The organism is Tomitella cavernea (assembly GCF_016599145.1).
Lineage (GTDB): Bacteria > Actinomycetota > Actinomycetes > Mycobacteriales > Mycobacteriaceae > Tomitella > Tomitella cavernae.
In genome coordinates, this window is record NZ_JAENKO010000017.1 from 1 (window position 1) to 50722 (window position 50722).

Below are 50722 nucleotides of genomic sequence, written 5' to 3' on the forward strand. Positions count from 1 at the left end.
TGTGCCGGGCGGCGGCCGTGCGGGCGGCGTTCCCGGTGGCTCCGCGGCGCACGGCGGGCCCGTGGGCGGTGGACAAGTGGCAGGAAGGGGCGTGGGGCCGTCCCCGGCCGCCGGCGCATCCGCGGCGCAGGATGCCCCGGGGGGTGCCGGCCGCAGGACGATGGGCCCGGCGATGCTGGGCGGTGGGGGCCGCGGACGCGGGGGCGACGAGGGACATGATGCGGCCGGATTCCTCACCACCGTCGGTCATGGTGACCAGCTGATCGGCGATCTGGGCACGGTGGTGCACCCGGTGCTGGGCTCGGCGGACGGCGCGTGAAGCGCACACTCACCGGCGAGCAGTTCCGGTACCTGTGGCGGGAGGCCGGCGGCGACGTGGTCAAGCGGCCGCTGCAGGTATCAGGCGCGGCGCGCACGCGCAGTGAGTCCGCAGCCCGGGCAGCGGAACTCGCCGCCTGGTGGCGGTTCCGGCCGGATCCTGCACTGCTCTCCGCCGTGCGCACCCTCCGGAGACCGGAGCTGTGGCTTGAGGCGACGGCCGTGGACGCGCGCGGACGGCCGCTGCGCGGGCTCGTCGGCGTCGGCGCGGCGTGCTCGACGCTCGTGCTGCAGGATCCGGTGCAGGAGCCTTCCGGTACGGCCGCGGAGCGGAGCCCGCGCGGCGCGGGGCCGACCTGGTCCCTGGCGCGGGGAGGCGACTGCCACGTCGAGAGCGGCCGTACCGAGCTGCTCGTCGCACGGCTGTGCGCCGGGTTGCCGCGCTATCCGGCCGGCGGAGGAACCGTACTGTCGGCCGCGCTGGCCGCCGTCGCCCCCGTTCCGACAGGCCGCGGTGCCCGCGAGCCCTTGTCCGTGCGTGCGACCAGATCCGACGCCGAGCAGATCCGTGCGCTCGGGGAGCGGCCCCGGAGGTGCGAGGCATACTTCCAGGTCACCACGCCGGCGGGGGTCGCGGGTGAAGCAGTGCGGGCGGGACTGGCCTGGCTGGTCGGCGACGACGGCGGCCACCTTCTCGACGGGGACGGGATCGGACCCGTCGAGGGCCCCGCGGTGGTCGGCACGCCTGACAGGAACGTGCGGGCCCGGCCGTGCGGTACCGCCGCGGTCGAGGCCGCGGTGCGTGCGCTCCTCGCGCGGGCGCAGGAGCATCCGCGGGTGTAGCCGCGCTGCGCAACCCGGCGTCAGGGGTCGCCGAGTCCGGCCGCCGCGCGCGCGTCGTCGACGAGGTGTGCGGTGGCCAGCGCGTCGTCGAGCGACCAGCCGAACGGCATCGGCGCACCGTCGCGGACCCGCGCCGCGAACCGCGCCAGCTGGCCGGTGTAGGTCGAGGGGCCGGCGAACAATCCGATCCCGCCGCCGGTATCCGCCGGTGCCCCGTTCCTGTGGACGACCAGGGCGCCGCCGAGGTGCGGAAGCAGGATGCCGTCAGCCTCGAGCGTGCCGTCGCGGCCGTCGACGCGGAGCCGGTGCCGCGTCGACGCTGCCGCGATGCACGCGTGCACCTGCGCGTGCGCGCCGCCGGGGTAGCGCAGAGCCACGGTGACGGACTCGTCGACCGGGGCGCGGTGTCCGACGGCGGAGCGCCCCACTCCGGCGTGCCGGGCAGACGCCGATTCCACCGTCGGCGCACCGCCGCCCGCCGCGCCCAGCAGGTGCGCGATCTGCAGTCCGTAGCAGCCGAGGTCAAGCAGCGCGCCGCCGCCGAGCCGCCGGGACCAGCGCGGATCGTCCGGGCCGGGCGGCGGCATCGTCAGTTCCACCCGCACCGCGTCGAGATCCCCGAGCGCGAGTGCGCCGCCGGCGAGCGGTGCGGTGAGCTCCCCGATGCGCTCCCACAGCGGGTGGCACAGGTGGTGATACGCCTCGTGCATCACGAGGCCGGCGCGGTGTGCGGCGGACCGGATGCGGGCCGCCTGCTCGGCCGTGGCCGCCAGTGGCTTCTCACACAGCACGTGTTTCCCGGCGGCGAGCGCGGCGAGGGCCCAGTGCACGTGCAGTGCCGGTGGAAGTGGGAGGTAGACGACGTCGACGTCGGGGTCCGCGAGAACGTCCTCATACGAGTCGTGTACGCGCTCGACCCTGCACAGCTCGGCGAAGAACTCCGCGCGCGCCCGGTCGCGTGATGCGACGGCCACCAGGCGATGCCCGAGTACCCGGGCCGGTAGCACCACGGCCTCGCCGGTGATCCGGGCGACCCCCAGGATCCCGATGCGCAGCGGCGGCGCGCCATGGTCGGCGGGCGCCGGCGTCACGCGGCGGGGTCGGGTTCTTCGGGGATGATGTACGGGCGTTCCGGTTGCGGCGGGACGATCCGCCCCAGGATGAGTGTGCGGAACAGGTGCACGCACATGCTGAGGAACACTGCCGTCCACGCGGCGAGCGCCACCCAGGCCTCGACCTCCGCGATCGTCTGCACCAGCGGCAGGTCGTCGACGGGCTCCGAGCCGAGGAAGTAACTGGCAACCGAGTACATCCCGAGCGGGAAGATGATGCTCCACAGTGTGGCGTCGTACCGCAGCGGCAGCCGGTGCACCACGTGCCGCCAGTATCCGGCCGCGAGCAGTACGGGGATCAACCAGGTGCCGAAGACCCAGAAGATCACCGACGTCCCGGCCGCCAGCTCCCGGGCGGCCCGCACCATGGGCGCGGCGTGGTCGCCGATGAGCACCACCTTGGACCCGGCCAGCACCGTGATGGCGGTGGCGCCCATCGAGATCCAGTACGCGGGCACGGCGTCCTCGGGGCCCAACGGGTAGAGCATGAGCCGCGCCGCCACCAGCAGGGCGACCCCCGCGTAGAGCACGCACCCGACAGCCCACGAGAACACGGCGAGGATGCCGAGCTCGTCCCGGAAGGCTGTGACGGTGGGCTCGAGCGTGGCCGCGAGCACCGCGAGGGATTGGCCGCCGACCACCCAGATGAACCACGTCCCGTTGGCGCCGGGCAGCGTGGGCCGGTGCGACGGGTGCAGCACTGCGGTCCACGGCACGATGTACCCCAGCAGGAACCAGCTGACGGCGGTGATCACGAGCATCGCGATCCCGAGCGCGCGTTGGTCCTCGACCAGCAGCACGGTTCCCAGCACGCCGGACGCGGCGGTGAAGGTGAAGTAGCCGAAGCCGCGGCGCGGATCCTGGAAGTCGTTGCGGATCGCGCGGCGGTGCCGGGCGATCCGGATCACGGTGAGGGCCGTGAGCAGCGCCCAGGAGACACCGCAGATCACGGCCATCGTCTGCGCCAGCAGGTCCAGCCCGTGGATGCGGATGGCCACCGACACGATGCCTGTCGCCATGGTCAGCGCGAAGTAGCCCGGATTCAGCGTGGACACCGCGGAGTCGACTCGCCGGAGGAACGTGCGCGGCGACAGATGATCAGGGTGGGTGTCGGTCACGGCGCCGGCTCCCGGGCCGTCAACTCTTCGCGACAGTCAACAGGAAGGAGGAGTCCTCCACCGCCGTCACACTGTGGCGCGCCGGCGGAATCACCAGCAGGTCTCCTGTGCGGCCCTCCCATGAGTTCTCGGACGTGTCGAGCGTGATCCGCCCGGAGAGCACCTGCACCGTCGCCTCGCCCGGACTTTCGTGCTCGGCGAGCTCGCCGCCGGCCGCGACGACCACGAGGGTCTGCCGCAGCGTCTTCTCGTGCCCGCCGAAGACGGTGGAGGACGCGACCTTCCGCTCGCTCCCCGCCGCCCTTGCCCGCAGCTCACGTGTGAGCGCCACCAGCGACATCTTGTTCATGGGCTCATTGTGTCACCCGGCGCCGCGGGAAGGGGGTGTTGCGGTGTGATTCCCCGGAACGACGGCCGTCGAACTCCGCTGCGCCGCTCAGGCGCCCAGCAGTTGCCGCAGCACGTACTGGAGGATGCCGCCGTGGCGGTAGTATGCCGCCTCCGCGGGCGTGTCGATGCGCACCTTCGCGGTGAACTCCGTGTCGCCCGCCCGGACGGTGACGGTGCGCGGAAACTCGCCGGAATCGGCCCCCGCGATGCCGCTGATCGCGAACTCCTCCTCGCCGGTGAGTCCGAGGCTCTCGATCGACTCGGCCTCCGGGAACTCCAAGGGCAGCACGCCCATGCCGATGAGGTTCGAGCGGTGGATGCGCTCGAACGACTGCGCGATCACCGCCCGCACCCCCAGCAGGAGCGTTCCCTTGGCCGCCCAGTCGCGCGAGGATCCGGAGCCGTACTCGGCGCCCGCGAGCACCACCAGAGGTGTGCCGTCGGCCTCGTACTTCTCCGCCGCGTCGAAGATGCTCATCTGCTCGCCCGTGGGCAGGTAGCGGGTGACGCCGCCCTCCACCCCCGGCACAAGCTCGTTGCGCAGGCGGATGTTCGCGAAGGTGCCGCGGATCATCACCTCATGGTTGCCGCGCCGGGATCCGTACGAGTTGAACGACCGCGGCTCCACGCCGTGCCCCTGCAGGTACGCGCCGGCAGGGCCGTCGCGTCGGATCGCCCCGGCGGGCGAGATGTGGTCGGTGGTGACCGAGTCGCCCAGCTTCGCGAGGACCCGGGCGCCGGTGATGTCGCGGACGGGCTCGGCCTCCCGGGCCATCCCGTCGAAGTACGGAGGCCTGCGCACGTAGGTCGAGTCGTCCTTCCACTCGAACACCTCGCTCGTCGCCTCAGGCAGGCTCTTCCAGTTGTCGTCGCCGGCGTAGACGTCCGAATAGCCCTCGGTGAACATCCCGGCCTCGATGGACTCGGAGATCACCTTGTCCACCTCCGCCTCGTCCGGCCAGATGTCCCCGAGGTACACGGGCTCGCCGTCGCTGCCGATACCGAGCGGATCGCTGGTCAGGTCGACGAGCATGCTCCCCGCGAGCGCGTACGCCACGACGAGCGGAGGGGAGGCGAGGAAGTTCATTCGCGACTGCGGGTGGATCCGGCCCTCGAAGTTGCGGTTGCCGGAGAGCACCGCCGCCACGTTGAGGTCGGCCTGGTCGATGGCGTCGGCGATGGGGCCCAGTAGCGGGCCCGAGTTGCCGATGCAGGTGGTGCAGCCGTAGCCGACCAGGTTGAACCCCAGTTTGTCGAGATACGGGGTGAGGCCGGAGCGTTCGAGGTAGTCGGTGACCACGCGCGATCCCGGCGCCAGCGTGGTCTTCACCCACGGCTTGCTGGACAACCCCCGTTCCACGGCCTTCTTCGCCAGCAGGGCGGCGCCGATCATCACCGACGGGTTGGACGTGTTGGTGCACGAGGTGATCGCGGCGATGATCACGTGCCCGTTGTCGATGGTGAACTCGTCGCCGCCCGGCATCGTCACCGGCGTCGGATTGGACGGGTAGTCCGGGGCCGGCCCGTCGATGTCGACCTCGACGGGGGGCGCCACGTTGTGGTCTTCGACGATGGCGACCGGGTCGGAGGCGGGGAAGGACTCGAACGAGGCCTCGTCGAGGCCCACCTCTTGCACTTCGTCGATGACCTTCGACGTCTCCTCGCCGTGCAGCAGCTGCTTGACGGCGCGCTTGGAGTGGGTCAGCGGGATGCGGTCCTGAGGACGCTTGGGCCCGGCGATCGACGGGCGGATGGTGGACAGGTCCAGCTCGACCTTCTGGCTGAACTGCGGTTCGTGGTCGGGGTCGTGCCACATGCCCTGCATCCTGGCGTAGGCCTCGACGAGCTTGATCCGCCACTCGGGCCGGCCGGTGAGGCGCATGTAGTCCAGGGTGACCTGGTCGATGGGGAAGATCGAGACGGTCGAGCCGTACTCGGGGCTCATGTTGCCGAGGGTGGCGCGGTTGGCCAGGGGCACGTTGGCGACGCCGGGGCCGTAGAACTCGACGAACTTGCCCACCACCCCGGTCTTGCGCAGCAGCTCGGCGACGGTCAGGACGACGTCGGTGGCGGTGGTGCCCGGCTGCGGCTCGCCGGTGAGCTTGAGACCCACGACCTGCGGGATGAGCATCGACATGGGCTGGCCCAGCATGGCCGCCTCGGCCTCGATGCCGCCGACGCCCCAGCCGACGACGCCGAGACCGTTGATCATCGGGGTGTGCGAGTCGGTGCCGACGAGGCTGTCGGGGTAGGCGATGGTGGTGCCGTCGGCGTTCTCCCGGGTGAACACCCCGCGGCCCAGGTACTCCAAGTTGACCTGGTGGCAGATGCCGGTGTCCGGGGGGACCACGAGGAAGTCGTCGAACGCGCCCTGACCCCAGCGCAGCAACTGGTAGCGCTCCTTGTTGCGCTCGAACTCCAGGTCCGAGTTGATCCGCGCCGCGTCGACGCTGGCGAACTCGTCGGCGATCACGGAGTGGTCGATGACGAGTTCGGTGGGGATGAGCGGGTTGATCTTCTTCGGATCACCGCCGAGGGCCGTCATAGCGTCGCGCATCGCCACCAGGTCGACCACGCACGGGACGCCCGTGAAGTCCTGCATGAGTACGCGGGCGGGGAAGAACTGGATCTCCGGGTTGGCGGCGGAGGCGGGGTCCCACTGCGCGAGCGCGTCGATCTGTGCCCGGGTGACCAGGTGGCCGTCCTCGTTGCGCAGCAGGTTCTCCAGCAGAACCTTGAGGCTGTAGGGCAGGCGCTCCGAGCCCGGCACCCTGTCCACCCGGAAGACCTCGTACCGCGCCCCGTCGACTTCCAGCTCGTCACGCGCCCCGAAGCTGTTCTCGCTCATGGCAATCCACCTCTCCAGACGTACTCGTGCGCGGCCGCACATGCCGGGAGGCACCGGTGCGCCGCCTCTGGCCTCACATTAGCCATTCGACCACGGAACGGGAAGGCGGCCGCACAGTGCGGCGTGGAAAACACCGGGGCCCCCGCACCGGGGACGGTGCGGGGGCCTGCGGAGAGTGTGGCCGGCGGCGCGGCCCGTCGTCAGCGTGCGAACAGCAGCGCGCGCTTGACCTCGGCGATCGCCTTCGTGACCTCGATGCCGCGCGGGCATGCTTCGGTGCAGTTGAAGGTGGTGCGGCAACGCCACACCCCGTCGACGTCGTTGAGGATGTCGAGCCGCTCGGCGGCGCCTTCGTCGCGGCTGTCGAAGATGAACCGGTGCGCGTTGACGATGGCGGCGGGCCCGAAGTAGCTGCCCTCGTTCCAGTACACCGGGCACGAGCTGGTGCAGCACGCGCACAGGATGCACTTGGTGGTGTCGTCGAAGCGCGCGCGGTCGGCCTGCGACTGGACGCGTTCGAGGGTGGGCTCGTTACCGGTGGTGATCAGGTACGGCTTGACCGCGCGGTAGGCGTCGAAGAACGGCTCCATGTCCACGATCAGGTCCTTGAGGCACGGCAGCCCCTTGAGCGGCTCGATCGTGATCGTCACCGGCTTGCCGTCCTTGGGCAGCATGTCCTTCATCAGCAGCTTGCAGGCGAGCCTGTTGACGCCGTTGACGCGCATGGCGTCCGAGCCGCACACGCCGTGTGCACACGAGCGGCGGAACGTCAGCGACCCGTCGAGGTAGCCCTTCACGTAGAGCAGGAGGTTGAGCAGCCGGTCGGAGGGCAGCGCGGGCACCTGGAAGCTGTCCCAGTGTGCGCCCTTGCCATCCTCGGGGTTGAAGCGCGCGATCTTGAGGGTGACCATCACCGAACCCTCGGCGGGTTTCGGCAGCTCCGGGTCGCCCTGCGGCGGCGCGGTGATTACAGCGGTGTCGGCCATCAGTACTTACGCTCCATCGGCTCGTAGCGGGTCTGGACAACCGGCTTGTGGCCGAGCCGGATCCCGGAGAGCAGACCCTCGCCCTCCTTGTAGGCCATGGTGTGCCACATGTAGTTGGCGTCGTCGCGCTTGGGGTAGTCTTCGCGGGCGTGGCCGCCGCGGGTCTCCTTGCGGTTGAGCGCGCCCACCACGGTGACCTCCGCCAGCTCGAGCAGGAAGCCCAGCTCGATGGCCTCGAGGAGGTCGCTGTTGAACCGCCGGCCCTTGTCGTGCACCACGATGTGGTTGTACCGCTCCTTGAGCGCGCGCACGTCCTTGAGGGCCTGCTCGAGGGTCTCCTCGGTGCGGAACACCTGCGCGTTGGCGTCCATCGTCGCCTGCAGTTCCTTGCGGATGTCCGCGACGCGCTCGTTGCCGTGGTCGGACAGGATCTGCGCGAGCCAGGCGGTGACCATCCCGGCCGGGTCCTCCGGCAGGTCGACGAAGTCGTGCGACTGCGCGTACTCGGAGGCGGCGATGCCCGCGCGGCGCCCGAACACGTTGATGTCGAGCAGCGAGTTGGTGCCCAGGCGGTTGGCGCCGTGCACCGAGACGCACGCGCACTCGCCCGCCGCGTACAGACCCGGGACGATGTCCTCCTGGTCGTTGCGCAGCACGTTGCCGGTGATGGTGGTGGGGATGCCGCCCATCACGTAGTGGCACGTGGGGTAGACGGGCACCGGGTCGGTGACCGGGTCCACGCCCAGGTAGGTGCGCGAGAACTCTGTGATGTCCGGCAGTTTCTCGTTGAGCACGTCCGCGCCGAGGTGCGTCACGTCGAGGAAGACGTAGTCCTTGTGCGGCCCGGCGCCGCGGCCCTCCATCACCTCGAGGACCATCGAGCGGGCGACGATGTCACGCGGGGCGAGGTCCTTGATGGTGGGGGCGTAGCGCTCCATGAAGCGCTCGCCGTCGACGTTGCGGAGGATGCCGCCCTCGCCGCGCACGGCCTCGGAGATGAGGATGCCCAGCCCGGCCAGACCCGTCGGGTGGAACTGGTGGAACTCCATGTCCTCCAGCGGCAGGCCCTTGCGGAAGATGATCCCCATGCCGTCGCCGGTCAGGGTGTGCGCGTTGGACGTGGTCTTGTACATGCGGCCCGACCCGCCGGTGGCGAATACGATGGACTTGGCCTGGAACACGTGCAGCTCGCCGGTCGCCAGCTCGTAGGCGACGACGCCGGTGGCGACGGGGCCCTCGGCGGTGTCTGTGAGGCACACGTCGAGCGCGTAGAACTCGTTGAAGAACTCGACGTCGTGCTTGACGCAGTTCTGGTAGAGCGTCTGCAGGATCATGTGGCCGGTGCGGTCCGCGGCGTAGCAGGCACGGCGCACGGGCGCCTTGCCGTGGTCACGGGTGTGCCCGCCGAAGCGTCGCTGGTCGATCCGCCCCTCCGGGGTGCGGTTGAACGGCAGGCCCATCTTCTCCAGGTCCATCACCGCGTCGATGGCCTCCTTGGCCATGATCTCCGCGGCGTCCTGGTCGACGAGGTAGTCGCCGCCCTTGACCGTGTCGAAGGTGTGCCACTCCCAGTTGTCCTCCTCGACGTTGGACAGTGCGGCGCACATACCGCCCTGCGCAGCGCCGGTGTGGGAGCGGGTGGGGTACAGCTTGGTCAGCACCGCGGTGCGTGCCCGCGGTCCGGCCTCGATGGCCGCGCGCATGCCGGCGCCGCCTGCGCCGACGATGACCACGTCGTAACGGTGTTGGTGCAGCTCTTGCGATTCTGGCATGAAGTTTCTGCTCCCCGGAGGTCAGCTGATCTTGATGTTGGGGTCGAACGAGAAGATGACGTAGGTGCCGATCGCCATGATCAGGACCATCGCGACGACGAGGACCGTCGTCAACCAGAACCGCGTCGAGTCCTTGCGCGAGTAGTCCGCGATCACGGTGCGCAGGCCGTTGCCGCCGTGCAGCATGGCGAGCCAGAGCATGATCAAGTCCCAGATCTGCCAGAACGGATTGGTCCAGCGGTCCGCGACGAAAGCGAAGTTGATGCGGTGCACGCCGTCGTCGATCATGAGCATGATCGACAGGTGCGTGAGGACCAGGATCAGCAGCGCGATGCCGGAGACGCGCATGAACACCCACGCGGCCATCTCGAAGCCGCCGCGGCGGGGCCGGCGGGGCGAACGTGGGTTGTCGAGGCTGGCGGGACGGTCGTAGGAACGACCCATGATCGGGGCTTCGGCGGTCATTATGAGATCCCCTTCATGATCTGCTGGATGATGCGGAAGGTGGCCGGGATCATCACGACCAGCCAGACGACTCCGACTCCCCAGAGCAGCTGGCGCTGGTAGCGGCAGCCCTTGGCCCAGAAGTCGACGAGGATGATGCGGACGCCGTTGAGCCCGTGGTACAGGACCACCGCGACAAGCGTGAGCTCCATCAGGGCGACGATCGGGTTCTGGTAGGTGCCGATCACCTCGTTGTATGCGTCCTGGCTGACGCGCACGAGAGCGGTGTCCAGCACGTGGACGAACAAGAAGAAGAAGGTGGCGACGCCGGTGATCCGGTGCAGGGCCCAGGACCACATTCCGGGATCGCCCCGGTAGAGGGTTCGTGTGCGCTCTCTGGTGAGGGCGACTTCTTGCGTGCTGGTCATCGAGTGCTCTGCCTCCAACGTCTGTGGTGATTCGGCGGCCGCGAGACGTAGCAGATGCCGTGGGGACGCGGAAGTCCTACCGGCGGGGCCTCGGGGCTCGACGAGAACCTGAACCGACAGATGAACTGTAGACCCAGCGTAGTGAGGCAACTAATCCGATATACCGGCACTGCGGAGATTCGGCCATTGTCTTAGCCCAGGCTAAGCAAACTTCACACGAGTGTCCGACGGTCCCGTGCTGTGCTCCGGTGCGGCGGTGGCACCATGGGTGACGTGGCCGATACGGACTGGAATGACCTGCGCACGCGCGCTTTCGAGGTGATGCGGAACGCCTACGCGCCGTACTCCGGGTTCGCGGTGGGTGCGGCGGGGCTGATGGAGGACGGCCGGGTGGTTGTCGGCTGCAATGTGGAGAATGTCTCACTGGGGCTCACTGTGTGCGCCGAAAACATACTGGTCGGTAACTTGTTCGCCTCCGGTGGTGGCCGTCTGCGCGCGGTGTCGTGCGTGGGCCCCGAGGGTGCCGCCGTCATGCCGTGCGGGCGATGCCGGCAGGTGCTGTTGGAGCACGGCGGTGCGGAGCTCGCGGTCGACGCCGGCGCTGGGCCGCCGGTCACGCTCGGCGAGCTGCTCCCGCGTGCGTTCGGGCCGGGCGAGTCGGAATCGGGGGCGGTGCGGCGATGGACCCGGTAGGGGTCATCGCGCGCAAGCGCGACGGCCACGAGCTCACCGACGCGGAGATCCGCTGGGCGGTGGGGGCGTACACGGCGGGCGCCTTCGCCGACGTCCAGATGGCGGCGTTGCTGATGGCCATCGTGCTGCGGGGGATGACCGCCCGTGAAACCGCGTCGCTCGAGTCGGCGATGCGGGCGAGCGGATCCACCGCAGATCTCACCGGGCTGCGGCGCGCCGGCGCGCGCCTCCCCACGGTGGACAAGCACTCCACCGGCGGGGTGGGCGACAAGATCACGCTGGCGTTGGCGCCTCTCGTAGCGGCCTGCGGCGCGGCGGTGCCCCAGCTCTCCGGGCGCGCGCTGGGGCACACCGGCGGGACCCTCGACAAGCTCGAGGCCATTCCGGGGTGGCGGGCCGAGGTGCCGATGCCGGCGATGCGCCGACAGCTCGAGGACGTCGGGGCGGTGGTGTGCGCCGCCGGCGCCGAGCTGGTTCCCGCGGACCGCGCGATGTACGCGCTGCGGGACATCACCGGCACCGTCGAATCGATCCCGCTCATCGCGGCGTCGATCATGAGCAAGAAGCTGGCGGAGGGCGCGGACGCGCTGGTGCTCGACGTCAAGGTGGGCTCCGGCGCTTTCCTCGCCGACGCCGCATCGGCCCGGGAGCTGGCGGAGACGATGGTCCACCTGGGCGCCGATGCGGGCGTGCGCACCACGGCGCTGCTCACCGCGATGGACGCCCCGCTGGGCAGGGCCGTCGGCAACGCGCTCGAGGTGGCCGAGGCGGTGGAGGTGCTCGCAGGCGGGGGCCCGCCGGACGTCGTGGAGCTGACCACTGCCCTGGCGCGGGAGATGCTCGCCGCCGCGGGCCTGGACGCGGTGGACCCGGCGGTGCGGCTGGTGGACGGTAGCGCGATGGACCGGTGGCGGCGGATGATCGCCGCGCAGGGCGGCGACCCGGACGCGCCGTTGCCCGTCGCGCGGCACGTCGACACCGTGTGCGCGGAGCCCGGCGTCGCGGGGGTTGTGACCGGACTGGACGCGCGGGCTGTGGGGGATGCGGCCCGCATCCTCGGTGCCGGCAGGCTTGCCCCGGGCGACGCGGTGACGGCCGGGGCCGGGATCGAGATCCATGCACGCCCGGGCGAACCGGTGGCGGCGGGCGGGCGCCTGCTGTCGCTGCACACCGATGCCCCGGAGCGGATCGCCGCGGCCCGCGAGGCGCTCGCCGGGGCGGTCGGCATCCGGCCCGGGGCATCGGCCGGCGCCGGCGGCCGGGATGAACTCGGCAGTGGCGGGCCGCTGGTGCGGGGTCGGGTGAGTTGACCGGAACGCGACCGTTCGGGTGTCCGATTCCGACGCCGGATAGGTGTGAATGCGGGTATCGTCGACTGTGACCGGGATCTCACGCGCTCCGGACGTACGGGCGATCCGTGGATCCGCAACGGAGCCGCTTGCCGGGAGGTACATCCATGACGACGCAAATGACTTCGCAATCGACGGCCACGCAAGCCGCCCCGCCGGCGGGCGCGGACGGCGTTCCGGACCTGCGCGCGGACTTCGCCACGCTCCGCGCCGGCGGGCTCAATTGGCAGTCGATGCCGCTGCGCCTGTTCACCAAGGGCAACGCGCACTTCTGGGACCCGCGGGCCATCGACTTCTCCCAGGACCGCGCGGACTGGGAGGCGATGACCGACGAGCAGCGCCGCAGTGCCACCTACCTGTGCTCGCAGTTCATCGCCGGCGAGGAGGCGGTGACACAGGATCTGCAGCCGTTCATGCGCGCCATGGCCGCGGAGGGGCGCTTCGGCGACGAGATGTACTTGACCCAGTTCTGCTTCGAGGAGGCCAAGCACGCGCAGGTGTTCCGCCTGTGGATGGACGCGGTGGGGCTCGACGGCGACCTGCAGCCGTTCGTCAGGGACAACCCCGGCTACCGGCGGCTGTTCTACTACGAACTGCCGAAGTCGCTGCGGGCGTTGGAGCAGGACCCGAGCCCGGCCAACCAGATCACAGCCAGCGTCACCTACAACCACGTGGTGGAGGGCAGTCTGGCGCTCACCGGCTATTACGCCTGGCAGAAGGTGTGCAAGGAGAACGGGATCCTGCCGGGGATGCGCGAGCTCATCAGCCGCATCAGCCTGGACGAGCGCCGGCACATGGCCTGGGGCACGTTCACCTGTCGGCGGCACGTGGCCGCGGACGACAGCCTGTGGGAGCTCGTCCAGCAGCGCATGGCCGAGCTCATGCCGCACGCGATCACCATGATCAACTGGGTCAACGAGCAGTTCGACGAGCAGCCCTTCGGGCTCGACCCGGACGAGTTCGTCACTTACGCCGCCGACCGCGCGCAGCGCCGGCTCACCGCAATCGAATCCGCCCGCGGGCGCCGCGTCGAGGAGATCGACCTGGACCACGCCCCCGAGGCGCTCGAGGACCGCTTCGCGGAGGAGGACGCGGCGGTGCTGGGATAGCCGGGTGCGTCAGGTCGGCGGCGCGCCGCAGTACGGTCGGGGGGTGGACACCGCAGTGAACGGCCCGGCCGCGGACCTCGACCCGTCGTGCAGTGCACCGTCGGACAGTGGTCCGGCACGCGCCGCCGCCTTCCGCGCGGCGCCCAAGGTGCTTCTGCACGACCACCTCGACGGCGGACTGCGCCCGCAGACGGTGCTCGAACTGGCGGACGCGCACGGCTACCGCGGGCTGCCGGCCGCGGACGGTCCGGGGCTGGCCCGGTGGTTCCGCTCCGCCGCGGACAGTGGCTCGCTCGAGCGGTACCTGGAGACGTTCGCGCACACTGTGGGGGTCATGCAGCACCGTGCCGCGCTGGTGCGTGTCGCCCGCGAGTGCGCGGTGGACCTGGCGGGCGACGGCGTGGTCTACGCGGAGATCCGCTTCGCGCCGGAGCAGCACCTCGAAGGCGGCCTGAGTCTGGACCAAGTGGTGCAGGCGGTGCTCGACGGGTTCGCCGAGGGCGCCGACATGGCCGCCCGGGGTGGACGCGGGATCAGGATCGGCACGCTCGTCACCGCGATGCGGCACGCGGCGCGGTCACGGGAGATCGCGGAACTCGCGGTGCGGTTCCGGGACCGCGGCGTGGTGGGCTTCGACATCGCGGGCGCCGAGGCCGGAAACCCGCCGACCCGCCACCTGGACGCGTTCGAATACATGCGGCAGTCCAACGCGCACTTCACCATCCACGCCGGCGAGGCGTTCGGCCTGCCGTCGATCCACGAGGCGATCGCGTTCTGCGGTGCGGACCGCCTGGGCCATGGCGTGCGTATCACGGATGACATCACCGTGCCCGACGGCGGCATCGTCGACTGGTCCCCGGACGCGCCGCGCGGCAGCAGGCCGACGCTCGGCCGGGTGGCGAACTATGTGCGCGACAAGCGGATTCCGTTGGAGCTGTGCCCCAGCTCCAATGTGCAGACCGGTGCCGTCGCGAGCCTGGCCGAGCACCCCTTCGACCTGCTGGCGCGCCTACGGTTCCGCGTCACGGTGAACACCGACAACCGACTGATGAGCGACACGACGATGAGCGGCGAGATGATGAAACTCGTCGACACCTTCGGGTACGACTGGGTGGATCTGCAGCGGTTCACCATCAATGCGGCCAAGTCCGCGTTCCTCCCGTTCGATCAGCGGCTGGCGATGATCGACGACGTCATCAAGCCGGGTTACGCGGTGCTCTTCGGCTGACCGCGGACGCCCGCACATAGGTTCGGATAGGCTACCATTCGTGCTGGTAGTCCAGCCTTTCCTTGCTGGTGGTGGGTGCGTTGCGCGCCTACGATCGGGCTCATGGAGACCATGACGGGGGAGCCGTCCAGGACGGCGGTGGCGGGGACCCATCCGGAACCCCACGGCGGCGCGATCGCCGCGAAACTCAACTGGCTGCGGGCCGGCGTCCTCGGCGCCAACGACGGGATCGTGTCGACGGCCGGGCTCGTCGTGGGCGTGGCGGCGGCGTCGGCCTCGCGCGACACGCTTCTGACGGCGGGCGTGGCGGGACTCATCGCGGGCGCGGCGTCGATGGCGATGGGCGAGTACGTCTCGGTGAGCACCCAGCGCGACGCGGAGCGCGCGCTGCTGGCCAAGGAGCGCCAGGAGCTCGCCGACGAGCCGGAGGACGAGCTGCGCGAGCTCGCCGCCCTCTACCGGGCGAAGGGGCTCAGCGGTGCGACGGCGCACGCGGTGGCGGTGGAGCTCACCGCGCACGACGCGCTGTCCGCGCACGCCGAGGCCGAGCTGGGAATCGACCCCGACCAGCTCGTCTCGCCCTGGCATGCGGCCGCGTCCTCGGCAGTGTCGTTCATCATGGGCGCGCTGCTGCCGCTCATCGCGATCGTCCTTCCCCCACCGGAACTCCGGGTTCCGGTCACCGTTGTCGCGGTGCTGGCGGCCCTCGCCCTCACCGGCGCGGTGAGCGCCGCACTCGGCGGCGCCGACAGGATGCGTGCGACGGCGCGGGTGATGTGCGGCGGGGCCGCGGCGATGGCAGTCGCCTATGCGGTGGGGGAAGTGGTGGGCGCCGTCGCGTAGGTCGGTGCGGTCAGCGGTGCTCGAACCACGCCAGGACGGCCTTCACGCGCCTGTTGTCCTCTCCGGGTGGCAGGCCGAGCTTCACGAAGACGTTCGCGACGTGCTTGCTCACAGCAGCACCGGACAGGAACAGCGCGGCCGCGATCTCTTTGTTGGAGCGGCCCTCGGCCATAAGCGCCAGCACCTCCTGCTCGCGCGGTGTCAGTCGCGCCAGCGGGCCGCCGGGTCCACCGTCGCGCACGGCGTGCCGCACCACCTCCGGGTCGATCACCACGCCGCCTCCGGCGACGGTCTCGAGTGCCCGCAGAAAGTCGGGGACCCGGCCGACCTTCTCCTTGAGCAGGTATCCCACCGCACCGTCGGAGCCGGGCCCGTTGAGCAGCTCGCGCACGTAAGGGCCGGTGACGTAGGCCGACAGGACGACGATCGGCAGGTCCCGGTGTCGTGAGCGCAGGTCGATGGCGGCGCGTAGTCCGTCGTCCGAATCGCCCGGGGGCATGCGTACGTCGGTGATCACCATGTCCGGGCCCGAACCCGAGGCGATATCGGCATCGACGGTGGCGGTGAGTTCGGCGGCATCGTTGCACTCCCGGCTCACCTTGTGGCCTCCCGTCGTGAGGATCTCGCGGATCCCGGCGCGCATGAGCACGCTGTCGTCCGCCAGCACGATCCTCATGCCCACTCCTCGCCGTCGGAGCCGGGCGCGGTGGCGACGACGAGTGTGCCGCCACCTGCGGGGCTCTGCACCTCGAGGTCGCCGCCGACGCTGCGCATCCGCTCGCGCAGACCGGCAAGCCCCGAACCTTCGTCGATTCTCGCACCCCCGGCGCCTTCGTCGAGCACCGCCGCGCGGACGGCCCCGCCGGAGAACCGCAGATCGATGCGGGCCAGGTCGGAGCCCGAGTGCTTGGCGATGTTGGTGACGGCCTCGGAAACGGTGAAGTACACCGCCGCCGCGGTGGGGGCGGCGAGCAACGTGTCGTCACCCTTACCATCGAGCTCGATCCGCAGCGGCGAGCGTGTCGCCAACTCTCGGACCGCCGCGATCAGCCCCAGGTCGCTGAGCTCGCGAGGGTGGATGTCGCGCACTGTCTCACGTAGGCGCACCAGAGCGCGCTCGGCCTGTTCACGCGCAGAGCGGGCCAGCGTCGTCATGCGCTCATCCCCGGTCCCCTCGGCAGCCGCCTCGAGCAATCCCAACCGCATCACGACTGCGACGAGTTCCTGTTGGGCGCCGTCGTGCAGGTCGCGCTCGATGCGCCGACGCTCCACCTCGAATGCCGCGCCCAACGCGGCGCGGCTGGCGCGCAGCTCCTCGAGCCGCGCCCGCTGCGCCGGGTCGTCTCTGTGGGTGACGGCGCGCAGCAGCAGGTTTCGCGCCACGGAGACCGCGACGAGCAGCCCGGCGGTGACAGCGCCGAGCGCCGCACCCACGGGCACCGCGGCCACCGACTGCCACCATGCTCCGGGAGTGAACGGGCCCACCTGGGCGGGGATCCCGGCGAACCAGAACGCGGGGGAGAACACCAATGCCACCGCGCCGATGAATCCGAAAAACGCCATCAGCAGCGACAGCACCGAGAGGATCAGCGCGCCGATGAACACGGGCAGATCGATACGCCACACCGAGCGCGTGCGGGCGCGGCGCCATAGCCACCGTGGTCGCGTCTGCGCCTCGGGCTGCAGGGCGGTGGCGTCCATGCCGCACAGTCGAGCCCGTGTCCGGTCGACCTCGGCCACCGCGGCGGCCGAGAACGGCACTGCGAGGATTCCGAGTACCAGCAGCGGAAGCGCGATAGCCGCGAGCAGTTCGGTGGACATTCGGCGGGCGACGTTGATCTGCGGCATGGTCACCATCTTCACCTGTGCGGCAGTGCGTCGGTGGTAGAGCCAGGACTACCCTGATGCAGTGCCAGCACCAATGCGCACGGACGCTGTGGCGGGTGTTCTGAGTGCATGCCCGTAATCACCGCACCTCCTGCTCCTTGCATCCGCCTGCGCGGCCTGTGCATGGACTTCCCTGTACCCGGTCGCCACCGCCCTTCCGTGCGCGTCCTGCACGACATCGACCTCGACGTCCCCGAGGGGAGGATGACTGCGGTCGTCGGCCCGTCCGGCTCGGGCAAGTCGACCTTGCTGCTGTGCGCCTCGGGCCTCGAGCGCGCCACCGGGGGGTCGGTCGAGATCCTCGGGACCGACGTCGTGGGTCTCGGCGCGAGGAAGTCGGCGCAACTGCGTAGTGAGCAGATCGGCTTCATATTCCAGGAGTACAACCTGGTCGGCTCGCTCACGGTGGCCGACAACATCGCCCTGCCCTACCGTCTGTCCGGTCGGCGCGTGCCGCGGTCACGGATCGACGACGCGATGACCCGACTCGGTATCGCTCAGCATGCGCGCCGCCGCCCCGACCGCCTTTCGGGAGGGGAACGTCAGCGCGTTGCGGTGGCCCGGGTGGTGGCCAACCGGCCGCGGATCGTTTTTGCGGACGAACCGACCGGCGCCCTCGACCTTGCTTCCGGTCAGGTCGTGCTCGACTGGCTGCAGGCGCTGCCCGCGAAGGGCAGCACCGTCCTCATGGTCACGCACGATCCGCACGCTGCCGCACGGGCCGACACAGTGGTGGTCATGGGTGCCGGGCGGGTGCGTGGCGTCATACCCGGCGGCGACCCGCGTGCCGTGAGCGACGCGGTGCTCGCGGCACAGAGCGACGACGCGCAATCCCTGAATGAGGCAGATGGGGCGTCGTCGTGATCCGCTTGGTTTTCGCCGACGTCCGCGCGCAGGCCCCGTTGTGGCTGTGGACCGTCCTGTGCGTCACCGTCGGCGCGGCCTGCGCGGCCGGTTCGGTGATCGCCACTCTCGCAGGCGTAGCCGCGGCGCGGGTGTCCGGAGATACCGACCTGATGCAAGCCTCGATCTCGCTAGGAGGCAACATCATCTTCTTCACCGCCTTCACGGCGGCTGGGGTCGTCTCGTCGACGGTGGGTCTGACGCTGACCACCCGGCGCCGCGAACACGCGCTCTGGATGATCCTCGGGATCCCACGTCGACGCGTGCGCACGATCCTGCGCGCGGAGCTGGCTGTGCTCGGCCTCGTCGCCGGTGTGATTGCGACCTTGCCGGCGCTGATCGCCGCCGAGTTCTCCCTGCGACAATGGGCCGGTGCCGGACTTCCGTTGTCTGGGGTGACCGTCCGGTTTCAGCCCTGGCATCTCGGCGCTGCCGTGCTGTGCGCGATGGTGCCGTGCCTGCTCGGCGGCTGGGGTATCACCCGCCGTGTGGCCAAGACACCCGAGATGCAAGCGTTCCGAGACGTCGCCGATCCGCCTCGGCGCCCCGGCTTCCTGCGTGGGACGCTGGCCCTGTGCCTGTTCATCGGCGTCGTGGGGACGTGGATCGCCGGGCTGGTGACCGATCCGGCAGGCGGCGTCGAGGAGCGTGTCGGCTTCGTTTTCGCAGGCGACCTGTTCTTGATCTGCCTGCTGCTGCTCATGGGGCCGTGGGTGCTCACCCCTCTGATGACGGCGTGGACTGCGCTCGTGCCGGCCCGTGGCGCGGCATGGCACATCGCCGTGCAGTCCTGCCGTGCCCGGGCAGCCCGAAGCGTCACCTCTGTTCTGCCGTTCGCGCTGTGCCTCTCGTTGGTCGGGTTGTTCACCGCCATGGGTTCGGTCATGCCAGACGGCACTGCGGGCCTCGGGGACATCCTGGTGGTGCTGGGCTGGGTTTTCGTGGTGGCCTGGGTGGGCGGACTCGCCGTGATCGCGCTGGTCGGGCGTGAACGCGTGCGCGATGGCGCCATCGTCGCAGTCGCGGGCGCACGCCCGGGCGTGGTCACCCGCGCGACGCTGTACGAGGGGGTCGTCTATGCGGGGACGGCGATCCTGTTCGGTGCACTGTGCGTCGGCGCCACAGGGGTCACGCTCGCGGTCGCGGCGCGCGTCGACACCGTGACCTTCCTGGTCGGCTTGCCGTGGGGGTTGTACGGCGGTCTGGCGGCAATGACGCTCGTCATCACCTGTCTCGCGCTGGGGGTCGAGGCCGCCCGCATCGCGCGTACCGTGCCCGCCCGCGCATTGCGCCAGTGACGGGCACCCCGGGCGAGCACGGCTCTACGCTACGACGATGGCCGGACATCATCCGCCTACTACCGTCAGCCTGTCCTCGAAGGCGTGTTCCAGCGCGCGCCACTGGCCTGCCTCGACGGTGAACGGCGGGTGCGGCATCACGCGGAGCGGATCCGGCTCGCGGATGAACGACACCAGGGCGCCGAGCTCGGTGGAAACGTCGAGAGCCTGCTCCACCGCGTCGTCGTCGCAGTAGTCGGCGGCGTCCTCGAGCAGCTCGATCGCCAAGTCGAGCTGCTCGGAGTCGACGGCCACCGGGCCGTCGGTGATGTCCTCGACGAGCCCTGTGAGTACGTACACGTTGTCGTCGGTGATGACGATCTCGAGGTCGCCGCCGGTCGCCGACCGGGCCACAGTGGAATACGTGCTCACCCCGGCCAGGTCGTGGTCGTGGTTGTCCGCCAGGTGCTGGGTCAGCGCCCGCGGCGTGGTGAACACGCGGATGCGCCCGTCGCGGCCGAGGAACACCGGGTCGTCCTGCAGGTAGCAGCGCAAGGTGTAGAAGGTGCCGCCGGGGACCACCACTTGGATGGGGTCGATGCCCACGGAATCCCAGAACGCGTACTCGTCGTCCCCGTCCGCATCATCGTCGTCATCGTCGTCATCGTCCGCATCGTCGTCATCGTCACCATCATCGTCACCGTCGCGATCCTCATCGTCCCCGGACGAGTCGGAGTCCAGCAGGTCCAGGTCGTCGTCGGTGTCGAGTTCGTCGTCGTTCTCCACGTCGTTCTCGTCGGACGCCGTCAGCTCCGCCTCCGCGATCTCCAAGGCCGCCGCGTCGACGTCGGGGCCGCTGATGACGTCGTCGATCGCGGTGAGGATCCCGTCCCACGCGCCGTCCAGCAACCGTCCGATGCGCGCCCACCGCTTGCCCCCGGACCGGCCGTGGAACGGAGCGGTGCCGCTGCCGAGCAGATCCAGCTCGCCATGTTCTTCGAGGAAGTCGGTGATGCTGCCGATGTCGCAGACGTCCCCGAGGGCGAACACCACGCCGAGGGCGTCGTCGAGGAACCGGGTGGACGACAACGTGGGCTCGCGCCGCGCCACCGCCGGCACCCGGGTGAGGTCGTAGCGATCCTCTGGCTCGGGGGTCAGCTCGTCGGCCGACAGCGCCTCGACGATGTGCCAGGACGGGTGGTCGTACAGGTCGTGGTCGTGGTCGGTGCGGATGAACGCGGTGAGCTCGGCGACGGAGTCGAAGCCGAAGACCTCGTCCTCCAGCCCCAGGAACGCCTGCCACTCGTCCTCGCCGTCGCGCCACCGCGGTGCCCACAGCGTGTAGATGCTGCCGGTGTGAAGGCGCAGTTCGATGGGGACGATGTCACCTGCCATGGCCGCGAGCCTATCGACAGAATGCGCGTTGCGGAAACGTTCGTGCTGTGACGGACCGCATAGGCTGCCGGTATGGACCTGCGCGTGATCGATCATCCCCTCGTCGCGGCCCGGCTGGCAATGCTGCGTGACCGGCGCGCCGACAACGCCCGCTTCCGAAGTGTCCTGCGGGACCTCACGACGATGCTCGTATACGAGGCGTGCCGCGACATCGCGGTGACGGAGATCGACGTGCGGACGCCGGTGGCGCCGACGCGCGGTGTGCGCGTGGCCGACCCGCCGCTGCTCGTGCCGGTGCTGCGCGCCGGTCTGGGCATGGTGGACCAGGCGCAGGCCATCCTTCCGGAGGCCGATCTGGGCTTGGTCGGCCTGGCGCGCGACGAGTCCACGCACCGACCCACGGCCTATCTGGAATCGCTGCCGGACGACCTGAGCGGGCGCCCGGTGTTGGTGCTCGACCCGATGCTGGCAACGGGCGGTTCGATGGTGCACACGGTGGAGCTGCTGCGGGGCCGGGGCGCGGACGCGGTGACCGTCATCTGCGTCGTGGCCGCGCCGCAGGGCGTCGAAGAGGTGCGGGCGTGCGGCGCGGTGGACCGCCTGGTGACCGCCGCGCTGGACGAGGGCCTCGACGCCGACGCCTTCATCGTCCCGGGCCTGGGCGATGCGGGGGACCGGCAGTACGGGCCGCGCTGAGCGGGTCCTGTGCGGTGCCCGGTCAGGGCGTGAGCAGCCGGCGGGCGTCGTCCGCGACGCCGCGCAGCAGCGCGTCGGCGTCGGCGCGCCGCGCGGCCAGCGCCTCCACGTCCAGCGCCCCCGGCTCTGCGGCGGGCGGGAACGCCACTTCGGCGTAGGCCTTGACCATGGGCTCGGTGCCCGAGGGGCGGATCACCAGGCGCACTGCGGGCCCGTCTGCGGCGTCGTCGGGCGAGGCGAGGACCAGCGCGTCGGTCCGCAGGGCGTCGTCGCGCCGGGCGAGGTCCTCGCAGTCCACGGCGACGCCGCCGAGACGGGATGGCGCGTTCCGGCGCAGTCGACGCATCAGCCGCACGGCATCGTCGGCGGTGTCGGGCCGCACCGAGAACTGGCACCCGGCCTGCACCCCGAACTCGCGCGCGAGCCGGTCGAGCTCGCCCGGGATGCTGCGCCCGTCCGCGCGCAGCCGGGCCGCCATGCGGCACAACGCCACCGCCGCGGAGGTCCCGTCCTTGTCGGCCACGGCCTCCGGGTCCACGCACATCCCGATCGCCTCCTCATACGCGTAGACGAGCCGGGCTCCGGGCACGTCGTCGGCGGCGCGCACCAGCCATTTGAAACCCGTGAGCGTCGTGCGGTATCGCGCGCCGTGCGCCGCGGCGATGCGGCCGAGCAGGGTCGACGAGACGACGGTCGTCGCGACGAGCGGTTCCGGGGCGGTGGTCGATGGAGCGGTCGACTCCGTGCCCGGTCCGGGGGTGCGCAGAATGTGCTCGCCTAGCAATGGGCCGGTCTCGTCGCCGCGCAGCATCCGCCAGCCGTCGCGGTCCGGTACTCCCAGCGCGCACCGGTCGGCGTCGGGGTCGAGCGCGATCGCCACCTCGGCGTCCACCCGCCGTGCCAGGGCCAGCAGACGGTCGGTCACCCCGGGCTCCTCGGGGTTGGGCCGCGGCGCGGTGGGGAAATCCGGGTCGGGCGCGAACTGCTCGTCCACCACGTGCACGTCGGCGAAGCCCGCGCGGCGCAGCGCCTCCACCGCCGGCGCGCCGCCCACCCCGTGCACCGGGGTGAGCGCGATGCGCAGCGGACCGGCCGCGCCTGCGCCGCCGAGCACCCGGGACGCGCGCTGGAGGTACCGCTCGACGAGTGCGGCGCAGCGCGGATCCGGTTCCGCGGAACCGCGGTCCGTGTTCCCTGGCAGGGGTGTGCGCGCGATTCCGGCAGCGGGGCCGGCCGCGGCGATGGCCTCCTCGATGGCGCGGTCCGCCGGCGGCACGAGCTGCGCGCCGCCCCGCAGGTACACCTTGTAGCCGTTGTCGCCAGCCGGGTTGTGGGAGGCGGTGATCTGCACCCCGGCGGCCGCGTCGAGCGCGCGGACGGCGAAGGCGGTGACGGGCGTGGGCAGCGGCTCCGGGAAGGCCACCACGTCGAACCCGGCGGCGGCCAGCACCTCGGTGGCGGCGCGCGCGAAGACTGCGGAGCCGTGCCGGGCATCGCACCCCACGACGACCGTCGCCCGCGACTCGCCGCGGCGGCGCAGGTAGGACGCGAGCCCCGCGGTGGCGCGGAGGACCACCGCGGTGTTCATCCCCGCCGGCCCGGCGCGCAGCGGGCCGCGCAGCCCGGCGGTGCCGAACGCGAGGGGCGCGGCGAACCGTGCGGCGAGCTCGGGCCCGTCCGGCGGGAGCGATCGCAGCGCGGCGCGGTCACGCGGATCCGGGTCGCCCGCGATCCATTCCGCGACCTCGTGGGCCGACGGGGCGCTCGGGTTCGACCGGTGTTCGCGGGGCGTCACAGCGCCGACACCACGTCGCGCAGCAGGCCGCCCATCCGGCCCGCGGCCGCCGCACCCGCCGCGAGCACCTCCTCGTGGTCGAGGGGGTCTCCGGTGATGCCGGCGGCGGCGTTGGTCACCATCGACAGGCCCAGGACCCGGGCGTCCGCGGCGCGCGCGGCGATCGTCTCGTGCACCGTGGACATGCCGACCAGGTCGGCGCCGAGGGTGCGCAGCATGCGGATCTCGGCGGGCGTCTCGTAGTGGGGCCCCGGCATGCAGGCGTACACGCCTTCGGCGAGCGTCGGGTCGACATCCCGGCACAGCGCGCGCAGCGCGGGGTCGTAGGCGTCGGTGAGGTCGACGAACCGCGGGCCGACCAGCGGCGACCGCCCTGTGAGGTTGAGGTGGTCGCTGATGAGCACCGGCTGCCCCACCGTCATGTCCGCGCGCAGCCCGCCGGCGGCGTTGGTGAGCACCACGGTGCCCGCGCCCGCGGCGCACGCGGTGCGGACGGGGTGGACGACGTGGGACGCGTCGTGGCCCTCGTAGGCGTGGGTGCGGCCGAGCATGACCAGGACACGATGCCGCCCTACCGTCGCGGAGACCACGGTGCCGGCGTGCCCCTCGGCGGTGGGCGGGACGAAGCCCGGCAGGTCCGCCATGGGTATCGGCGTGCCGGCGTCCGCGCCGCCCAGCAGGCTGTCCACGGCGGGCCGCCAGCCGGAGCCGAGCACCACCGCCACGTCGTGGTGCCGCACGCCGCTCCGCTCGGCGATGACGGCCGCGGCCTCCGCGGCGATCCGGTCCGGGCCGCCGGCACCGGCCTGCGATGCGGGAGCGGGCGTGGGGGCGTCGGCAGGATCGTTCGGCGAAGACATGCCCCCATTGTCGCGGTCTCGCGCCCCGCCGTGGGACGCAGGCCGCTGGCCGGCGGTCGCTACGATCGACGCATGCCGAACACTGACCAGGACCCGGGCACGACCGACGACACGTCGGGCACGAGGACGCGGCCGATGCCGCTGCTGCAGCGCCGGGGCGACGTCTTCGTCCTCTGGCTGGCCGGGGCCGAAGCCCAGGACGACGACGCCCGCTTCCACCCGGACCGGCTCGCGGCGCTGCACGTCGCGCTCGACGAGGTGGAGGCCGCCGAGGGGCCCGCGGCGCTGGTCACGGCGAACACCGGAAAGTACTACAGCAACGGTCTGGACCTGGAGTACATCCTGCCGCAGATGGACCGGCTCGACGCCTACCTGGACGAGGTGCACGCGCTCTACCACCGACTGGTCGCGTTCTCCACGCCCACCGTGGCCGCGGTGCAGGGGCACGCGTTCGGCGCCGGCGCCATGCTGGCCACGGCGCACGACTTCCGTGTGATGCGCGCCGACCGCGGCTTTTACTGCCTGCCGGAGGTCACGCTGCAGATGCCGTTCACCCCGTCGATGTCGGCGCTGATGACGCGCAGGCTGCCCGCGCAGGTGGCGCTCGAGGCGATGACCACGGGCCGTCGCTACGGCGGCGGGGACGCGCTGGCCGCGGGCATCGTCGACGCCGTGGCGGACGGTTCCGCCTCGGCCGACGCGGTGCTCGACGCGGCGGTGGCGCGTGCGCAGGAGCTCGCCCCGCTGCGCGGGCCCAACCTGGCGGGGATCAAGCGGGGGATCCACGCGGAGCTGCTCGAGGCGCTGGCCCGCAAGACCGTCGGCACGCGGATCGGCGGCTGAGCGATGGCGGCCGGCACGGACTGGTTCGAGGAGTGGCTGGGCGCCCACCGTGATGACCTGACGGCCTGGCGCCGCCGTATCCACCGCAACCCCGAGTTGTCCCGCAAGGAGTTCCAGACCACCGACTTCGTCGTGGAGCACCTGCGCGCCGCGCGGCTGGACCCGCAGGTGCTGCCGGGCGGCACCGGTCTCGTCTGCGACATCGGCCCGGCGGACGCCGACGGCAAGCGGATCGCGCTGCGCGCGGACATGGATGCGCTGCCGATGACCGAGACCACCGGACTGCCGTTCGCGTCGCACAATCCCGGCGCTGCGCACGCGTGCGGGCACGACGCGCACGCCGCCATCCTTTTGGGCACCGGCCTGGCGCTTGCCTCGGCGCCTGCGCTGCAGCAGGGGGTGCGGCTGCTGTTCCAGCCCGCCGAAGAGGTGATGCCGGGCGGGGCGCTCGACGCCATCGCCGCGGGCGCGCTGGGCGGAGTTTCGCGCATTTTCGGACTGCACTGCGATCCGCACCTGCGGGTGGGCACCGTGGGTCTGCGGGTGGGGGCGATCACCTCGGCCGCGGACATCGTCGAGGTGCGCCTGAGCTCGCCCGGCGGGCACACGTCGCGCCCGCACCTGACCGCGGACCTGGTGCACGCGATCGGCCTGCTCATCACCGGCATCCCCAACCTGGTCGGCCGGCGGGTGGATGCGCGGTCGCGCACCGTCGTCACCTGGGGTGCGGTCAACGCCGGCGCGGCGCCCAACGCCATTCCGCGCAGCGGCGTGCTGCGCGGCACCGTTCGCACGGGCGACCGGGCCACGTGGCGGCAGCTGCGTCCGCTGGTGTGCGAGCTGATCCAGGCGCTCGCGGTGCCGACGGGGGTCGAGGTGGAGATCGACTACCGCCAGGGGGTGCCGCCGGTCGTCAACGACGAGCACTCGGTGGCGGTGCTGCGGCGCGCGGTCGACGCGATCGGCCCGGACGTGGCGGTGCCCACCCCGCAGTCCAGCGGCGGCGAGGACTTCGCGTGGTATCTGGAGAAGGTGCCCGGGGCGATGGCGCGCTTGGGCGTGTGGGACGGCGGGCGCAAGGTGGACATCCACCAGCCCGACTTCGACCTGGACGAACGCGCGCTGGAGGTGGGGGTGCGCACGATGGTCAACCTGGTCGCCCCGCGCACCAAGGTGCCCTACCAGGAGACGCTGGGTTAGGGACGGCTACTCGCGGCAGCCCGGCCCGACGTTGCGGCTCTCACGGGTCCGCAGCCCGCGCACATAGTGCGACGGGGCGCCGGCGGCCTCGGCGGCGTCCGCGATCACGCCGAGGTAGCGCGCCGACGGCAGGCCGCCTTCGAACGCGTCCATCACGTACAGCCAGGCCAGCAGCGGGTCGGTGACCACTGCGGCGGGGTCGGCGTCGAGGGGGGACGGCCCGGTGGGCGCCGGGACGGCGGGGGCGGAGCTGTCGTCGGGGACGGCACGGGCGCCCTTGTCGGGCGCTGCGCCCTCGGGGTGGATGCGCACGCGGATCTTGCGGTGCAGGCCCAGCTCGGCGCCCTCCCAGCGGTCGAGTCCCGGGGCGTCGTCTTCGGCGACGTCGTAGAGGACCACGAACACCCGGGAGTCCGGATCCTCGACCACGGTGGCCAGCGCGCCCTCCCAGCCCAGGTCGCCGCCGCAGAAGGTCAGCCGCCACCCGTAGAGCCAGCCCGTGCCCGCCATCGGCGAATGCGGTGCGCGGCTGAGCATCTGCTCCGGGTGCATGTTGGACCCGTATGCGGCGTATATCGACACGTGTCCACGATAGGCGACGCGGCCGTCCGTGCGCGATCTGCACGCCCTCCGATCCCGCCGGCGTCATGGGCGCGGCGGGCGCCATCACCATCACCCGTCCGGGGGAGTCGTGGCCGCCGGGTGTGCGGCGCGCCTCCACGCGCGGCCGGGAACCGATAGCGTGGATGCGACGGCGCCGCGACCCGCCGCCCCGGCGGCGGACGCGCACCACCCCAGCCCATGGGACGACGCGGCCCACGCGACGACGCGGACCACAGCGACGAACGGAGATCGGCGAGCATGTACCGGATCGTGATCATCGGCGGCGGACCGGCCGGCTACGAGGCGGCGCTGGTGGCGGCGCAGAACGGCGCGGCGGTGACCCTCGTGGACTCCGAGGGGGTCGGCGGCGCCGCGGTGCTCGCGGATTGCGTCCCGTCGAAGACGTTCATCGCGTCGACGGGCATGCGGACGACGCTGCGCCGCGCCGACGAGCTGGGCGTGGACATCGACCTGGATTACGCGCACATGAACATGAAACGCATCAACCGGCGCGTCATCGACCTGGCCCGCGCGCAGTCGGAGGACATCGCCGCCCGGCTCGAGGAGGAAGGCGTCACCGTCATCGACGGCCGGGGGCGCCTCGCCGACACCGCCGCAGGCTACGCGTCGCACCGCGTCGCCGTGGAACTCGCCGGCGGCGGCGAGCAGACGCTCACCGCGGACGTCGTCCTCATCGCCACCGGCGCCAACCCCCGGGTACTGCCGGGAGCGGAGCCGGACGGCGAGCGCGTCCTCACCTGGCGGCAGGTGTACGACCTGGAGGAGCTGCCCTCGCACCTGATCGTCATCGGCTCGGGCGTCACCGGCGCGGAGTTCGTCTCCGCGTACACCGAGCTGGGCGTCAAGGTGACGCTGGTGTCCAGTCGCGACCGCGTACTGCCGCACGAGGACGAAGACGCCGCGCTGGTGCTGGAGGAGGCGCTGGCAGAACGCGGCGTCAGCATCGTCGCCCACGGGCGGGCGGACCGCATCGACCGCACCGCGGAAGGCATCAGCGTGGTGCTCTCGGACGGCCGCACCGTCGAGGGCAGCCACGCGCTCATGACAGTGGGCTCCGTGCCCAACACCGATTACCTGGGACTCGACTCGGTGGGCATCGAACTCGAGCGCAGCGGACACATCACCGTCGACCGCGTCTCCCGTACCTCCGCGCCCGGCGTCTACGCGGCGGGCGACTGCACCTCGCTGATGCCTCTCGCCTCGGTGGCCGCAATGCAGGGCCGCATCGCGATGTACCACGCGCTGGGCGAGGGGGTGACGCCCATCAAACTCAAGACGGTGTCCGCGGCCGTGTTCACCCGGCCCGAGCTCGCCACCGTCGGCGTCAGCCAGAAGGCGATCGACGCCGGCGAAGTGCCGGCCCGCACGATAATGCTGCCGCTGAGCACCAACCCGCGGGCGAAGATGATGGGCCTGCGCCGCGGCTTCGTGAAGATCTTCTGCCGGCCCGCGCAGGGCACCGTCATCGGCGGCGTCGTCGTGGCGCCCACGGCGTCCGAGCTGATCCTGCCGATCGCCATCGCGGTGCAGAACCGGCTGTCGGTGGCGTCGCTGGCGGCCACGTTCTCCGTGTACCCGTCGCTGTCCGGGTCGATCACCGAGGCCGCCCGGCAGCTCATGCGGCACGACGACCTGGACTGAGCGCATGCCGACGGCCGGCCGCGCGCCGAGGGGCGACGCCGCGTGAACCACAACCTCACCTGGCAGCAGGCGGTGTGGCTGGCCGCAGCGGCGGCCGCAGTCGCGGCGGCGCTGTGGGCGTGGTCGGGCGCGCGGCGACGGCGTGGAGCCGAAGCGCCCGCGCGGGGGCTCGGCGTTGCGCGCCTGCTGCGCGAGGCGGCGGTGGTCGTCGGCCTGTACGCGGTATGGCAGTGGGTGGGCGGCGTCGCCGGCCGCAGCACCGACGGTGCCGTCGCACGCGGGCAGGCGATCCTGGACCTCGAGCACACCCTGCATCTGCCCGGCGAGCACACGGTGCAGCAGTGGATCCTTCCGTCCGCGCCGGCGTCCCAGGCCGCCAACCTGTACTACGCCACCGCGCACTTCGGCGCCATGATCGCCCTGCTGGTATGGCTGTACGCGCGGCACCGCGGGGCATATGGCCGGGTACGCACCGTCGTGGCCGTATCGACGGCCGTGTGCCTGGCCATCTCGCTGATCGCCGTCGCCCCGCCGCGACTGCTGCCGGACGCGGGCTTCGTCGACGTGGCCGCCCGTTACGGACAGTCCGTCTACGCCGCGGCCGGGGCGCTGGTGCCGGACGAGGTCGCCGCGATGCCGTCGGTGCACGTCGCGTGGGCGTGCATCGTGGCCTGCGCGGTGTGGCGGTACGGCGGCCGGCGGTGGCGGTGGGTCGGCCCCGCGCACCTGGTCCTCACCGTGTTCGTCGTGGTCGCCACGGCCAATCACTACTGGCTCGACGGGGTGGCCGCCATCGCCGTGGTCGCGGCGTCCGCAGCGGCGACGACCGCCGGCTACCGGGCGGCGGCGCGCGTGCGCGGGGCCGCCGTCAGTCCTTCACCCAGCCGTAGGTGCGTTCCACCGCCTGGTTCCACCGGGCGTACAGCTCCTCCCGCCGCTGCGCGGGCATCGACGGCTCCCACGTGCGCTCCGCCGACCAGTTCCGCCGGATCTCCCCGGTTCCGGACCAGTACCCCACGGCCAGCCCCGCCGCATACGCGGCCCCCAGCGCCGTCGTCTCGATGACGGTGGGGCGGGTGACCGGAACGCCCAGGATGTCGGCCTGGAACTGCATGAGCAGCTCGTTGACCACCATGCCGCCGTCCACGCGCAGCTCGCCCACCGGCAGCCCCGATTCCATCGCCGCCTCGATCACCTCGCGGGTCTGGAACGCGGTGGCCTCCAGCGCGGCGCGCGCGATGTGCGCCTTGGTGACGTAGCGGGTGAGCCCCACCAGCACCCCGCGGGCGTCGGGGCGCCACCGCGGTGCGAACAGGCCCGAAAACGCGGGCACCAGGTAGGCGCCGCCGTTGTCGTCGACGCTCGCCGCCAGCGACTCCACCTCCGAGGACGACGAGATGAGGCCCAGGTTGTCGCGCAGCCACTGGATCAGCGAGCCGCTCACCGCCACCGAGCCCTCCAGCGCGTACACCGCCGGCTGCTCGCCCAGGCGGTAGCAGACGGTGGTGAGCAGCCCCTTGTCGCTGTGCACCGGCTCGGTGCCCGTGTTGAGCAGCAGGAAATTGCCGGTGCCGTAGGTGTTCTTGGCGTCGCCCGGCTCCAGGCAGGCCTGGCCGAACATCGCCGCCTGCTGGTCGCCGAGGATCCCCGCTACGGGCACGCCGCCCAGCACGCTGCGGCGGCGCACCCGGCAGTACTCCTCCGACGAGCTGCGGATCTCCGGCAGCATCTCCATGGGGATGCCCATGTCCTCGCAGATCCGCGGATCCCACTGCAGCGTTGCCAGGTCCATCAACAGGGTGCGTGACGCGTTGGTGACGTCGGTGACGTGGATGCCCGGCTCCTGGCCCGGCCCGCCCGGCCCGCCGGACAGGTTCCACATCAGCCACGTGTCCATGGTGCCGAAGCACAGCTCGCCGGCCTCGGCGCGCTCGCGCACACCGTCGACGTTCTCGAGGATCCAGGCCAGCTTGGTGCCCGCGAAGTACGGCGACAGCGGCAGGCCCGTGACGGCGCGGTAGCGGTCGATGCCGCTGCCGTCCGGTGCCGCCGATGCGAGCCGCTCGCAGATCTCCGCGGTGCGCGTGTCCTGCCAGACGATGGCGTTGTGCACCGGCTCGCCTGTGGCGCGATCCCACACCACGGTGGTCTCGCGCTGGTTGGTGATGCCGATGGCGGCGATGTCCGATGGGGCGATGTCCGACGACGCGAGCACCTCGCCCGCCACGGAGCGGGTGTTCACCCAGATCTCCGCGGCGTCGTGCTCCACCCACCCGGGGTGCGCGAAGATCTGCCGGTGCTCGCGCTGCGCCACGTCGACGATGCGGCCGTCGTGGTCGAAGATGATGCACCGGCTGGAGGTGGTGCCCTGGTCGATGGCGGCGATGTACCCGCCGCGGTGCGGGGAGTCTGCGTCGGTCACCGCCTCATTATGCGGACAACGTGGCCCGGCGCGGCGTAATCCCGTGGGCCGCGCGCCGCAGGAACTAGCCTGGGGGACGCGCCGGTGCGGCGGCGGGAGACGGTACGGCGACGAGACGGCAAGAGGGAGTCAGGGTGGCGAAGGAACCGGGACACGAGCGGCTCGGGCCCCAGCAGCGCGACGAGGCGTGGCGGCGGCTGGGTGCCGACCAGTTCGATCTGATCGTCATCGGCGGCGGGGTCGTCGGGGCGGGCACTGCTCTCGACGCCGCCACCCGCGGGCTCCGCGTGGCGCTCGTGGAGGCGCGGGACTTCGCCTCGGGCACCTCGTCGCGCTCGTCGAAGATGTTCCACGGCGGGCTGCGCTACCTCGAGCAGCTCGAGTTCGGGCTGGTGGCAGAGGCGCTGCATGAGCGGGAGCTAGCCATGTCGCGGTTGGCCCCGCACCTGGTCAAGCCGCTGCAGTTCCTGTTCCCGCTGCAGCACCGGCTGTGGGAGCGGCCCTACATCGCCGCCGGGATCATGCTGTACGACAGGATGGGCGGGGCCAAGTCGGTGCCCGCGCAGAAACACCTGACCAGGGCGGGCGCGCTGCGCATGGCGCCGGGTCTCAAGCGCAGCGCACTGGTGGGCGGCATCCGCTACTACGACACCGTCGTCGACGATGCGCGCCACACCATGACCGTCGCCCGCACCGCGGCCCACTACGGAACGGTGGTGCGCACCTCCACACAGGTGGTGGGGTTCCTGCACGAGGCAGACAGGGTGAGCGGCGTGCGTGTGCGTGACAGCGAGACCGGCGAGGTCGCCGAGGTGCGTGGGCACGCCGTGGTCAATGCGACGGGCGTGTGGACCGACGAGATCCAGTCGCTCTCCGGCGAGCGCGGCCGCTTCCGTGTGCGCGCTTCCAAGGGCGTGCACATCGTGGTCCCGCGGGACAGGATCGTCAGCGAGTCCGCGATCATCCTGCGTACCGAGAAGTCCGTGTTGTTCATCATCCCGTGGGGCCGCCACTGGATCATCGGCACTACCGACACCGACTGGAACCTGGACCTCGCGCACCCGGCCGCGACGCACGCGGATATCGACTACCTGTTGCGCCACGTGAACAAGGCGCTGGTCACCCCGCTCACGCCCGACGACATCGAGGGTGTCTACGCGGGACTGCGACCGCTGCTGGCGGGGGAGAGCGACGAGACCTCCAAGCTCTCGCGCGAGCACGCGGTGGCGCGGGTGGCGCCCGGCCTGGTCGCCATCGCCGGCGGCAAGTACACCACCTACCGGGTGATGGGCGCCGACGCCGTGGACGAGGCGGCGGAGGACATCCCGGGGCGGGTGGCCGAATCCGTGACGGACAAGGTGCCGCTGCTCGGTGCCGATGGCTACTTCGCCTTGGTCAATCAGGCGCAGCACGTGGCCGAACGGTACGGGGTGCACCCGTACCGGGTCCGCCACCTGCTGGATCGTTACGGATCGCTCATCCACGACGTGCTCGCGCACGCGGCCGGCCGGCCGGAGCTGCTGGGCCCCATCGACGCCGCACCCAACTACCTGCAGGTGGAGGTCGTCTACGCCGCCGACTCCGAGGGGGCCCTGCACGTGGAGGACGTGCTGGCCCGGCGCACGCGGATCTCCATCGAGTACGCCCACCGCGGCGTGGACTGCGCGCGGCAGACGGCCGAGCTCATGGCGGGCGTGCTCGGTTGGGGCCGGGCCACCGTCGAATGGGAGGTGGAGAACTACTGTGCGCGCGTCGAAGCGGAGGTGCGCTCGCAGGAGCAACCTGACGACCTGTCTGCGGACGAACTGCGCGCCGCGGCGCCGGAGGCGCGTGCCGAGATCCTCGAGCCCGTCGAATAGTCGCGTCGGCGCCGCGGGCGTGCCGGCGTTCCTCAGGCAGGTTCGGGAAGGCCCATCTCGGAGCGGGTGGCGGTGGGGATGTGCGCCAGGTGCTCGGCGTTCTTTGTGACGAACTTGCGCACGTAGCTGCACGTGGGAATCACGGACAGGCCGGCGGCTTCGGTGTCCGCCAGCGCGGCGGCGACGACCTTGCCGGCCAGGCCACGGCCGCCGAACTCGGAACCGACCTCCGTGTGGTCGAAGTCGCGGGCACCGTCGGCCGGCGTGTAGGCGGCGAAGCCGGCGAGCGCGTCGTCGACGAAGACCTCGAACCGGTTCTGCTGCGCGTTGTGGACGATCTTCTCGGTCATCTGCTGCCGCCTTCCGTCGACCTCGGCCCGCGAATTGCGGACGTACCCACTCACCGTTGTAGCAGTCGCCTGACTAAACCCGGCGCCCAGGCCGTGCGGGGAGCGCCCGCCGGGTTGTAATGCTGAGGCCCTGTGGCGTACCGGCCGGCGGGGAGATTCCGGGCGGGACTCTCCAGCAACGGCGCGTCTGCGGCGACCCGCCCGGCGGCGCGGTCGAGGCCGTCGCGGGCCCGCGGATGCTTGCGGTAGCGCGGCGGTACGAGGCTGAACAGCGCGTTGACGGTGCGCCCGACGAGCCGGTGCAGTCGCTCGTCGCGCGCCGTCCAGCGGTAGCCCAGCAGGTCCCGCACCTCTCGGTCGTACATCCCCACCGTCAGCCAGACGAACCCGCGTGCCAACAGCGGACGCTGCAGCCGCCAGAGACGATCCGGCAGCCACGGTAGAAATGGCGGGCGGGGGAGCGCGGTGAGGTCGAGCACGTCGCGCGTGGCCTTGTTGTCCTCGAGCACCTCGGCGCACATGTGCTTCCAATACCGCTGGAAGTCTTCCCAGGTGTCCGGCACCGGCCGCATGCTCACGCCGTACTGCGCGTACCACTGCTTGTGCTCGTCGAACAACCGGCGCTTCTCCGCCTCCGAGATGCCGCCGCAGAAGTGTTCGGCGGTGACGATGGTGCCGTAGAAGAACGTGGCGTGCGCCCAGTAGAAGACGTCCTGGTCCAGCGCGTGGTAGCGGCGCCCCTGGGCGTCGACGCCTTTGATGCCGCGGTGGTAGTCCCGCACCTCGAGTCCCGTCCGGTGTGCGCGGTCGCCGTCGAACACGACGCCGCCGATGGGGTACAGCGACCGCAGCAGCCGCTCCCAGCGTTCGTCGAAGAAATCCGAGTGCTGCTCCACCGCGGCGCCGAGCTTGGGGTGCATGTTCTGCATCGAGCCGGCCCAGGGGCCCTGGAGCAGCCCGCGCCAGTCGCCGAAGTACTTCCACGTCGCCGAACCGGGCCCGAGCGGCGCGGGTGCGGGTGTGGCGGGAGCAGGTGTGGCCGAGGTGGCCTCCTGCCGGTGCGTTCCGGCGCGGGACGGTGGGACTGCGATCATCCGGGCTCCTCGATTCCAGCCAGGTCGATTCCATCAGGCGACTGGCCGCACGCCCTTTTGACAACGTATGTTGTCAGGATAGGAATGCGGTGCGGATCGGTCAAGGGAGGTGGTGCGCGATGGTGCGTCCGCGTGAGGCGCGGCCTTCGCTGGAGGAGCGCAGGCGGATGCGGCGTGAGGCGCTGATCGATGCGGGCATCACCCTGCTCGGCGCCACCGGGACGACGCCGCTGACGGTGCGCGCGGCATGCCGTGCCGCGGGCCTGACGGAACGGTACTTCTACGAGAGTTTCGATGATCGGGACGGCTTCGTGCGCAGCGTCTACGACGCGCTGGGCCGCAGGGCCAAGGCTGCTCTCGACGGCGTGGTGCATGCGGGGCCAATGGACGGCGCGATGCGCGCACGTGCCGCGGTGGAGGCCTTCGTCGGGCTGACGGTGGACCGGCCGGTGCTGGGCCGCGCCCTGCTCATCGCGCCGCTCACCGAACCCGCGCTCAGCAGGGTCGGTGTGGCCCTCGCGCCGGAGTTCGTCACGATGGTGTTCGACGGCCTTTCGGCGGTGGAGGACGTGGAGGAGCGGCGCATGCGGTCCACGGGACTCGTCGGCGCATTCACGGCCCTGTTCATCGGGTATCTCGATGGCACCCTCGCCGTGGGCCGTGAGCGGCTCGTCGAACACTGCGTGGGGCTGCTGGTCGACTCGGGGATCCGCAACCCGCGCGGATCGGTCAGCGCGTAGACGGGCCGAGGCCGGGTGCCGCGCCCCGGACCCGCGAGGACGACTGTGGGCCGGGCACGCGGATCCTTCGATCGACGTGCCCGACCCACAGCGCGGGCTTCCGGACCCGAGTCCCTACTTGATCTCGGCCAGCACGGTGCCCTGGTTGATGGCGGCGCCCGGCTCGACGGCGAGGCCGGTGACGACGCCGTCCTTGTGCGCGGTCACCGGGTTCTCCATCTTCATCGCCTCGAGCACCACGATCAGGTCGCCGGCGGCGACCTCCTGGCCCTCCTCGACGGCGATCTTGACGACGGTGCCTTGCATGGGGGCGGTGATCGCGTCGCCGGACACCGCGGTGTTGCCGGCGGCGCCGCGCTTGCGCGGCTTGACCTTGCGGCGCACGGCAGTGGCGGTGCCGCCGCCATTGCCGTTGCCGCCGAGGTTCAGCTCTCCGGGCAGTGACACCTCGAGCCGGCGGCCGCCGACCTCGACCACGACATTCTGCCGCTCGGCGTCGTCCTCAGGGGCCTCACCGGGGGCGTTGAACGGCTCGATGTCGTTGACCCACTCGGTCTCGATCCACTTGGTGTAGATGTCGAAGCCGTTCTCGTCGCCGATGAAGGCCGGGTCGTCGAGCACGGCGCGGTCGAACGGGATCACCGTGGCCAGACCCTCGACCGTGAACTCGGCCAGCGCGCGGCGGGCGCGTGCCAGGGCCTGCGGGCGGTCCTCACCGGTGACGATGAGCTTGGCGAGCATCGAATCGAACTGGCCGCCGATGACGCTGCCGGTCTCCACACCCGAGTCCATGCGCACGCCGGGGCCGGTGGGCGGCTGGAACAGGGTGACGGGCCCCGGGGCGGGCAGGAAGCCGCGGCCGACGTCCTCGCCGTTGATGCGGAACTCGATGGAGTGCCCGCGCGGGGTGGGATCCTCCTTGATGGAGATCTCCTCGCCGTTGGCGATGCGGAACTGCTCGAGCACCAGGTCGATGCCCGAGGTCTCCTCGGTGACGGGATGCTCCACCTGCAGGCGGGTGTTGACCTCGAGGAAGCTGATCGTGTCGCCTTGCACCATGTACTCGACGGTGCCGGCGCCGTAGTAGCCGGCTTCGCGGCAGATGGCCTTGGCCGAGGAGTGGATGCGGCCGCGCTGCTCGTCGGTGAGGAACGGCGCGGGAGCCTCCTCGACCAGCTTCTGGAAGCGACGCTGCAGCGAGCAGTCGCGGGTGCCGACGACGACGACGTTGCCGTGGGTGTCGGCGATCACCTGGGCCTCGACATGGCGGGCCTTGTCCAGGTACTGCTCGACGAAGCACTCGCCGCGGCCGAAGGCGGCGACGGCTTCGCGCGTGGCCGACTCGAACAGCTCGGGGATCTCCTCGACGGTGCGCGCCACCTTCATTCCGCGCCCGCCGCCGCCGAACGCGGCCTTGATGGCCACGGGGACGCCGTGCTGTTCGGCGAAGGCGACGACCTCGTCCGCCCCGGCGACAGGGTCCTTGGTGCCCGCGGCCATGGGGGCGTTCGCGCGCTCGGCGATGTGGCGGGCGGTGACCTTGTCGCCCAGGTCGCGGATCGACTGCGGCGACGGGCCGATCCAGATCAGGCCCGCGTCCAGGACGGCCTGGGCGAAGTCGGCGTTCTCCGACAGGAAGCCGTAGCCGGGGTGGATCGCGTCGGCGCCGGAATCGGCGGCGGCTTTGAGGATCTTGGCGAAGTCGAGGTACGAATCGGCAGAGGTCTGACCGCCCAGAGCGAAGGCCTCGTCGGCGAGGCGGACGTGGGGTGCGTTGGCGTCGGGCTCGGCGTAGACGGCCACGCTGGCGAGACCCGCGTCGGCTGCCGCTCGTATCACTCGCACCGCGATCTCGCCACGGTTGGCGACGAGGACCTTGGTGATCTTTTCACTGGAGTGATTCGGCACAGGGCCTCCCGGGTGTGTCTTCGTGGAAATTCGTGCCCCTCATGGGGGCGATTCTGGTAAAGGAGTCTAAGCAGCGGGGCGGTGCGACGTCAGCCACCGGTCCCGCTGCGACTGCATCGCGACACTGCGCGACCGCATCACATTCTATGCGCCTGTGTGATCGCGGCGTCAGGCGGACTCCCGGATATTGCGTTTGACGCGGGAGAGCATGGCGGACAAACCGCGCAGCCGCAGCGGGCTGACCACCTTCTCCAGGCCCAGGGTGGAGTAGAAGTCGTCGGGCACCGCCAGAATGTCCTCGGCGCTGCTGCCGTTGAGCCCCTCGTGCAGGATCCCTGCGAAACCGCGGGTGGTGGGGGCCTCGGGGGGAGCGCTGAAGTACAGGCGCACCGATTGCCGGTCCGCGGCGTCGACGCGCAGGAACAGCGGCGACTGGCACTCGGGCACCGGCTCCATCGCCGCCTCCTCGAGTTCGGCCGGGAGCGGGGGGAGCTCCTGGCTGAACTCGAGGAGAAGGGTGACCTTGTCCTGCCCTTGGAGGTCCTCGAAATCGTCGATGATCTCCGCGAGTGCGGCGGGAATGCTCATGACCGTGACGGTACCGCCCCGGGCTCCTCGCCCGCCGCGATGGGGACGCGCACCGTGTTGCCCCACTCGGTCCACGAGCCGTCGTAATTGCGGATGTTCGGCAGGCCCAGCAGATGGGTGAGCACGAACCAGGTGTGGCTGGAGCGTTCACCGATCCGGCAGTAGGCGATGATCTCGCCGTCGTCTCCCTGCCGGGCGTCCTTGACGCCGGCGTAGATCTGCTCGAGCTCCTCGCGGGAGCGGAAACGGCCGTCCGGCGCGGCCGCCTTGGCCCACGGGATCGAGACGGCGCTGGGGATGTGGCCGCCCCGCAGGACGCCCTCCTGCGGGTAGTCGGGCATGTGGGTGCGCCGGCCGGTGTACTCCTCGGGCGAGCGGACGTCGACGAGCGGCCCGGATCCGAGGAACTCACGGACGTAGCCCTGGTAAGCGCGGATCTGCGAATCGTCGCGCTCGACCACCGGGTACTCCGTGCGGGGCAGTTGCGGGACGTCGAAGGTCATCTCGCGGTTCTCGGCCAGCCAGGCGTCGCGGCCGCCGTCGAGCAGGCGGACGTCGTCGTGCCCGAACAGCGTGAACACCCACAGCGCGTAGGCCGCCCACCAGTTGGACTTGTCGCCGTAGACGACGATGGTGTCGTCGCGCTTGATGCCCTTGCTGCTCATCAACTCGGCGAAGGCGGCCCCATCGAGGTAGTCGCGGGTCACCTGGTCGTTGAGGTCCAGGTGCCAGTCCACCTTGACCGCGCCGGGGATGTGGCCGACGTCGTAGAGCAGCACGTCCTCGTCCGACTCGACCACGACGAGGCCCGGCGTGCCGATGTTCGCGGAGAGCCACTCGGTGGACACGAGGCGTTCCGGGTGTGCATAGGCGGCGAAGTTCGGATTCTGCTCGACGGGGACTGGCACGGTGCGCTCCTGTTGTCTCGGCAGTGGCGGGCTGGGACGTCGCGGCGTGCGGCTTCGTCGGTGCCTGGCGCGCATGGCCAGCCTGGCAGGGCCAGCCTGGCAGGGCCAGCCTGGCAGGGCCGGTCTGGCAGGGCCGGTCTGGCAGGGCCGATTAGGCAACGTCGCCGTGACGTAAATCAGCCTAGTCCCCCGGGCGGCCGGTGAGACACGACGCGGGGCCGCATGGCGGTGTGGACCCTGTCACTCGCGCCTGCCGCGCTCGGCGTGCGGCCCGTCGCGGGACGGACCGCGAGGCGCGGGTAGAAGACTCCGGTGATGTGGTACGCGATGAATCCGTCGTCGGGCAGGGACGCCATCCCGCCGTGCTCGCGGGCCCAGCGCTCCTCTATGACGTGAGGCTGGCTGGCGCTGTGTTCATCCATGCGCGGTTCTGCCGGACATGCCCGCGGCGCGCACACGCTTCGCCGCTTTCGCGGGCTACTCCTCGTCGCCGGTGGCGTCGGGATCGAGCATGGTCAGCAGCAGCGTCGCATCGGTGACGGCGCGCACCTCGTGCAGCAGCCGGGCCGACAAGTGCGCGATGTCGCCGGGATGCAGGTCCGCCGTGTGCCCGTCGGCGGTGAACGCGATGTGCCCGTCGATCGACTGCACGAGGATGGGGAAGGCCGCCTTGTGTTCGGCGAGGATCTGGCCGGCGGCGAACCGGAACACGATCACCCGGGCGCCGTCGGCGACCATGATCCTCTTGACGCCCGGACGCGTGGCGCGCGGCTCCACCGCGTCGATCAGGCCGTGATGCTCGGCCATGGTGAGGATCCTGGGCGCGTTGTCGGATCCGGTCGTCTGCTCGTCGGACATGGTTTCCTCTCAGCGCGGCGGTCGGACCCGATCTTCGCACGTCGAGGCTGCCTGTGCCGCCGTGCCCGGCCGGCGATCGGGCGCGGCGGTCAGCCGACGTTGCCCGACCACACCTGGGCGACGTCGAGGCCCACCTCGCGCAAGAGCGCGCGGACCAGCGGCAATCCGATGCCGATGACGCTGGACGGGTCGCCTTCGAGCCCATCGACGAACCAGCCGCCGAGACCGTCGAGCGTGAAGGCACCGGCGACCTCGAGCGGCTCGCGGGAGGCCAGATACGCCTCGAGTTCCGGCGGTGAGGGGGTGCCGAATCGCACGGTGGTCGAGCAGACCCCTTCCGCTTCGGCGACGACGCGACCGTCTGCGATGCGCAGCACGGCGTGCCCGGTGAGCAGGTCGCCGCTGCGCCCAGCCATCGTGGTCCAGCGTGCGCGAGCGGCCTCCACAGTATGCGGCTTGCCCTGCAGGCGGCCGTCGATGTGCAGCATCGAATCGCATCCGACGACTACGGCGTCCTCTGGCATGCCGGGACCGTGCGGATGCGTGGAGAGACCGCCGGCCACGTCGACGGCCTTGGCGCGGGCGAGCGCCGCGACCACCTCGGTGGGCCCTGTGCCCGGGGGAAGCGCCGCGGCGACAGCGTCCTCGTCGACGGACGAGACGCGCACCGACGGCTCCACCCCCGCGGCGCGCAGCACCGACAACCGGGCGGGTGACGCCGAGGCGAGGATGAACCGGACGGGCACGACGGCGCCGCCCGGGCCGGGATCACCCGGGCGGGCGGCGACGGAAGAGGCCATGCTCAGCGGCCGCCGAATCTCCCGGACTGGTAAGCCCGCGGCGAGAACATGCGCGGAATGCCGTCGAGCGCGTCGTCGTGGTCGCCCCACATGTCGCGTGGGCCCGCATCCTCGGGCCCGGCGCCGCCGCTACCGGAGGCCCCTGCGATGACAGCGACCAGCGCCGCGAGCTCCTCGGGCGAAGGGTTGCCCTTGGCGACCCGGAGCAACACTGGTGCGGCGTCACCTGCGCCGCCGCCTGTCAGGGCCGCGGCCTCGTCGATCACGCTCTGCGCTTCGGTACTCACGGTCTTCGTATCCACCATAGATTCGGTATCCACCACCGCTCCGGCCTTCGCCACCGTTCCGATACTCACAGCGGAATGTTCCCATGCTTCTTGGGCGGCAGGCTGACCGACTTGCGTTCGAGCAGCCGCAGCGACTTGGCGATGTAGGCGCGGGTGTGCGAGGGCGGGATGACCGCGTCCAGGTAGCCGCGCTCGGCGGCGACGTACGGATTGACCAGCGTGTCCTCGTACTCCTGCTGGAGGTCCAGGCGCGCCGCGTCGACGTCCTTGCCCTCGGACTCGGCGGCCTTGAGCTCCTTGCGGTAGACGAAGCCCACCGCACCCGATGCGCCCATGACGGCGATCTGGGCCGTCGGCCAGGCGATGTTGACGTCGGCGCCCATGTGCTTGGACCCCATCACGTCGTAGGCGCCGCCGTAGGCCTTGCGGGTGATGACCGTGATCTTGCCGACGGTCGCCTCCCCGTAGGCAAACAACAGCTTGGCGCCGCGCCGGATGATGCCGCCGTACTCCTGCTCGGTTCCCGGCAGGAAGCCGGGGACGTCCACGAGCGTGACGATGGGGATGTTGAAGGCGTCGCACGTGCGCACGAAGCGGGCGGCCTTCTCGGATGCGTCGATGTCGAGCGTGCCGGCGAACTGGGTGGGCTGGTTGGCGACGATGCCGACGGAACGGCCGTCGATGCGTGCGAAGCCCACGACGATGTTGGTGGCGCGACCGGCCTGGACCTCGAGGAACTCCTCGTCGTCGACCAGTCGCTCGATGACTCCGTGCATGTCGTAGGGCTGGTTGGGCGAGTCGGGGATGATCGTGTCGAGCTCGAGGTCGGTGGCCGTGACCGACTCCTCGATGGAGGTCTCCACGGGGTTGGGGGCCGGGTAGCGCGGCGGCTCGGAGCGGTTGTTGTCGGGCAGGTAGCCCACCAGCTCCTTGACGTATTCCAGCGCGTCCTGCTCGTCGGGCGCCACATAGTGCGCCACGCCCGAGGTGGCCATGTGGGTGTTCGCGCCGCCGAGCTCGTCCATGGTGACGTCCTCGCCGGTGACGGTTTTGATGACGTCCGGACCGGTGACGAACATCTGGCTGGTCTTGTCGACCATGACGATGAAGTCGGTGAGTGCCGGCGAGTACACGTGCCCGCCCGCGTTGGGCCCCATGATCAGCGAGATCTGCGGGATGACGCCGGAAGCCTGCACGTTGCGGTAGAAGATCTCCCCGTACAGGCCCAGGGAGACCACGCCCTCCTGGATGCGGGCGCCGGCACCCTCGTTGATGCCGATCAGCGGACGGCCCGTCTTGAGCGCCAGGTCCATCACCTTGACGATCTTCTCGCCGTAGACCTCGCCGAGGCTGCCGCCGAAAACGGTGACGTCCTGGCTGAAGATGCACACCTCACGGCCGTCGATCGTGCCGTAGCCGGTGACGACGCCGTCGCCGGTGGGGCGGTTGGCGTCCAGGCCGAAGTTCGTCGAGCGGTGCCGGGCCAGCGCGTCGATCTCCACGAACGAACCGTCGTCCAGCAGTTCCTGGATGCGTTCGCGGGCGGTGAGCTTGCCCTTCGCATGCTGCTTTTCGATGGCGGCCGCGCCGACCGGCTGCTGAGCCTCCGCGAGCCGATTGCGCAGGTCCGCGAGTTTGCCCGCGGTCGTGTGGATGTCGATGGCGGCCGGGTCCTGTGGGGCCGCGGCGCCCGTCGTCGAGTCTGTCGCACTGGTCATGTTCTGCATGGTAGCGATGCGCGCCACACGTGATCGTCCCGAGGTCCGGCTACCGGCCGGTAGCGGGTGTGCGGCTGCGCACAGTGTCGCGTACGGCGCGGTGCGGGGGCGTCGCCGAGCGGAACAGTGCGGAATAGTGTGGACCCCATGTACGGGGATCTGGGACGGCCGCCGCTGGACGAGCGCGGTCTGCGCCGCAGCCTGACAGGCGCGGCGGACGCGCCGTGGTCGGGGCTCGAGGTGGTCGGGGAGACAGGGTCGACCAACGCGGACCTGCTCGAGCGTATCGCGCGGGACCGGCGCCCCGAATCGCTGGACCGGACGGTGCTGCTGGCCGAACAGCAGGTGGCCGGCCGCGGGCGGCGCAGTCGGTCGTTCGAGTGCGCGCCGCAGTCGCAGGTGCTCATGTCGTCGGTGCTGCGCCTGCCGGGCGTGCCGCCGGATCGGCTGGGCTGGCTGCCGCTGCTCACCGGCGTCGCCGTGGTGGACGCGCTCCGCGAGGTCGCGGAGGTCGACGCGCTGCTCAAATGGCCCAACGACGTCCTCGTCGACGGACGGAAAGTGGCCGGAATCCTCGCCGAGGTTTCGGGGCCCGCCGCGCGGCCGGGGGCGCCGTATGTCCCGATGATCGTCGTCGGGGTGGGTCTCAACGTCGCGCAGTCGGCTGGCGAGCTTCCGGTGCCCACCGCAACGTCGCTGGCGGTGGAGGGCGCCGCGTGTCTGGACCGCAATACGCTCGTGCGGGCGATGCTGCGGAACCTGGCTTCGAGAACCCATCGGTGGCAGGGGATGCGCGGCGAATCCCCGGAACTCGCCGCCGACTACCTGCGCTATTGCAGCACTGTGGGCCGCGAGGTGCGGGCGCTGCTGCCCGGCGGCGACGCGCACGTGGGCCGTGCGACCGGCATCGACGAGCGAGGATGCCTGCTCATCGACGCAGGGCCGGGCGGGTGCGTGGCGGTGGCGGCGGGGGACGTCGAGCATGTGCGTCCGGCCGCCGCACCGGGCGCGGGCTGACCGCGATGGCGATGGCCTACCCCGTGAGCGCCCTGGAACAAGGCGAGACTGTGCTGTGGCACCGCCACCCGCATTGGAAGTCCGTCCTGCCGGCGGCGTTTCTGCTGCCGGTGCTGACGGGCGTCGCGGGCATCTGCGGCGGACTGATCGAGCGGCACGCGGGCCCCGGCCTCACCACGGTGCTCTACGGGGTGCTTGCGGCGGCGTGGTGCGGTGCCGTGTGGTGGCGGTGCGTGCTGCCCTGGCTGCAATGGCGGTCGACGCACTTCGTCGTCACCGACCGACGCGTGATGGTCCGCCAGGGGGTGTTCTCCCGTTCCGGATTCGAGCTTGAACTGGACCGTGTCAGCGACGTCCGCTACCGGCGGTCGTTCTCGGAGCGGCTGATGGGGGCCGGAACGCTGGTGCTGCGGTCGTCGTCCGCGGAGCCGCTGGAGTTCGCGGGTATGCCCGGCGCGCGCAGGGTGCAACGGCTCATCCGTGAGGAGGCCGGCTGGAGCTGACAGGACGGGCGGCAGCCCCGCGCGGCGTGACGCGGCGCGGTGCGAGCGGCGGCTCCGCCGTCAGCGGCGCGGCGTCAGCCGCGGTTCGGGAAGGTCCGGCGGGCCGGATCCTGGGCTTTTGGACACGTCGACCTCGGTAGTCCCGTCCTCGTGCGGGAACACCCAACGCCGCATGGCCCAGAACCGGAAGGCCATCTGCAGCAGGTTGCCGATGACGTACGCGCTGACGAAGTCCGCTATGTTCTCGACCGTCAGCGAATAGCGCTCGGCGTTCAGGTGCAGCCCGTAGCGGGATGCCCACAGCGGGAGGAAGCTCAGCACCACGCCGATGCCGCTGACGACGAAGAACAACACCGCTTCGGAGCTGATGTGCCGGCCGCCGCGGGAGCGGAACGACCATTGCCGGTTGAGGTAGTACGACAGGACCATGGCCAGCACGCCGGAGACGACTTTGGCGGTGAGCGGCTTGGGCTCGAGGATCGTGAGCTTGAGGCAGTAGAAGATGGCCAGGTCGACGACGAAGGTGGTGCCGCCGACGATGGCGAACTTGATGAACTCGGCGTGGCGCAGCGCAAGATCCCGGAACGGCTGCGGGATCATCCCCATCACGGTGTCGACATAGGCCACGATGCCACAGTCTAGATTCCGCACGGCTCAGCGTGTGCGCTGCGGCGCAGGCCGGGCGTCGAGTGTGTGCGGGATCTCGCCCGCAGGACCCCTCTATTGCGGCGCGGAACCGTCGATGAGTGCGGCTGCGTCGGCGAGGCCGAGACCGCGGTGCTGTTCGCGGAGCGCCCTGATCGCCGCGATCCGATCCGGTTGCGCTGCGACGGCTGCGGCGACGTCGGCGGCCGGCACGTCTCCCGGGGCGACGGCCTGTTGTCGTGGCTTGCGGCCGCGGTGGCGGATCCGGCTCGCACACGTCCACACCAGGGTGGTGATGACGAAGACCCACACGAGGAAGACGAACCAGTGCCAGGGCGTCGGGTCGTCGATGAGGTCGCGGACGTAGTCGGGGCCACCACCGAGAGCGAGCAACGGCAGCAGGACGAACGGCCCCCACGTCTCCATCGCGGCTTCCGCCCGCCGCCAATTCACCCGCCGCATGGGGGCGAGTCAAGCACACGAGCACGCTGATGGGGCGGGGCGATGGTGGCCGTAGTGCGGTGATGCAGTGGTTGACTGGCCGCGGCGCACCGTACGCAGCTACGCGTGCGGTGCGCCGCCGGTGGAGCGCTACCGCAAGTAGTCGGCGTGGCGGGCCCCTGCAGACGGAGCGGTGATGCGGCTAGGAGGGGGCGAAGCCGCCGAGGTCGAAGCTGATGAACGCCGCGGCGAGCAGTCCGCCGAGAACCGTCGCGGTGATCGCGTAGCCGACGGCGGCATGCCTGGATTTGCGGAACACGGCCATCACCAGTGCCGGCGTGAGCAGCAAAGCGAAGCAGAGGGCCCACGTCCACCAGTACGACGCGGCGATCTCCGCAGTGCTTCCGGGGGTGGGGCTGATTGGTGGCACGTTCAGGGCCTTCTGGATCCTGAATGTTGCTGGGACAAAGATGAATACGGCGATGACGCTCGCCGCAACGACCCCCCACCCAGCGCTCCAACGCGGCGGGTGGCGGGTGGGGGGTGCAGTTGCGGAAGGCATGGCTCCAGGGTGGCACGCACAACTCGGCGAGCACGAGCCGTCGCTTGCCACGTCGGTGAAGCTGTCAGCGGCGCTCGGTGTCGATTTCACCCTCGAGATCAACCCGGCCGGGGTGCATCTGCGCGAGAGCGCATGAGGCGTTCTAGCAGGGCCGGCGGTGTTCGCGTACGAGTTCTGGATAGTTGGCGCGGAGGTACCAGTCCGACAGCGTCGCGCAGGTGTCGGCGGCGTAAGGCCAGATGGACCGGTCGCCAGGTATTCCGGCGGCGGCGTCTGCGACGGTGACGGTGCCGTGCGCGTGCCTGCGGAGCACTGCGGCGGGGTCGTTCCAGTCGATTTCCGTCACTGTCGGGTCGAGAGGACTGTGGCGGTCAATGATCTGCGCGTCGGCCGCCTCCGTGCGTTCACCGAGGACAGTTGCAATGCGGCTGTCCTCGTCGATTTCGACAGCGGTGTCGAGTATTGCTGCAAGCCAGGGGTGCGGGGCGGTTTCCGAAGCGACGAGGATCGCCAGGAGTGGTATCGCGTCGGCCTCGTCCCGCCCATCGGCGGTGCCGATAACCACGGCTACATCGTCGTCGACGACAGCGAGAGGGTTCACGCTCAGGCCATGGTGTGTGTGGCGGAGTCGTGGGAGCGGGTGCGGCCCGTCGGAGCTTTCCGCTAAGAGGAGTTGTTCGAGGAGAGCCCCGGTGGTCCGGCGTGCGATCGACCAGCGGTCGCCCTCCGCGATAGCGGTAAGGAGCTGCTCGACGAACGCGCATGCAAATCGGCGTCTCGGGTCCCAGTTTCGGGTCATCATCTGATCTTGGCGCATGTGAGCCGGCGGCGGCGAGGTGTGAGCCGGCGGCGGCGAGGCCGGCGGTGGAGTTCGCTTGCGGATCCGTGCCCACCACACGCAGGCGTACGCCGACGGCGCTTGCTGCCGAGGCGATGCCGAGGGGCATGGCGGTTTTGCCGACCTCACCCTGATGGTTCTGGTGCATGTGGACGTGCTGGCGTTCGTCGCCGCGGTGCGAACAGCCATCGGGGCTATGAGAATCGTGGTAGCTTGCGGTGCAAGGTAGCCTCGCGCCCGATGGCTTCGCCCATCGGATCGTCGAGTGCGCGGGGTTTTCACGATGACTGCCGAAACGGCTGATCGCACTATCACCGTGTTCGTTCCGGGGTGGGTTTTCGATGACGGCGGGCTCGCGCCGCCTGCTCGCAGTGACGTCATCGACGTCGAGTTGACCTTCCATCCCGACGGACGGGCGCCGTCGCCATGCGGGCAGACCGTGCGTGCCACCGCGCGGCCGATCTTCGGGCACGCCCCTTCCGTCGGGCCGGACGGCCCACTGCGCTGGCCGCTCGAGCTGCTCGGCGACGGGTGGTCCGCCGAGTGGTTGTCCGATCAGCCCCTGGCGGGACGGGTCGCGCTCGCCGGGATGCTCGTCGCGGGAACCGGCTGGACCCCTTCCGGCAATCCCGCACGGGTTCGCGGCCGGGTCCGTCGGGTCCGTCTCGTCGAGCAACGCTTCGAGCACGTTGAACGAGGGATACGTGCCGTGGACGGCACCGAGCGGCTGACCGAGGTCGAGTCCACCCCGCGCCGGCACTGGTCGGACCCGGGCATCGCAGAGGACGGCTTCCGGGCGACGGGCGTGCTGGTCGACCTGGACGTCCACGACGTGCCGGCGGCGAAGCCGGAGTTCGTCGCCGGCGCAGTCTCCGTCGACGGTCCCGACGTGTGGGTGATGGACCGGTCGGATCCGGTACTTCTGCACATCGACACGAGGTCGACGCCGCCGCGAGTGGTCGAGTACTTGTTGCCACTGACCATCGAGCCGCCGGTGGACCAGTGGACCCGCAGGGTCCACGCCGACCGTGGCGGGTGCTGGATCACCTCCCGCCACGAGGTGTTCCGGTGCGATCGCGACGACGACGGGACGCTGACCGTGGAGCGCGTCTGCGCGGAGGGCGGAGGCACCGTCCTCGTCGACGGGCGACTGTTCCTGGTCGGCTGTATGCATCCGAACCTGGGCCACGACTCTCGATACGGAGCCGTGCGCATCGAGGGCGACGCCCACAGGCTGCGGGTGCTCGACGAGCAACGCGCATTCGTCCCCGTCGACGATCCGGCCACCATCGCTCACGTCACGGCGAAGCTGCATCGCGCCGACAGCGCGCGGGGTGCCGACGGCACGGAGTGGGTCGCCGTCGGCGCGCTCACCGCGGTGGTTCCCGACGGCACGCGTCGGCGCATCGACCTCGAGCCGCACACCCGTGGCGCAGTGCGCTGGATCCGGCCGGACCCGCTGGCCGACCCGGCGAACGCGGACATCGTCGCGAGGGTCTCGTTTCCGCCGATGCGCACCGGAACGGAGACCCCTGCAACGCGGCGAGCTCCGGAGCGCTGAGCTGCGTGCACAGATGTCCGGGGCGCGTCCGCGCGCAGGCCGCTTGCGTGACACCATGGACAGCCGTGACCGACGAACCGCTTTCTGCCCCCGCCGACGACGACAGTGCCGCGCACGGTGACGCGCGCATCCGCGGCGGCGCGCGGGAATCCGCCCCTCCCGGCCGCGGCGCGGAGGCCGCGGCGGCGGGCGTGATGCCGCTGGTGGCGATGATCGGCGGCGGGCAGCTGGCGCGGATGACGCAGCAGGCGGCCATCGCGATGGGACAGAACCTGCGGGTGCTCGCGGGCGCGCCGGACGAGTCCGCGGCGCAGGTTTCCGCGGACGTCGCCCTCGGCAGCCACACGGACCTCGAGGCGCTGCGCCGCGCCGCGGACGGTGCGTCCGTGGTCACCTTCGACCACGAGCACGTGCCGCCGGAACATCTGCATGCGCTGGTCGCCGAGGGCGTGACGGTGCTGCCGCCGCCGGAGGCGCTCGTGCATGCCCAGGACAAGCTGCTGATGCGGAGCCGGCTGCGCGAGCTCGGCGCCCCGGTGCCGGACTTCGCGCCGGTGGAGGACACCGCCGACGTGGCCGGGTTCGCCCAGCGTCACTCGTGGCCGGTGGTGGTCAAAGCGACCCGCGGCGGCTACGACGGCAAGGGCGTGTGGGTGCTGCATTCGGAGGACGAGGCGGCCGAGGTGGTGGCCGCGCAGCGCGCCGCGGGGACGGTGCTCATGGTCGAGGAGGCCGTGCCGTGGCGCCGCGAGCTGTCCGCGATGGTGGCGCGGTCGCCGTTCGGCCAGGGCGCGGCCTGGCCCGTCGCCGAGACGGTGCAGCGCGACGGCGTGCTCGCCCTCGCGCTGGCTCCGGCGCCCGGTATCTCCACCGACCTTGCATCTCGTGCACAGCAGTTGGCGCTGCGGCTGGCCGACGAGTTGGGCGTGGTCGGCTCCATGGCCGTGGAGCTGTTCGAGCTCGACGGGCCGGACGGCACCCCGCAGATCCAGGTCAACGAGCTGGCCATGCGCCCGCACAACTCGGGCCACTGGACGCAGGACGGCGCCGTCACCTCCCAGTTCGAACAGCACCTGCGCGCGGTGCTCGACTACCCGCTCGGCGACCCGTCGCCCACGGCGCCGCTCACGGTGACGGCGAACGTGCTCGGCGCCGCGCAGGCGCCGGAGATGTCGATGGACGAACGGCTGCATCACCTGTTCGCGCGGATGCCCGAGGCGAAGGTGCACCTGTACGGCAAGGGGGAGCGCCCGGGCCGCAAGCTGGGGCACATCAACATCACCGGTGCCTTCCCCGGATCGCCCGACGACACGGCCTACACGGCGGACGTGCGTGAAAGGGCGGAGCGCGCGGCACACTGGATGTCGCACGCGGAATGGACCGACGGATGGGACGGGCACGCGGATGACTGACCGACAGCCGGAGCAGACGCCGGGATCGGCGGGCGCGGGCGCGGGCGCCGCGCGCGTCGGGTTGATCATGGGCAGCGATTCCGACTGGCCGACGATGGAGGCCGCCGCGCTGGCGCTGGCGGAGTTCGACGTGCCGTTCGAGGTAGGCGTCGTCTCGGCGCACCGCACACCGCAGAAGATGCTGGACTACGCCCGTTCGGCCCATGCCCGGGGGGTGCGTGTCGTCATCGCGGGCGCCGGCGGTGCCGCGCACCTGCCGGGCATGGTGGCCTCGGCCACGCCGCTGCCGGTGATCGGCGTGCCGGTACCGCTCAAGCACCTCGACGGAATGGATTCGCTGCTGTCGATCGTGCAGATGCCGGCGGGCGTGCCGGTGGCGACGGTGTCCATCGGCGGCGCGCGCAACGCGGGTCTGCTCGCCGTCCGCATGCTCGCCACGTCCGACGCCGCGCTGCGCGAGCGGATGGTGGAGTTCCAGGCGGGCCTCGAGCGCATGGTGGCGGATAAGGACGCCGCGTTGCGCGCGAAGTTGATGGGCTGACACCGGTGCCGCCCGGTGGGCCCGAGTCGCCGACTCCGGCGCGGCCGGATGCGCGGCTGCGGGTGATGGACGCCGCGATCCGGCTCTTCGCCGAATCCGGGTTCGAATCCACCACCGTCGACGAGATCGCGGCGGACGCAGGGATTTCGCGCCGCACGTTCTTCCGCCAGTTCCATTCCAAGGAGGACGTGGTCTTCGCCGACCACCGCGCGCTGCTCGCGCAGGCGGCGGAGTTCCTCGAGCGGTCGCGGCACAGCCCGGGCGCGGACCCGTGGGAGTCGGTGTGCGACGCGGCGGAATTGGTTTTCCGCAGGTTCGAGGAGAACCGGGCTCTGTCTGCGCGGCGCTACCGGGTCGTCAATGCGGTGGCGGCGCTGCGCGAGCGGGAGATCGTCACCGTGCACAGCTACGAGCGGCTGTTCACCGACCACCTCGGCGCGGTGGTCCCGTCGGCGTCCCCGCTGGTGATCGTGCCGTTCGCGGCGGCGGTGACCGCAGGCCACAACTATCTGCTGCGCGAGATGCTGCGCGGCAACCCGGACGCCACGCTGCCACGGCTGCGATCCGAGTTGGCGCTGATCCGCCGCCGGATGCACGGCGACGCGCCGTCCGGCCAAAGCGGCGGCCGTGCGTCTGCCGGCCGCCGGGTGGTGGTGGTCGTCGCCGACTCGGCCGCGGGCGATGACGAGATCGCCGACGCGGTCCGCTCCGAGCTGGCGCACGCCGACGCCGCCGATTCCGCCGACAGGCATCATTGACTATGGCACTGAGTGTCATCCTTCCGACCGGCCGCCTTCGTCGGCGGGGCGGGAAGGCTTGACGTGCGGGTGGATGGCGGGAGTACCATTACAGTGACGGATGTCTAGGCGCTGTTGGCGTCGATGACGAGGATGCGGGCATCCGTGGGGGCGCGATGAATGGCACTGAGTGTCAGAGGCTGAGTGTCAGAGGCTGAGTGTCAGAGGCTGAGTGTCAGAGGCTGAGTGTCAGAGGCTGAGTGTCAGAGGCTGAGTGTCAGAGGCTGAGTGTCAGAGGCTGAGTGTCAGAGGCTGAGTGTCAGAGGCTGAG

49 protein-coding genes and 2 pseudogenes are annotated in these 50722 nt (G+C 71.1%); 23 read left to right on the forward strand and 28 right to left on the reverse strand.

The window, feature by feature from the left end; all coding sequences use genetic code 11:
• Positions 1-319: pseudogene (locus tag JJ683_RS07940) on the forward strand (hypothetical protein); the annotation flags it as partial.
• Complete coding sequence (locus JJ683_RS07945; protein WP_200172864.1) at positions 316-1161, forward strand: ESX secretion-associated protein EspG; 846 nt, start codon at positions 316-318, stop codon at positions 1159-1161. The pseudogene JJ683_RS07940 and the gene JJ683_RS07945, both read left to right, overlap by 4 nt.
• A 20-nt stretch (positions 1162-1181) precedes the next feature.
• On the opposite strand, the gene JJ683_RS07950 is transcribed toward JJ683_RS07945, so the two are convergent.
• From JJ683_RS07950 to sdhC, 8 genes are all read right to left on the reverse strand, one after another.
• Positions 1182-2252, reverse strand: coding sequence for a Gfo/Idh/MocA family protein (locus JJ683_RS07950; RefSeq protein ID WP_200172866.1), 1071 nt, complete (start codon positions 2250-2252; stop codon positions 1182-1184).
• The gene (locus tag JJ683_RS07955) at positions 2249-3391 is read right to left on the reverse strand and encodes a tellurite resistance/C4-dicarboxylate transporter family protein (protein WP_307810762.1); all 1143 of its coding nucleotides are present in this window, start codon (positions 3389-3391) and stop codon (positions 2249-2251) included. Before JJ683_RS07955 ends, JJ683_RS07950 begins: the two co-directional genes overlap by 4 nt.
• A 19-nt stretch (positions 3392-3410) precedes the next feature.
• Positions 3411-3740, reverse strand: a complete 330-nt coding sequence (locus JJ683_RS07960) for a cupin domain-containing protein (RefSeq protein ID WP_200172868.1) — start codon at positions 3738-3740, stop codon at positions 3411-3413.
• Between the two features lie 87 nt (positions 3741-3827).
• On the reverse strand, positions 3828-6629 hold the full coding sequence (locus tag JJ683_RS07965) for an aconitate hydratase (protein ID WP_200172870.1): 2802 nt from the start codon (positions 6627-6629) through the stop codon (positions 3828-3830).
• Positions 6630-6829: 200 nt separating this feature from the next.
• Positions 6830-7540 (reverse strand): succinate dehydrogenase iron-sulfur subunit, encoded by a 711-nt coding sequence (locus JJ683_RS07970; RefSeq protein ID WP_242474520.1) that lies wholly within the window; start codon positions 7538-7540, stop codon positions 6830-6832.
• A gap of 74 nt (positions 7541-7614) precedes the next feature.
• Positions 7615-9387, reverse strand: a complete 1773-nt coding sequence (sdhA, locus tag JJ683_RS07975; RefSeq protein ID WP_200172873.1) for a succinate dehydrogenase flavoprotein subunit — start codon at positions 9385-9387, stop codon at positions 7615-7617.
• Positions 9388-9408: 21 nt separating this feature from the next.
• Positions 9409-9852 carry a succinate dehydrogenase hydrophobic membrane anchor subunit gene (locus tag JJ683_RS07980; protein WP_200172875.1) on the reverse strand — a complete coding sequence of 148 codons (444 nt, stop codon included), beginning with the start codon at positions 9850-9852 and terminating at the stop codon, positions 9409-9411.
• On the reverse strand, positions 9852-10259 hold the full coding sequence (gene sdhC, locus JJ683_RS07985; protein WP_200172877.1) for a succinate dehydrogenase, cytochrome b556 subunit: 408 nt from the start codon (positions 10257-10259) through the stop codon (positions 9852-9854). Before sdhC ends, JJ683_RS07980 begins: the two co-directional genes overlap by 1 nt.
• Positions 10260-10532: 273 nt before the next feature.
• Between sdhC and JJ683_RS07990 the strand changes: the two genes are divergently transcribed.
• The 5 genes from JJ683_RS07990 (at position 10533) to JJ683_RS08010 (ending at position 15481) form a co-directional block, all read left to right on the forward strand.
• The gene (locus JJ683_RS07990; RefSeq protein ID WP_200172879.1) at positions 10533-10952 is read left to right on the forward strand and encodes a cytidine deaminase; all 420 of its coding nucleotides are present in this window, start codon (positions 10533-10535) and stop codon (positions 10950-10952) included.
• A complete protein-coding gene (locus tag JJ683_RS07995; protein WP_200172881.1) occupies positions 10940-12262 on the forward strand; it encodes a thymidine phosphorylase in 1323 nt (440 codons plus the stop codon). Before JJ683_RS07990 ends, JJ683_RS07995 begins: the two co-directional genes overlap by 13 nt.
• A 146-nt stretch (positions 12263-12408) precedes the next feature.
• A complete protein-coding gene (locus tag JJ683_RS08000; RefSeq protein ID WP_372435267.1) occupies positions 12409-13410 on the forward strand; it encodes a R2-like ligand-binding oxidase in 1002 nt (333 codons plus the stop codon).
• Positions 13411-13453: 43 nt separating this feature from the next.
• On the forward strand, positions 13454-14638 hold the full coding sequence (locus JJ683_RS08005; RefSeq protein WP_307810763.1) for an adenosine deaminase: 1185 nt from the start codon (positions 13454-13456) through the stop codon (positions 14636-14638).
• 102 nt (positions 14639-14740) lie between these two features.
• Positions 14741-15481 (forward strand): VIT1/CCC1 transporter family protein, encoded by a 741-nt coding sequence (locus JJ683_RS08010; RefSeq protein ID WP_242474516.1) that lies wholly within the window; start codon positions 14741-14743, stop codon positions 15479-15481.
• Between the two features lie 10 nt (positions 15482-15491).
• Here JJ683_RS08010 and JJ683_RS08015 read toward each other — a convergent pair whose 3' ends face one another.
• Together JJ683_RS08015 and JJ683_RS08020 are read right to left on the reverse strand one after the other, a co-directional pair.
• Positions 15492-16157, reverse strand: coding sequence for a LuxR C-terminal-related transcriptional regulator (locus JJ683_RS08015; protein ID WP_200172884.1), 666 nt, complete (start codon positions 16155-16157; stop codon positions 15492-15494).
• Positions 16154-17329, reverse strand: coding sequence for a sensor histidine kinase (locus tag JJ683_RS08020; protein ID WP_242474521.1), 1176 nt, complete (start codon positions 17327-17329; stop codon positions 16154-16156). Before JJ683_RS08020 ends, JJ683_RS08015 begins: the two co-directional genes overlap by 4 nt.
• Before the next feature lie 198 nt (positions 17330-17527).
• Here JJ683_RS08020 and JJ683_RS08025 point away from each other — a divergent pair, with 198 nt between their 5' ends.
• Complete coding sequence (locus JJ683_RS08025; protein ID WP_200172888.1) at positions 17528-18232, forward strand: ABC transporter ATP-binding protein; 705 nt, start codon at positions 17528-17530, stop codon at positions 18230-18232.
• On the forward strand, positions 18229-19569 hold the full coding sequence (locus JJ683_RS08030) for an FtsX-like permease family protein (protein WP_200172890.1): 1341 nt from the start codon (positions 18229-18231) through the stop codon (positions 19567-19569). The genes JJ683_RS08025 and JJ683_RS08030 overlap by 4 nt, the downstream gene beginning before the upstream one ends.
• Positions 19570-19617: 48 nt before the next feature.
• Here JJ683_RS08030 and JJ683_RS08035 read toward each other — a convergent pair whose 3' ends face one another.
• Positions 19618-20943: a SatS C-terminal domain-containing protein gene (locus JJ683_RS08035; RefSeq protein ID WP_200172892.1), complete on the reverse strand. Its 1326-nt coding sequence runs from the start codon at positions 20941-20943 to the stop codon at positions 19618-19620.
• A 72-nt stretch (positions 20944-21015) separates the two neighbouring features.
• On the opposite strand from JJ683_RS08035, the gene upp reads away from it, so the two are divergent.
• Positions 21016-21639, forward strand: coding sequence for a uracil phosphoribosyltransferase (upp, locus tag JJ683_RS08040; protein ID WP_200172895.1), 624 nt, complete (start codon positions 21016-21018; stop codon positions 21637-21639).
• A 22-nt stretch (positions 21640-21661) separates the two neighbouring features.
• Here upp and JJ683_RS08045 read toward each other — a convergent pair whose 3' ends face one another.
• Together JJ683_RS08045 and JJ683_RS08050 are read right to left on the reverse strand one after the other, a co-directional pair.
• Positions 21662-23434, reverse strand: a complete 1773-nt coding sequence (locus JJ683_RS08045) for a phospho-sugar mutase (RefSeq protein WP_200172897.1) — start codon at positions 23432-23434, stop codon at positions 21662-21664.
• Positions 23431-24294 (reverse strand): purine-nucleoside phosphorylase, encoded by an 864-nt coding sequence (locus JJ683_RS08050; protein WP_200172899.1) that lies wholly within the window; start codon positions 24292-24294, stop codon positions 23431-23433. The genes JJ683_RS08045 and JJ683_RS08050 overlap by 4 nt, the downstream gene beginning before the upstream one ends.
• 135 nt (positions 24295-24429) lie before the next feature.
• On the opposite strand from JJ683_RS08050, the gene JJ683_RS08055 reads away from it, so the two are divergent.
• Together JJ683_RS08055 and JJ683_RS08060 are read left to right on the forward strand one after the other, a co-directional pair.
• Positions 24430-25137, forward strand: coding sequence for an enoyl-CoA hydratase-related protein (locus tag JJ683_RS08055; RefSeq protein WP_182346217.1), 708 nt, complete (start codon positions 24430-24432; stop codon positions 25135-25137).
• Positions 25138-25140: 3 nt separating this feature from the next.
• On the forward strand, positions 25141-26337 hold the full coding sequence (locus JJ683_RS08060; RefSeq protein ID WP_200172902.1) for an amidohydrolase: 1197 nt from the start codon (positions 25141-25143) through the stop codon (positions 26335-26337).
• A 6-nt stretch (positions 26338-26343) separates the two neighbouring features.
• Here the strand turns inward: JJ683_RS08060 and JJ683_RS08065 are convergent, their stop codons facing one another.
• Positions 26344-26919 carry a gamma-glutamylcyclotransferase family protein gene (locus tag JJ683_RS08065; protein WP_200172904.1) on the reverse strand — a complete coding sequence of 192 codons (576 nt, stop codon included), beginning with the start codon at positions 26917-26919 and terminating at the stop codon, positions 26344-26346.
• Positions 26920-27198: 279 nt separating this feature from the next.
• On the opposite strand from JJ683_RS08065, the gene JJ683_RS08070 reads away from it, so the two are divergent.
• Together JJ683_RS08070 and JJ683_RS19025 are read left to right on the forward strand one after the other, a co-directional pair.
• Positions 27199-28602, forward strand: coding sequence for an NAD(P)H-quinone dehydrogenase (locus JJ683_RS08070; RefSeq protein ID WP_200172906.1), 1404 nt, complete (start codon positions 27199-27201; stop codon positions 28600-28602).
• 234 nt (positions 28603-28836) lie between these two features.
• Positions 28837-29409, forward strand: a pseudogene (locus JJ683_RS19025) (phosphatase PAP2 family protein); the annotation flags it as partial.
• Positions 29410-29470: 61 nt separating this feature from the next.
• Here the strand turns inward: JJ683_RS19025 and glpK are convergent.
• Positions 29471-31024 carry a glycerol kinase GlpK gene (gene glpK / locus JJ683_RS08075; protein ID WP_200172908.1) on the reverse strand — a complete coding sequence of 518 codons (1554 nt, stop codon included), beginning with the start codon at positions 31022-31024 and terminating at the stop codon, positions 29471-29473.
• A 134-nt stretch (positions 31025-31158) separates the two neighbouring features.
• Here glpK and JJ683_RS08080 point away from each other — a divergent pair, with 134 nt between their 5' ends.
• The gene (locus JJ683_RS08080) at positions 31159-32883 is read left to right on the forward strand and encodes a glycerol-3-phosphate dehydrogenase/oxidase (RefSeq protein WP_200172910.1); all 1725 of its coding nucleotides are present in this window, start codon (positions 31159-31161) and stop codon (positions 32881-32883) included.
• A 32-nt stretch (positions 32884-32915) separates the two neighbouring features.
• Here the strand turns inward: JJ683_RS08080 and JJ683_RS08085 are convergent, their stop codons facing one another.
• Together JJ683_RS08085 and JJ683_RS08090 are read right to left on the reverse strand one after the other, a co-directional pair.
• A complete protein-coding gene (locus JJ683_RS08085) occupies positions 32916-33233 on the reverse strand; it encodes a GNAT family N-acetyltransferase (protein WP_200172912.1) in 318 nt (105 codons plus the stop codon).
• Between the two features lie 50 nt (positions 33234-33283).
• Entirely contained in the window at positions 33284-34327 is a 1044-nt protein-coding gene (locus JJ683_RS08090) for an oxygenase MpaB family protein (protein WP_200172914.1), read from the reverse strand.
• A gap of 119 nt (positions 34328-34446) precedes the next feature.
• On the opposite strand from JJ683_RS08090, the gene JJ683_RS08095 reads away from it, so the two are divergent.
• Positions 34447-35067 carry a TetR/AcrR family transcriptional regulator gene (locus tag JJ683_RS08095; RefSeq protein WP_200172916.1) on the forward strand — a complete coding sequence of 207 codons (621 nt, stop codon included), beginning with the start codon at positions 34447-34449 and terminating at the stop codon, positions 35065-35067.
• A 114-nt stretch (positions 35068-35181) separates the two neighbouring features.
• Here the strand turns inward: JJ683_RS08095 and JJ683_RS08100 are convergent, their stop codons facing one another.
• The 7 genes from JJ683_RS08100 to JJ683_RS08130 form a co-directional block, all read right to left on the reverse strand.
• Complete coding sequence (locus tag JJ683_RS08100; protein ID WP_200172918.1) at positions 35182-36975, reverse strand: acetyl/propionyl/methylcrotonyl-CoA carboxylase subunit alpha; 1794 nt, start codon at positions 36973-36975, stop codon at positions 35182-35184.
• Between the two features lie 168 nt (positions 36976-37143).
• A complete protein-coding gene (locus JJ683_RS08105) occupies positions 37144-37563 on the reverse strand; it encodes a SufE family protein (protein ID WP_200172921.1) in 420 nt (139 codons plus the stop codon).
• Positions 37560-38471 (reverse strand): sulfurtransferase, encoded by a 912-nt coding sequence (locus JJ683_RS08110; protein ID WP_200172923.1) that lies wholly within the window; start codon positions 38469-38471, stop codon positions 37560-37562. Before JJ683_RS08110 ends, JJ683_RS08105 begins: the two co-directional genes overlap by 4 nt.
• Before the next feature lie 477 nt (positions 38472-38948).
• Positions 38949-39329 (reverse strand): cupin domain-containing protein, encoded by a 381-nt coding sequence (locus JJ683_RS08115; protein WP_200172925.1) that lies wholly within the window; start codon positions 39327-39329, stop codon positions 38949-38951.
• Between the two features lie 89 nt (positions 39330-39418).
• A complete protein-coding gene (locus JJ683_RS08120; protein WP_372435268.1) occupies positions 39419-40060 on the reverse strand; it encodes a Maf family protein in 642 nt (213 codons plus the stop codon).
• 71 nt (positions 40061-40131) lie between these two features.
• Entirely contained in the window at positions 40132-40485 is a 354-nt protein-coding gene (locus JJ683_RS08125) for an acyl-CoA carboxylase subunit epsilon (RefSeq protein WP_307810764.1), read from the reverse strand.
• Positions 40482-42134 carry an acyl-CoA carboxylase subunit beta gene (locus tag JJ683_RS08130; RefSeq protein ID WP_200172929.1) on the reverse strand — a complete coding sequence of 551 codons (1653 nt, stop codon included), beginning with the start codon at positions 42132-42134 and terminating at the stop codon, positions 40482-40484. Before JJ683_RS08130 ends, JJ683_RS08125 begins: the two co-directional genes overlap by 4 nt.
• 147 nt (positions 42135-42281) lie before the next feature.
• Here JJ683_RS08130 and JJ683_RS08135 point away from each other — a divergent pair, with 147 nt between their 5' ends.
• Positions 42282-43151, forward strand: coding sequence for a biotin--[acetyl-CoA-carboxylase] ligase (locus JJ683_RS08135; protein WP_200172931.1), 870 nt, complete (start codon positions 42282-42284; stop codon positions 43149-43151).
• 23 nt (positions 43152-43174) lie between these two features.
• Positions 43175-43654: a PH domain-containing protein gene (locus tag JJ683_RS08140; protein WP_200172934.1), complete on the forward strand. Its 480-nt coding sequence runs from the start codon at positions 43175-43177 to the stop codon at positions 43652-43654.
• A gap of 60 nt (positions 43655-43714) precedes the next feature.
• Here JJ683_RS08140 and JJ683_RS08145 read toward each other — a convergent pair whose 3' ends face one another.
• From JJ683_RS08145 to JJ683_RS08155, 3 genes are all read right to left on the reverse strand, one after another.
• On the reverse strand, positions 43715-44281 hold the full coding sequence (locus JJ683_RS08145; protein ID WP_200172936.1) for a GtrA family protein: 567 nt from the start codon (positions 44279-44281) through the stop codon (positions 43715-43717).
• Positions 44282-44374: 93 nt separating this feature from the next.
• Positions 44375-44761 carry a hypothetical protein gene (locus JJ683_RS08150; RefSeq protein WP_200172938.1) on the reverse strand — a complete coding sequence of 129 codons (387 nt, stop codon included), beginning with the start codon at positions 44759-44761 and terminating at the stop codon, positions 44375-44377.
• 181 nt (positions 44762-44942) lie between these two features.
• Entirely contained in the window at positions 44943-45170 is a 228-nt protein-coding gene (locus JJ683_RS08155) for a hypothetical protein (RefSeq protein WP_200172940.1), read from the reverse strand.
• Between the two features lie 130 nt (positions 45171-45300).
• On the opposite strand from JJ683_RS08155, the gene JJ683_RS08160 reads away from it, so the two are divergent.
• Positions 45301-45438, forward strand: coding sequence for a hypothetical protein (locus tag JJ683_RS08160; protein WP_200172943.1), 138 nt, complete (start codon positions 45301-45303; stop codon positions 45436-45438).
• Positions 45439-45444: 6 nt separating this feature from the next.
• Here JJ683_RS08160 and JJ683_RS08165 read toward each other — a convergent pair whose 3' ends face one another.
• On the reverse strand, positions 45445-46101 hold the full coding sequence (locus JJ683_RS08165) for a hypothetical protein (protein WP_200172945.1): 657 nt from the start codon (positions 46099-46101) through the stop codon (positions 45445-45447).
• A 322-nt stretch (positions 46102-46423) separates the two neighbouring features.
• Here JJ683_RS08165 and JJ683_RS08170 point away from each other — a divergent pair, with 322 nt between their 5' ends.
• From JJ683_RS08170 to JJ683_RS08185, 4 genes are all read left to right on the forward strand, one after another.
• Positions 46424-47701 carry a DUF6578 domain-containing protein gene (locus tag JJ683_RS08170; RefSeq protein WP_200172947.1) on the forward strand — a complete coding sequence of 426 codons (1278 nt, stop codon included), beginning with the start codon at positions 46424-46426 and terminating at the stop codon, positions 47699-47701.
• Positions 47702-47829: 128 nt separating this feature from the next.
• Positions 47830-49113: a 5-(carboxyamino)imidazole ribonucleotide synthase gene (locus JJ683_RS08175; protein WP_307810766.1), complete on the forward strand. Its 1284-nt coding sequence runs from the start codon at positions 47830-47832 to the stop codon at positions 49111-49113.
• Positions 49106-49654 carry a 5-(carboxyamino)imidazole ribonucleotide mutase gene (gene purE, locus JJ683_RS08180; RefSeq protein ID WP_200172952.1) on the forward strand — a complete coding sequence of 183 codons (549 nt, stop codon included), beginning with the start codon at positions 49106-49108 and terminating at the stop codon, positions 49652-49654. Before JJ683_RS08175 ends, purE begins: the two co-directional genes overlap by 8 nt.
• A 65-nt stretch (positions 49655-49719) precedes the next feature.
• Entirely contained in the window at positions 49720-50412 is a 693-nt protein-coding gene (locus JJ683_RS08185) for a TetR family transcriptional regulator (RefSeq protein WP_200172966.1), read from the forward strand.
• Positions 50413-50722 lie beyond the last annotated feature (310 nt).

Coding starts and splice junctions, on each gene's coding strand:
- JJ683_RS08135 (WP_200172931.1), top strand. CDS start 42,282: ATGTACGGGGATCTGGGACGGCCGCCGCTGGACGAGCGCGGTCTGCGC.
- JJ683_RS08035 (WP_200172892.1), bottom strand. CDS start 20,943: ATGGCAGGTGACATCGTCCCCATCGAACTGCGCCTTCACACCGGCAGC.
- JJ683_RS08050 (WP_200172899.1), bottom strand. CDS start 24,294: ATGTCTTCGCCGAACGATCCTGCCGACGCCCCCACGCCCGCTCCCGCA.
- JJ683_RS08055 (WP_182346217.1), top strand. CDS start 24,430: ATGCCGCTGCTGCAGCGCCGGGGCGACGTCTTCGTCCTCTGGCTGGCC.
- purE (WP_200172952.1), top strand. CDS start 49,106: ATGACTGACCGACAGCCGGAGCAGACGCCGGGATCGGCGGGCGCGGGC.
- JJ683_RS08070 (WP_200172906.1), top strand. CDS start 27,199: ATGTACCGGATCGTGATCATCGGCGGCGGACCGGCCGGCTACGAGGCG.
- JJ683_RS07995 (WP_200172881.1), top strand. CDS start 10,940: ATGGACCCGGTAGGGGTCATCGCGCGCAAGCGCGACGGCCACGAGCTC.
- JJ683_RS08105 (WP_200172921.1), bottom strand. CDS start 37,563: ATGAGCATTCCCGCCGCACTCGCGGAGATCATCGACGATTTCGAGGAC.
- JJ683_RS08150 (WP_200172938.1), bottom strand. CDS start 44,761: ATGCGGCGGGTGAATTGGCGGCGGGCGGAAGCCGCGATGGAGACGTGG.
- JJ683_RS08010 (WP_242474516.1), top strand. CDS start 14,741: ATGGAGACCATGACGGGGGAGCCGTCCAGGACGGCGGTGGCGGGGACC.
- JJ683_RS08170 (WP_200172947.1), top strand. CDS start 46,424: ATGACTGCCGAAACGGCTGATCGCACTATCACCGTGTTCGTTCCGGGG.
- JJ683_RS08060 (WP_200172902.1), top strand. CDS start 25,141: ATGGCGGCCGGCACGGACTGGTTCGAGGAGTGGCTGGGCGCCCACCGT.
- sdhA (WP_200172873.1), bottom strand. CDS start 9,387: ATGCCAGAATCGCAAGAGCTGCACCAACACCGTTACGACGTGGTCATC.
- JJ683_RS08015 (WP_200172884.1), bottom strand. CDS start 16,157: ATGAGGATCGTGCTGGCGGACGACAGCGTGCTCATGCGCGCCGGGATC.
- JJ683_RS08115 (WP_200172925.1), bottom strand. CDS start 39,329: ATGTCCGACGAGCAGACGACCGGATCCGACAACGCGCCCAGGATCCTC.
- JJ683_RS07960 (WP_200172868.1), bottom strand. CDS start 3,740: ATGAACAAGATGTCGCTGGTGGCGCTCACACGTGAGCTGCGGGCAAGG.
- JJ683_RS08095 (WP_200172916.1), top strand. CDS start 34,447: ATGGTGCGTCCGCGTGAGGCGCGGCCTTCGCTGGAGGAGCGCAGGCGG.
- sdhC (WP_200172877.1), bottom strand. CDS start 10,259: ATGACCAGCACGCAAGAAGTCGCCCTCACCAGAGAGCGCACACGAACC.
- JJ683_RS08090 (WP_200172914.1), bottom strand. CDS start 34,327: ATGATCGCAGTCCCACCGTCCCGCGCCGGAACGCACCGGCAGGAGGCC.
- upp (WP_200172895.1), top strand. CDS start 21,016: ATGGACCTGCGCGTGATCGATCATCCCCTCGTCGCGGCCCGGCTGGCA.
- JJ683_RS08165 (WP_200172945.1), bottom strand. CDS start 46,101: ATGACCCGAAACTGGGACCCGAGACGCCGATTTGCATGCGCGTTCGTC.
- JJ683_RS08085 (WP_200172912.1), bottom strand. CDS start 33,233: ATGACCGAGAAGATCGTCCACAACGCGCAGCAGAACCGGTTCGAGGTC.
- JJ683_RS08185 (WP_200172966.1), top strand. CDS start 49,720: ATGGACGCCGCGATCCGGCTCTTCGCCGAATCCGGGTTCGAATCCACC.
- JJ683_RS08020 (WP_242474521.1), bottom strand. CDS start 17,329: ATGCCGCAGATCAACGTCGCCCGCCGAATGTCCACCGAACTGCTCGCG.
- JJ683_RS08160 (WP_200172943.1), top strand. CDS start 45,301: ATGGCTCCAGGGTGGCACGCACAACTCGGCGAGCACGAGCCGTCGCTT.
- JJ683_RS07970 (WP_242474520.1), bottom strand. CDS start 7,540: ATGGTCACCCTCAAGATCGCGCGCTTCAACCCCGAGGATGGCAAGGGC.
- JJ683_RS07965 (WP_200172870.1), bottom strand. CDS start 6,629: ATGAGCGAGAACAGCTTCGGGGCGCGTGACGAGCTGGAAGTCGACGGG.
- JJ683_RS08130 (WP_200172929.1), bottom strand. CDS start 42,134: ATGACCAGTGCGACAGACTCGACGACGGGCGCCGCGGCCCCACAGGAC.
- JJ683_RS07980 (WP_200172875.1), bottom strand. CDS start 9,852: ATGACCGCCGAAGCCCCGATCATGGGTCGTTCCTACGACCGTCCCGCC.
- JJ683_RS08000 (WP_372435267.1), top strand. CDS start 12,409: ATGACGACGCAAATGACTTCGCAATCGACGGCCACGCAAGCCGCCCCG.